This is a genomic window from Kocuria carniphila, from assembly GCF_004136555.1.
Classification (GTDB): Bacteria; Actinomycetota; Actinomycetes; order Actinomycetales; family Micrococcaceae; genus Kocuria; species Kocuria carniphila.
In genome coordinates, this window is sequence record NZ_NOIT01000016.1 from 1 (window position 1) to 57,671 (window position 57,671).

The 57,671-nt window shown below is 64.6% G+C and carries 52 protein-coding genes and 1 tRNA gene (1 of these 53 running past the window's edge); 38 read left to right on the plus strand and 15 right to left on the minus strand.

Annotation, left to right across the window (positions count from 1 at the left end; translation table 11 throughout):
- Positions 1-267: 267 nt before the first annotated feature.
- Entirely contained in the window at positions 268-1,062 is a 795-nt protein-coding gene (locus EWV37_RS12045; RefSeq protein ID WP_129701841.1) for a DUF4190 domain-containing protein, read from the plus strand.
- A 120-nt stretch (positions 1,063-1,182) separates the two neighbouring features.
- Here EWV37_RS12045 and hisN read toward each other — a convergent pair whose 3' ends face one another.
- Genes hisN through EWV37_RS12065 form a run of 4 tightly spaced genes read right to left on the minus strand, consistent with a single transcriptional unit; the run spans position 1,183 to position 5,016 of the window.
- Positions 1,183-1,986, minus strand: coding sequence for a histidinol-phosphatase (hisN, locus tag EWV37_RS12050; RefSeq protein WP_129701843.1), 804 nt, complete (start codon positions 1,984-1,986; stop codon positions 1,183-1,185).
- A gap of 5 nt (positions 1,987-1,991) precedes the next feature.
- Positions 1,992-3,122 (minus strand): ribosome small subunit-dependent GTPase A, encoded by a 1,131-nt coding sequence (rsgA, locus tag EWV37_RS12055; RefSeq protein WP_129701845.1) that lies wholly within the window; start codon positions 3,120-3,122, stop codon positions 1,992-1,994.
- Positions 3,112-4,464: a 3-phosphoshikimate 1-carboxyvinyltransferase gene (aroA, locus tag EWV37_RS12060; protein WP_129701847.1), complete on the minus strand. Its 1,353-nt coding sequence runs from the start codon at positions 4,462-4,464 to the stop codon at positions 3,112-3,114. The genes rsgA and aroA overlap by 11 nt, the downstream gene beginning before the upstream one ends.
- A 15-nt stretch (positions 4,465-4,479) precedes the next feature.
- Positions 4,480-5,016, minus strand: a complete 537-nt coding sequence (locus tag EWV37_RS12065) for a DoxX family membrane protein (RefSeq protein ID WP_095797378.1) — start codon at positions 5,014-5,016, stop codon at positions 4,480-4,482.
- Between the two features lie 218 nt (positions 5,017-5,234).
- On the opposite strand from EWV37_RS12065, the gene EWV37_RS12070 reads away from it, so the two are divergent.
- On the plus strand, positions 5,235-5,909 hold the full coding sequence (locus EWV37_RS12070; protein ID WP_173674292.1) for a sigma-70 family RNA polymerase sigma factor: 675 nt from the start codon (positions 5,235-5,237) through the stop codon (positions 5,907-5,909).
- Between the two features lie 4 nt (positions 5,910-5,913).
- Entirely contained in the window at positions 5,914-6,180 is a 267-nt protein-coding gene (rsrA, locus tag EWV37_RS12075; protein WP_129701849.1) for a mycothiol system anti-sigma-R factor, read from the plus strand.
- Between the two features lie 79 nt (positions 6,181-6,259).
- On the opposite strand, the gene EWV37_RS15880 is transcribed toward rsrA, so the two are convergent.
- The 3 genes from EWV37_RS15880 to EWV37_RS12085 all read right to left on the minus strand — a co-directional run bounded on the left by EWV37_RS15880 (position 6,260) and on the right by EWV37_RS12085 (position 11,030).
- Entirely contained in the window at positions 6,260-6,334 is a 75-nt protein-coding gene (locus tag EWV37_RS15880) for a 50S ribosomal protein bL37 (RefSeq protein WP_371514661.1), read from the minus strand.
- Between the two features lie 106 nt (positions 6,335-6,440).
- Entirely contained in the window at positions 6,441-7,040 is a 600-nt protein-coding gene (locus tag EWV37_RS12080; protein ID WP_129701851.1) for a GDSL-type esterase/lipase family protein, read from the minus strand.
- 117 nt (positions 7,041-7,157) lie between these two features.
- Positions 7,158-11,030 (minus strand): multifunctional oxoglutarate decarboxylase/oxoglutarate dehydrogenase thiamine pyrophosphate-binding subunit/dihydrolipoyllysine-residue succinyltransferase subunit, encoded by a 3,873-nt coding sequence (locus tag EWV37_RS12085; RefSeq protein WP_129701853.1) that lies wholly within the window; start codon positions 11,028-11,030, stop codon positions 7,158-7,160.
- A 266-nt stretch (positions 11,031-11,296) separates the two neighbouring features.
- On the opposite strand from EWV37_RS12085, the gene EWV37_RS12090 reads away from it, so the two are divergent.
- The 4 genes from EWV37_RS12090 (at position 11,297) to EWV37_RS12105 (ending at position 15,768) form a co-directional block, all read left to right on the plus strand.
- Complete coding sequence (locus EWV37_RS12090) at positions 11,297-12,754, plus strand: GuaB1 family IMP dehydrogenase-related protein (protein WP_129701855.1); 1,458 nt, start codon at positions 11,297-11,299, stop codon at positions 12,752-12,754.
- A 131-nt stretch (positions 12,755-12,885) separates the two neighbouring features.
- The gene (locus EWV37_RS12095) at positions 12,886-13,881 is read left to right on the plus strand and encodes a metal ABC transporter solute-binding protein, Zn/Mn family (RefSeq protein WP_129701857.1); all 996 of its coding nucleotides are present in this window, start codon (positions 12,886-12,888) and stop codon (positions 13,879-13,881) included.
- A 7-nt stretch (positions 13,882-13,888) separates the two neighbouring features.
- Positions 13,889-14,797 carry a metal ABC transporter ATP-binding protein gene (locus EWV37_RS12100; RefSeq protein WP_129701859.1) on the plus strand — a complete coding sequence of 303 codons (909 nt, stop codon included), beginning with the start codon at positions 13,889-13,891 and terminating at the stop codon, positions 14,795-14,797.
- Positions 14,794-15,768: a metal ABC transporter permease gene (locus EWV37_RS12105; protein WP_129701861.1), complete on the plus strand. Its 975-nt coding sequence runs from the start codon at positions 14,794-14,796 to the stop codon at positions 15,766-15,768. The genes EWV37_RS12100 and EWV37_RS12105 overlap by 4 nt, the downstream gene beginning before the upstream one ends.
- Here the strand turns inward: EWV37_RS12105 and EWV37_RS12110 are convergent.
- Both EWV37_RS12110 and EWV37_RS12115 read right to left on the minus strand, forming a co-directional pair.
- A complete protein-coding gene (locus EWV37_RS12110; RefSeq protein WP_129701863.1) occupies positions 15,673-16,638 on the minus strand; it encodes a diacylglycerol/lipid kinase family protein in 966 nt (321 codons plus the stop codon). The two genes, EWV37_RS12105 and EWV37_RS12110, sit on opposite strands and share 96 nt — an antisense overlap.
- Positions 16,639-16,640: 2 nt before the next feature.
- Positions 16,641-17,060, minus strand: a complete 420-nt coding sequence (locus EWV37_RS12115) for a Fur family transcriptional regulator (protein ID WP_095797561.1) — start codon at positions 17,058-17,060, stop codon at positions 16,641-16,643.
- An 81-nt stretch (positions 17,061-17,141) separates the two neighbouring features.
- Here EWV37_RS12115 and EWV37_RS12120 point away from each other — a divergent pair, with 81 nt between their 5' ends.
- Positions 17,142-17,798, plus strand: a complete 657-nt coding sequence (locus EWV37_RS12120) for an MBL fold metallo-hydrolase (protein ID WP_129701865.1) — start codon at positions 17,142-17,144, stop codon at positions 17,796-17,798.
- 99 nt (positions 17,799-17,897) lie between these two features.
- Positions 17,898-18,326 carry an HIT family protein gene (locus EWV37_RS12125; protein ID WP_095797368.1) on the plus strand — a complete coding sequence of 143 codons (429 nt, stop codon included), beginning with the start codon at positions 17,898-17,900 and terminating at the stop codon, positions 18,324-18,326.
- Positions 18,327-18,399: 73 nt separating this feature from the next.
- On the opposite strand, the gene hrpA is transcribed toward EWV37_RS12125, so the two are convergent.
- Positions 18,400-22,530, minus strand: coding sequence for an ATP-dependent RNA helicase HrpA (hrpA, locus tag EWV37_RS12130; protein ID WP_129701868.1), 4,131 nt, complete (start codon positions 22,528-22,530; stop codon positions 18,400-18,402).
- Between the two features lie 161 nt (positions 22,531-22,691).
- Between hrpA and EWV37_RS12135 the strand changes: the two genes are divergently transcribed.
- From EWV37_RS12135 to EWV37_RS12150, 4 genes are read left to right on the plus strand one after another with little or no spacing between them, the layout of a single operon-like run.
- Positions 22,692-23,681 carry an ABC transporter substrate-binding protein gene (locus EWV37_RS12135; protein ID WP_095797366.1) on the plus strand — a complete coding sequence of 330 codons (990 nt, stop codon included), beginning with the start codon at positions 22,692-22,694 and terminating at the stop codon, positions 23,679-23,681.
- A gap of 6 nt (positions 23,682-23,687) precedes the next feature.
- On the plus strand, positions 23,688-24,647 hold the full coding sequence (locus tag EWV37_RS12140; RefSeq protein WP_129701870.1) for an ABC transporter permease: 960 nt from the start codon (positions 23,688-23,690) through the stop codon (positions 24,645-24,647).
- A 3-nt stretch (positions 24,648-24,650) separates the two neighbouring features.
- Complete coding sequence (locus EWV37_RS12145; protein WP_095797364.1) at positions 24,651-25,484, plus strand: ABC transporter ATP-binding protein; 834 nt, start codon at positions 24,651-24,653, stop codon at positions 25,482-25,484.
- A 5-nt stretch (positions 25,485-25,489) separates the two neighbouring features.
- Complete coding sequence (locus tag EWV37_RS12150; RefSeq protein WP_238663250.1) at positions 25,490-25,861, plus strand: hypothetical protein; 372 nt, start codon at positions 25,490-25,492, stop codon at positions 25,859-25,861.
- Positions 25,862-26,065: 204 nt separating this feature from the next.
- Here the strand turns inward: EWV37_RS12150 and EWV37_RS12155 are convergent.
- Positions 26,066-26,138 (minus strand) — tRNA-Arg (locus tag EWV37_RS12155).
- A 122-nt stretch (positions 26,139-26,260) separates the two neighbouring features.
- Between EWV37_RS12155 and argS the strand changes: the two genes are divergently transcribed.
- The 9 genes from argS (at position 26,261) to EWV37_RS12200 (ending at position 38,539) form a co-directional block, all read left to right on the plus strand.
- A complete protein-coding gene (gene argS, locus EWV37_RS12160; protein ID WP_129701872.1) occupies positions 26,261-27,931 on the plus strand; it encodes an arginine--tRNA ligase in 1,671 nt (556 codons plus the stop codon).
- 4 nt (positions 27,932-27,935) lie between these two features.
- Positions 27,936-29,375 (plus strand): diaminopimelate decarboxylase, encoded by a 1,440-nt coding sequence (gene lysA / locus EWV37_RS12165; RefSeq protein ID WP_129701874.1) that lies wholly within the window; start codon positions 27,936-27,938, stop codon positions 29,373-29,375.
- Positions 29,376-29,398: 23 nt separating this feature from the next.
- On the plus strand, positions 29,399-30,715 hold the full coding sequence (locus EWV37_RS12170) for a homoserine dehydrogenase (RefSeq protein WP_129701876.1): 1,317 nt from the start codon (positions 29,399-29,401) through the stop codon (positions 30,713-30,715).
- A gap of 83 nt (positions 30,716-30,798) precedes the next feature.
- On the plus strand, positions 30,799-31,908 hold the full coding sequence (thrC, locus tag EWV37_RS12175) for a threonine synthase (protein ID WP_129701878.1): 1,110 nt from the start codon (positions 30,799-30,801) through the stop codon (positions 31,906-31,908).
- Positions 31,909-31,916: 8 nt separating this feature from the next.
- Positions 31,917-32,894: a homoserine kinase gene (gene thrB / locus EWV37_RS12180; protein ID WP_129701880.1), complete on the plus strand. Its 978-nt coding sequence runs from the start codon at positions 31,917-31,919 to the stop codon at positions 32,892-32,894.
- Positions 32,895-33,192: 298 nt separating this feature from the next.
- Positions 33,193-35,376, plus strand: coding sequence for a transcription termination factor Rho (gene rho / locus EWV37_RS12185; RefSeq protein ID WP_129701881.1), 2,184 nt, complete (start codon positions 33,193-33,195; stop codon positions 35,374-35,376).
- A gap of 48 nt (positions 35,377-35,424) precedes the next feature.
- The gene (gene prfA / locus EWV37_RS12190) at positions 35,425-36,519 is read left to right on the plus strand and encodes a peptide chain release factor 1 (RefSeq protein WP_016997419.1); all 1,095 of its coding nucleotides are present in this window, start codon (positions 35,425-35,427) and stop codon (positions 36,517-36,519) included.
- A 6-nt stretch (positions 36,520-36,525) separates the two neighbouring features.
- The gene (prmC, locus tag EWV37_RS12195) at positions 36,526-37,425 is read left to right on the plus strand and encodes a peptide chain release factor N(5)-glutamine methyltransferase (protein WP_129701882.1); all 900 of its coding nucleotides are present in this window, start codon (positions 36,526-36,528) and stop codon (positions 37,423-37,425) included.
- Between the two features lie 10 nt (positions 37,426-37,435).
- Positions 37,436-38,539, plus strand: a complete 1,104-nt coding sequence (locus EWV37_RS12200; RefSeq protein WP_238663251.1) for an L-threonylcarbamoyladenylate synthase — start codon at positions 37,436-37,438, stop codon at positions 38,537-38,539.
- A gap of 80 nt (positions 38,540-38,619) precedes the next feature.
- Here EWV37_RS12200 and EWV37_RS12205 read toward each other — a convergent pair whose 3' ends face one another.
- Positions 38,620-39,588 (minus strand): NAD-dependent epimerase/dehydratase family protein, encoded by a 969-nt coding sequence (locus tag EWV37_RS12205; protein WP_129701884.1) that lies wholly within the window; start codon positions 39,586-39,588, stop codon positions 38,620-38,622.
- A gap of 155 nt (positions 39,589-39,743) precedes the next feature.
- Between EWV37_RS12205 and EWV37_RS12210 the strand changes: the two genes are divergently transcribed.
- The 15 genes from EWV37_RS12210 (at position 39,744) to murA (ending at position 54,045) form a co-directional block, all read left to right on the plus strand.
- Positions 39,744-40,670, plus strand: a complete 927-nt coding sequence (locus tag EWV37_RS12210) for a glycosyltransferase (RefSeq protein ID WP_129701886.1) — start codon at positions 39,744-39,746, stop codon at positions 40,668-40,670.
- A complete protein-coding gene (locus EWV37_RS12215) occupies positions 40,648-41,517 on the plus strand; it encodes a glycosyltransferase (protein ID WP_129701887.1) in 870 nt (289 codons plus the stop codon). Before EWV37_RS12210 ends, EWV37_RS12215 begins: the two co-directional genes overlap by 23 nt.
- Positions 41,518-41,546: 29 nt before the next feature.
- Entirely contained in the window at positions 41,547-43,457 is a 1,911-nt protein-coding gene (locus EWV37_RS12220; protein ID WP_129701889.1) for a polysaccharide biosynthesis protein, read from the plus strand.
- The gene (locus EWV37_RS12225; protein WP_129701891.1) at positions 43,454-44,563 is read left to right on the plus strand and encodes an MraY family glycosyltransferase; all 1,110 of its coding nucleotides are present in this window, start codon (positions 43,454-43,456) and stop codon (positions 44,561-44,563) included. Before EWV37_RS12220 ends, EWV37_RS12225 begins: the two co-directional genes overlap by 4 nt.
- A 113-nt stretch (positions 44,564-44,676) precedes the next feature.
- A complete protein-coding gene (locus EWV37_RS12230; protein WP_129701893.1) occupies positions 44,677-45,129 on the plus strand; it encodes a hypothetical protein in 453 nt (150 codons plus the stop codon).
- Positions 45,116-45,493: an AtpZ/AtpI family protein gene (locus EWV37_RS12235; protein ID WP_129701894.1), complete on the plus strand. Its 378-nt coding sequence runs from the start codon at positions 45,116-45,118 to the stop codon at positions 45,491-45,493. Before EWV37_RS12230 ends, EWV37_RS12235 begins: the two co-directional genes overlap by 14 nt.
- A gap of 30 nt (positions 45,494-45,523) precedes the next feature.
- Positions 45,524-46,315 (plus strand): F0F1 ATP synthase subunit A, encoded by a 792-nt coding sequence (atpB, locus tag EWV37_RS12240; protein WP_129701895.1) that lies wholly within the window; start codon positions 45,524-45,526, stop codon positions 46,313-46,315.
- 109 nt (positions 46,316-46,424) lie between these two features.
- A complete protein-coding gene (locus EWV37_RS12245; RefSeq protein WP_016996283.1) occupies positions 46,425-46,625 on the plus strand; it encodes an ATP synthase F0 subunit C in 201 nt (66 codons plus the stop codon).
- 50 nt (positions 46,626-46,675) lie between these two features.
- Positions 46,676-47,227: a F0F1 ATP synthase subunit B gene (locus EWV37_RS12250; protein ID WP_016996282.1), complete on the plus strand. Its 552-nt coding sequence runs from the start codon at positions 46,676-46,678 to the stop codon at positions 47,225-47,227.
- Positions 47,227-48,102 (plus strand): ATP synthase F1 subunit delta, encoded by an 876-nt coding sequence (atpH, locus tag EWV37_RS12255; RefSeq protein WP_129701896.1) that lies wholly within the window; start codon positions 47,227-47,229, stop codon positions 48,100-48,102. The genes EWV37_RS12250 and atpH overlap by 1 nt, the downstream gene beginning before the upstream one ends.
- Positions 48,103-48,273: 171 nt before the next feature.
- Entirely contained in the window at positions 48,274-49,899 is a 1,626-nt protein-coding gene (gene atpA, locus EWV37_RS12260) for a F0F1 ATP synthase subunit alpha (protein WP_129701897.1), read from the plus strand.
- A gap of 56 nt (positions 49,900-49,955) precedes the next feature.
- A complete protein-coding gene (locus EWV37_RS12265) occupies positions 49,956-50,867 on the plus strand; it encodes a F0F1 ATP synthase subunit gamma (RefSeq protein ID WP_095797347.1) in 912 nt (303 codons plus the stop codon).
- A gap of 43 nt (positions 50,868-50,910) precedes the next feature.
- Positions 50,911-52,377 carry a F0F1 ATP synthase subunit beta gene (gene atpD, locus EWV37_RS12270; protein ID WP_095797346.1) on the plus strand — a complete coding sequence of 489 codons (1,467 nt, stop codon included), beginning with the start codon at positions 50,911-50,913 and terminating at the stop codon, positions 52,375-52,377.
- A 2-nt stretch (positions 52,378-52,379) separates the two neighbouring features.
- On the plus strand, positions 52,380-52,658 hold the full coding sequence (locus EWV37_RS12275; RefSeq protein WP_095797345.1) for a F0F1 ATP synthase subunit epsilon: 279 nt from the start codon (positions 52,380-52,382) through the stop codon (positions 52,656-52,658).
- 103 nt (positions 52,659-52,761) lie between these two features.
- Positions 52,762-54,045, plus strand: a complete 1,284-nt coding sequence (gene murA, locus EWV37_RS12280; protein WP_095797344.1) for a UDP-N-acetylglucosamine 1-carboxyvinyltransferase — start codon at positions 52,762-52,764, stop codon at positions 54,043-54,045.
- A 186-nt stretch (positions 54,046-54,231) separates the two neighbouring features.
- Here murA and EWV37_RS12285 read toward each other — a convergent pair whose 3' ends face one another.
- The 3 genes from EWV37_RS12285 to EWV37_RS12295 form a co-directional block, all read right to left on the minus strand.
- Positions 54,232-54,435: a cold-shock protein gene (locus EWV37_RS12285; protein WP_095797343.1), complete on the minus strand. Its 204-nt coding sequence runs from the start codon at positions 54,433-54,435 to the stop codon at positions 54,232-54,234.
- 282 nt (positions 54,436-54,717) lie between these two features.
- Positions 54,718-55,413 (minus strand): endonuclease NucS, encoded by a 696-nt coding sequence (gene nucS, locus EWV37_RS12290; RefSeq protein ID WP_095797342.1) that lies wholly within the window; start codon positions 55,411-55,413, stop codon positions 54,718-54,720.
- A gap of 195 nt (positions 55,414-55,608) precedes the next feature.
- On the minus strand, positions 55,609-56,799 hold the full coding sequence (locus tag EWV37_RS12295; RefSeq protein ID WP_238663252.1) for an AI-2E family transporter: 1,191 nt from the start codon (positions 56,797-56,799) through the stop codon (positions 55,609-55,611).
- 150 nt (positions 56,800-56,949) lie between these two features.
- Here EWV37_RS12295 and EWV37_RS12300 point away from each other — a divergent pair, with 150 nt between their 5' ends.
- Positions 56,950-57,671 carry the 5' portion of a co-chaperone YbbN gene (locus EWV37_RS12300; RefSeq protein WP_129701899.1) on the plus strand. The gene runs 241 nt beyond the window's last position, so 722 of the gene's 963 nt are visible here — the first part of the coding sequence; its start codon is at positions 56,950-56,952; its stop codon lies off the right edge, out of view.

Genomic DNA, 57,671 nt, shown 5'->3' on the forward strand with positions numbered 1-57,671 from the left:
CGCCGCGTGAGCTACGCGGACATTTCACCTGAGGCAAGCACGAACACCATCCGGACATCTTGACATGAGGCAAGACGCGAACATGAACACGTCCGTTTCTTATCCCTCGGATACTTATCGGTATTCGCCAATCGTGCGGATCGCTTCTCCGAATTCCACAATGACCGCGGCTGTTCGCGTAAATCACCGCGAGGGTAGGGCACCCTGTGGAAGACTTGGCCACAGATCCCACGAACAGCCAGCACGACAGACAGGTAGGTGCATCCCATGAGCGATCGTCCCAACGAGCCGCAGTCCGGTTCTTCCTCCGCTTCCGGACACACCTCGGGCAATAATCAGCCCGAGTACGGTCAGCGCGTGGAGGGCAACGACCAGGCCTTCGGTCAGAACGCCTACGACCGGTCGCAGCAGAACTACGGTTCGCAGCAGCCCGGGTACGGCCAGTACGGCGACTCCCAGGCCAACGGTCAGCAGTTCGGTAACGACCAGTACGGCAACCAGGGCTACGGCAACCAGTCCCAGTACGGTGACCAGCAGTACGGCAATGACCAGTACGGCAATCAGGGCCAGCAGGGTTACGGCAACCAGGGCTACGGTAACGATCAGTACGGCAACCAGGCGTACGGCCCGGGCGGGGGGAACAACCCCACGTACTACCAGAACGACTACCACCAGCAGGGCTACGGCAACCAGGACTACTACGGCAACGGCAAGCCCGCCGGTAACGGCCTGGGCATCGCGTCGCTCGTGCTGGGCATTATCGGCATCCTGACCTTCTGGTTCTTCGGTGTGGGTGGCCTCATCGGCCTGGTGGGTCTGATCCTCGGCATCGTGGGCTTGTCCAAGCTGCGCAAGACCCCGGGAGCCTCCAAGGCGCTGCCGATCGTGGGCATCGTGCTCTCGATCCTGGCGATCATCGGTGGCATTCTTATGGCGGCCCTGTTCTTCTGGGCCTTCGACATGATCAGCGAGTGCATGCCGTTGATCGAGTCCGGTTCCCAGACCGCTTACGAGCAGTGCGTGAACGACGCAGTCAACCAGAACATGGGTATCGACAGCTAACGCACCTTCCACAGCATCGTGCCCCGGCACGGTCGACGACGCCGCTCCACGCGGCGGTCTCGGCCGTCCGGGGCACGAGCTGGTTAAGACGAGCGCACCAGGCCCAGCTGAGGCTTGGCCCTAGGAAGTCTCGCGCGTACCCAGGATGTCCAGAGCGGCGTCGTGAAGTGCGCCGTTGCTCGCGATCGCGTTGGCCCCGAACGGGCCGTCCTGGCCCTTGAGCGAGGTGAAGCGACCGCCGGCCTCGGTCACGATGGGCACCAGCGCGGCCATGTCGTAGAGGTTGAGCTCGGGTTCGCACGCGATGTCCACCGCGCCCTCGGCCACCAGGCAGTAGGACCAGAAGTCACCGTAGGCGCGCGTGCGCCACACGGAATCGGTCAGCTCGATGAACTGATCGCGCACGCCCAGATCACGCCACCCGGTCAGGGACGAGTAGGAGAGCGACGCATCCGAGAGTTGGTTCACGGACGACACGGAAAGCCGGGTGGCCTGCGACAACGATCGTCCCGTGAACGCACCCGAACCCAGGGCGGCCCACCAGCGGCGGTTGAGCGCGGGAGCAGACACCACACCGGCTACGACCCGGTCGTCCTCGACCAGGCCGATGAGCGTGGCCCACACGGGTACACCGCGGACAAAGTTCTTGGTGCCGTCAATCGGGTCGATCACCCATTTGCGGGAGCCGGAACCGGTGGTGCCGAACTCCTCGCCGATCACGGCATCGCGATTGCGCACCCGGCCCAGCTGCGAACGGATCACGGATTCGGCCTCGCGATCCGCGTCCGTGACGGGGGTGAGATCCGGTTTGGTCTCCACGTGGAGGTCCTGAGCCTTGAACCGACGCAGGGTCAGCCCGTCCACAGAATCGGCCAGAATGTGCGCGAGACGGAGATCCTCCGTGTAACTGCTGGGTGGTCGCATGTGCTCTACGTTATCGCCTGTCCTAGGTGCTTTTCCTCGGCGCCCGCCTGTGTTTCCCCGCGCGATGCCGCCAGCAGCCTGCGCAGCGACTCGAGCCTGAGCGGGGCTGCCGGGGAAGCTTCGGGCCGGTGCACCCACTCGTCCAGCGCGCAGCCGGGGGAGTCCTGGGTGTGCAGGCAGCCGCGCGGACAGTCCGCGGTCGCCGGCACGAGGTCGGTGAACGAGTTGAGGAGTTCTTCCTCGCTCACGTGGGCCAGGCCCAGCGAACGGATCCCGGGGGTGTCGATGACCCACGTGCCGGGGGAGGTGTCCGGCATGCGGAGGGCCCGGGCGGAGGATGACGTGTGGCGGCCACGACCCGTGACGTCGTTGACGCCACCGGTGGCCCTTTCCGAGCCCGTGAGCGCGTTGACCAGTGTGGATTTTCCCACACCGGACGGCCCCAGGAACACGCTGATGTGCCCGTCCAAGATGGTGCGGAGTCGCTCGATGGAGGCCTCGGAAATCGCCAGGGATGCCTCGTGTACGCCCGCGGCGGGTCGGCCGCCCAAGGCGTCCGTCGGTTCGGTCGAGGCGGTTTGGACGTCCAGCGCCTCCACGTAGGTGAGGAACTCGGCCGGGTCCTTCAAATCGGTCTTGGTCATGCAGATGACGGGGGTGATGCCCGCGTCCGACGCCGCCGCGAGACCACGATCCACAAAGCCCGTGCGCGGGGTGGGGGACTCGGTGGCCAGGACCAGCACGAGCCGGTCCGCGTTGGCCACGATCACCCGCTCGACCGGATCCGTGTCGTCCGCGCTGCGCCGCAGGATGGTGGCCCGAGGTTCGATGCGCACAATGCGCGCGAGGGTATCCGGGTCGCCGCTGACATCGCCGACGACACCCACTTGGTCACCGGGGACGATCGGCTTGCGGCGCAGCTCTTTGGCGCGGATGCACACCACGGTGCGCTGATCATGGCTCTGCTCGTTGACCACGCACGTGTACCGGCCACGGTCCACGGCGATCACGCGAGCGATCACGGCGTCCTCGTGGGTGGGGCGTTGCTTGGTGCGTGGACGGGAGCCCTTCTTATTGGCTCGCACCCGGACGTCGGACTCGTCCCACTGCCGCTGTGCGCTGGAATTACGCGCCATGGCTGACCAGAGTGGTCCACATCTGGGGGAAATCGGGCAGCGTCTTGGACGTGGTCCCGATGTTCTCCACGCTCACGTCAGGTATCCGCAGACCGATGATGGCGCCCGCGGTGGCCATGCGGTGATCCTCGTAGCTGTGGAACACCCCGCCATGCAGAGGAGCGGGAGTGATGATCAGGCCGTCCTCGGTCTCTTCCGCGTTGCCACCCAACCGGTTGATCTCGGTGGTCAGAGCGGCGAGGCGATCGGTTTCGTGTCCGCGCAGGTGCGCAATCCCGCGCAATCGTGACGGGTCGGCGGCCAGGGCACACATGGCCGCCACGGTGGGAGCGAGCTCACCGGCCTCGGACAGATCCAGGTCAACACCGTTGAGCTGCGCCGGACCGGTTGCGGTCAGCACACCGTCCGTCAGGTCAACGCTGCCGCCGAACTGCGGCAGGATGCTCCGCCAGTGATCGCCACCCTGGGTGGTGTGGGACGGCCAATCCGGGATGCTCACGGTGCCGCCGGTGACCATGGCAGCGGCCAGGAACGGTCCGGCATTGGAGAGGTCAGGCTCCACGGTGACGTCCAGACCGGGCACGGCGGTGGGTTCCACCCGCCACTCGGTATCGCTGACGCGTGTGGCGTTGACACCGGCCTCGCGGAGCACCTCGACGGTCATGGCCACGTGGGGCAGGGACGGTACGCCGGCGGCGTCGGACTCGTGTTTGAGCACGAGAGGGGCGTCGAAACGCACGGCGGACAGCAAGAGCGCGGAGACGAACTGGGATGAACCGCTCGCGTCGATGGTCACGGTGCCGCCGGCCACGCGGCCGGTTCCGGAGACGGTGAGCGGCAGGGTGCCGCGGCTGTCGTCCTCGACCGTGACGCCCAGGTCTCGCAAGCCTTGGATCACGGGACCCATGGGGCGGACGCGAGCGTGCGGATCGCCGTCGAACTGGGTGTCCGCATTGAGGAGCGCGGCCACGGGCGGGACGAACCGCATGACCGTGCCGGCCAAACCGCAATCGATCTGACGGGGTTCGGGACGGTGAACGTCAGCGGCGGGACCCGAAGGAATGGGGGTAATGGCGAGATCTGAACCGAAGGGGCCAGCTACGCCGGTTGGCTCGATCACCGCACCCAATTGCTGGAGCGCGGCGATCATGAGCTCGCTGTCACGTGAATACAACGGCTTGTGCACCACCGAAGGTTCGGAAGCCAAGGCCGCCAGGACCAGATATCGATTGGTCAGAGATTTGGAACCGGGAATGGCCACGGTTCCGCTCACCGGGCGATCACCCGTGAAGGGCGCGGCCCACTGGGACTCGGGATGCGACAAGCCGTTGTCTGTATTCACAGTGTGGTTGACCCCTTAGTGGCTGACGGCGTCCTGGACGGCCTTCTCGGCCTGGGCGAACTTCTTCTTGGTGTCCTTGGAGACCTTGGCGGCGTTCTTACGAACATCGTCCGCGAGGTGGCTGGCGCGCCACGCGAGGGAGGGGTTGCCCGAGGTGTCCACGGACGCGATCATCACGGCACCGACCAACGAGAGGTTCTTGAACACGTTGTTGCGGCGGTTGGACTTGGCCTCCTTGGTGGAGGTATCCGCGGACTGGTACTGCACGTAGGTGTTGATGGCGGTGGTGCCCAACAGCACGGACGCGGAAAGACGGGGGAGCTTGCTCAGCGCGAGAGCGGAAGCGGCCAACACCTGTGCGGCGGCAATGCCCTGGGCCACCTGGGCGCGGTTGGCGGTCACGGGACGGACCTGTGGCAACACCTGCTCCACCTGCTTCAGGACCGGGTCCAGCTTCTCGGCTGCGGCCGAGGAATTACGGAATGCTTCGACACCGCCGGCAACGTAACCGGTGGCGAGCAGGGGACGGGCGAGACGACGAACGATGCTCATGGTTCCTCCTTTTGGTCCCGGCATTTCCGGGAGGGCACGTCTTTCATCCTAACGGGGTGCCACTGAGCCGCGCACGGGAATAGGGCGGTGGGTCCACCGTGTTATTCACCAATAGACAGCAAGCGCCACACGCGTGGCTCATCATCGGCCCGACAACGCGACCCACGGAAGGCAGGCAGCGCATGATCATGACCGCCCCGACCGTAGACTGGGCCGTGATGAACGATCATGATGAGCTCGAGCAGCAGGCCACTACCGACACGGTGGACGTCAGCGAGGAAACCACACAGCAGCGCCGCGAACGATTCGAACGCGACGCCATGCAGTACGTGGATCAGCTGTACGCCGCCGCGCTGCGGATGGCCCGCAATCCCGCCGATGCCGAGGACCTGGTCCAGGAGGCCTACACCAAGGCCTTCTCCGCGTTCCACCAGTACAAGCCGGGGACCAACCTCAAGGCATGGCTGTACCGGATCCTGACCAATACCTACATCAACCTGTACCGCAAACGGCAGCGCGAACCGCGCCAGGCCAACACGGACACGGTGGAGGATTGGCAGTTGCACCGGGCAGAATCCCACACGTCCAAGGGGCTGCGATCGGCCGAGGCCGAGGCCCTGGACCACCTGCCGGATTCGGACGTGAAGCGAGCGCTGCAAGAACTTCCCGAAGAGTTCCGACTCGCCGTGTACTTCTCCGATGTAGAGGGCTTCGCCTACAAGGAGATCTCCGAGATCATGGACACGCCCATCGGCACCGTGATGTCGCGACTGCACCGAGGCCGCAAGCTGCTCCGGGAAAAACTGGCCGACTACGCCACCGAGCGGGGTTTCGACACCTCCAAGGGGACCAAGAAGTCCAAGGGCGAGACAACATCGAAGGACCGAGGCTGAACCAATGGCTGACAACGACTGCCAGAACGGCTGCACCGACGAACGCATCCGTCGCATTTACGAATACCTTGACGGTGCGCTGACCAAGGAGGATCTCGAGGAGATCCACGCGCACCTCACGGACTGCTCCGAGTGCGAGCGCGAATACAACCTGGAGTGCGTGATCCGCACCGTGATCAAGCGATCCTGCACCGAGACTGCCCCCGCGCAGCTCAAGCAGTCGATCCTCACGCGCATCGAAGCGCAGTGCAGTGATCACCCGGCGGCCTGACCCTCACCGGCTTTTCTCGGCTTAAACAACAACGCCCGCAACCGTAATGGTTGCGGGCGTTGTTCGCACTTCACAGAACTCAGGCGTTGGGCCGCTTTCCGCGGTTCGCAGAGTTCTTGCGGCGGTCCTTGCGCTTACGTCCACGCTTGCTCATGGTGTACCTCCTGCGTTGATTCGACTGGGCACCGTCCGCCAGTATCTCACAACCTGGCGTTTACTCCGAGTTGGCCGGATTTCAACCGCCGACGGCGCTCGCGGGCTTATCGGGGTTCGGGCAGGTTCAGCCAGTTGTACCAGCCGCGGTGCAGCACCAGCCACGCCATCAGCCCGTAGCCGGCCTGTCCGGGGTGGCCGTGGTTGGCGGCCAGGTCCTTGCGCCACTGCTCGTGGTGCTGCAGCGGGTTGAAGGTGTCCACGTAGACGTGCTGGCGCCGGGTGGTTACGTCACCGAAAGCCGCCGAGAGATCGGCGATCTTTCGGTTGCGTTCCGGGTCCAACGTGGGCGGGGGACCGACCACCAGAACCTTGATGTTGTTCTGGGTCGCCTGATCCACGATGTTCGCCATGTTCAACCGGGAACGGGCCGAGGTGATGTCCAGGTCCACGTCCATGGCCGAGGGCGCGATCACCAAGCGGTTGTCGCACATGGAATCGAAACGGCGGGAGGCCTCGTCGAACCAGCGTTCGTTGAGGGACTCGCTGCCCTCACCGGGCGCCGCCAGGTTGTAGACGTCCACGGGCACGATGTCCCGCGGGGTGCGGGCCAGCACTCGACCGAACCAGCCCAGGGCACGGGGGTCTTCCACACCGGCTAGCAGTTCGTCACCGACGGCCACAATGCGGATCCTGCGTTGGTCCACTATTCCTCTTCCTTTGCTCATAACGTGTCTCGGTGGCCACCGTAAACCACGATGGCCACCGAGGGGAAAACGTGTCCGCTGCGGCCCCGATCTCACGGGGCCGCAGCGCAGTGATGATTACTCGCCGCGGTCGAAGGCCTGCTGCACCAAGGTTTCGAGTTCCTTCGCGTGGCGCTTGGCCGAACCGTTCGCCGGGGAAGCCGAGGCCGGGCGCGAAGCCAGCTTGACCGGGCGGTCCAGCTGCGGCACCAGGTTCACGGCCATGAACGGCCAGGCACCCTGGTTGGCGGGCTCGTCCTGTGCCCACATGATGCGGGCCTCCGGGTAGCGGGCCAGTTCCTTCTTGATCTCGTTCTCGGGCAGCGGGTAGAGCTGCTCGACACGAATGATCGCGGTCGAGTGGTCGTCGGACTTCTCACGCTGCGCGGCGAGATCGTAGTACAGACGACCGGACACCAGGATCACGTCAGTGACCTTGGAGTCGTCCAGGTTGGCGACTTCCGGGATGACCTGCTGGAACGTACCCTGCGTGAAGTCCTCGATGGGGGAGGCCGCTGCCTTCAGGCGCAACAATTGCTTGGGCGTGGCCACGATCAACGGGCGACGCGGGCGCGAGTAGGCCTGACGGCGCAACAGATGGAAGTGGTTGGCCGGGGTGGACGGATTCACCACGGTCATGTTCCGCTCGGCGCACAGGGTGAGGAACCGCTCGATACGTGCCGAGGAGTGGTCCGGGCCCTGTCCCTCGAAGCCGTGGGGCAGGAGCAGGACCAGCGAGGAACGCTGACCCCATTTCTGTTCGGCCGAGGAGATGAACTCGTCCACGATGGTCTGGGCACCGTTGGTGAAGTCACCGAACTGCGCCTCCCACACGGTCAGGGCCTCGGGGCGTTCCACGGAGTAGCCGTATTCGAAACCCAGCACACCGTACTCGGAGAGAGGCGAGTTGTAGATGGACAGCTTGGCCTGATCCCCGGAGAGGTTGTTCAACGGTTCCCACTCGGAGCCGTTCTCGGCATCGAAGAACACCGCGTGACGCTGTGTGAAGGTACCGCGGCGCACGTCCTGACCGGAGAACCGGATTGGCACACCCTCCATGAGCAGTGAACCGAAGGCCATGAGCTCGCCCATGCCCCAGTCCACGCCGCCCTTCTGGGTCATTTCGTGGCGGCGCTCCAACAGCTTCTGTAGCTTGCGGTGGGTGGTGAAACCCTCCGGGGTGTCCACGTGAGCCTCACCGATGCGGCGGGCAACCTCTTCGGTGATGGCCGTGGACTTGGGGATCGAGACTCCCGAGTCCGCCTGCTGGGCGGAGGGGCGCTCGATGTTGGCGATCGCGGCGGCGTCGCCGGTGACCAGCGGAACCGTGGAGGTCTGAGCCTCGTGGGATTCCGCGAAGACCCGTTCCAGACGCTCCTGGTAGTCCTTGAGCGCGCGGTCGGCTTCTTCCTGGGTGATGTCACCGCGGCCCACGAGGTTCTCGGTGTAGACCTTGCGGGTGGAGCGCTTACCGTCGATCAGGGAGTACATCAGCGGCTGGGTCATCGAGGGATCATCGCCCTCGTTGTGGCCGCGGCGGCGGTAGCAGACCAGGTCGATCACGACATCCTTGTGGAAGCGCTGGCGGTACTCGAAGGCCAACTGACCCACGCGGGTCACGGCCTCGGGGTCGTCCGCGTTCACGTGGAAGATCGGGGCCTGAATGGTACGGGCCACGTCCGTGCAGTACGTGGAGGTGCGCGCACCGGACGGCGAGGTGGTGAAGCCGATCTGGTTGTTGACGACCACGTGGATGGTGCCACCCACGTGGTAGCCCTCCAGACCGGACATCTGCATGACCTCGTACACGATGCCCTGCCCGGCCATGGCGGCGTCGCCGTGGACCTGGACGGCCAGCACGGGGAACGTGCCGTCCCCCTCGGGCCCGGCGCCCAGAACGTCCGTCTTGGCGCGGGCGATGCCCTCGATCACGGGATTCGCGGCTTCCAGGTGGGACGGGTTGGCTGCCAGGTAGACCTGGGTCTCGTTGCCGTTGTCCGAGGTGAAGACACCCTCCGTGCCCAGGTGGTACTTCACGTCGCCGGAGCCCTCGATGGAGCGGGGATCCTGGCTGCCCTCGAACTCGCGGAAGACCTGTGCGTAGGACTTACCGGCAATGTTCGTGAGCACGTTCAGGCGGCCGCGGTGGGCCATGGCGATACCCACGCCGGCCAGGGACTCGTCAGCGGCGTCGGAAATGATCGCGTCGAGCAGGGGGATCAGGGACTCGCCGCCCTCCAACGAGAAGCGCTTCTGACCCACGTACTTGGTCTGCAGGAAGGTCTCGAAGGCCTCGGCCGCGTTGAGGCGACCCAGGATGCGGAACTGTTCCTCGCGGGCGGGCTTCTGGTAATCGTGCTCCAGTTTGTCCTGGAACCACTCCCGTTCTTCCGGGTTCTGCAGGTGCATGTATTCGATGCCCACGGTGCGGCAGTACGCGTCACGCAGCCGCCCGAGGATCACGCGCAGGGTCAGCAGGTCCTGGCCACCGAAACCGCCGGTGGGCCACTCACGCTCCAGGTCCCACAGGGTCAGTCCGTAGCTGCGGATGTCCAGGTCCGGGTGCTTGCGCATCACGTACTCGAGCGGGTTGGTGTCGGCCATCAGATGACCCCGTACGCGGTACGCGTGGATCAGCTGCTGGATGCGAGCGACCTTGTTGATCTGGGTCTCGGGGTTGACCTGGTTGTCCACGGCCCAGCGAACGGGCTCGTAGGGGATGCGCAGGGCCTCGAAAATGGTGTCGTAGAAGTCGTCCCCGCCCAGCAGGTAGTGCTCCACGAGCTTCAGGAATTCGCCGGAACCCGCGCCCTGGATCACACGGTGATCGTAGGTGGAGGTCAGGGTGATGATCTTGGAAACGCCCATGCGCGCGGTGGTGCGCGGGGAGGCGCCCTTGTACTCGGCGGGGTAGTCCAGGGCGCCCACGCCCACGATGCAGGCCTGGCCCTTGGACAACCGCGGCACGGAGTGCACGGTGCCGATACCACCCGGGTTGGTCAGGGACACCGTGGTGCCCTGGTAGTCGTCCATGGTCAGTTCGCCGGACCGGCCACGCTTGACCACGTCTTCGTACGCGGTCCAGAACTGCATGAAGGTCATGTCCTCGGCGCCCTTGATGTTGGGCACCACCAGGTTGCGCGAACCGTCCTTGTTGGGGATGTCGATCGCGATGCCGAAGTTCACGTGGGCCGGCTGGATCGCGGCGGGCTTGCCGTCCACTTCTGCGTACACAACGTTCTGCGACGGGTAGTTGGCCAGCGCGCGGATCACGGCGTAGCCGATCAGGTGGGTGAAGGACACCTTGCCACCGCGGTTGCGCGACAAGTGGCTGTTGATCACCAGGCGGTTGTCGATCAGAAGCTTTGCGGGCACGGCGCGCACGGTCGTGGCGGTCGGAACCGTGAGGGAGGCGTCCATGTTCGCCGCAACGGCCTTGGCCGGGCCGCGCAGCTTGGTGACCTTGTCCTCAGCCTCGGTCTTGGGTTCCTGCTCCTTGGCCTTCGCTTTGGCGTTGACCTCGGGCTGGGCGCGAATGGGGAGCTTGGTGGCCGAGCCCTCGCCGCCGTTGGATTCCTGGTCCACGCCCTCGGGTCGGCCCTTGGCCTTGGAGCCTCCGGTGGTCGATGACGGCGCCGCGGCGCGCTTGGGTGCGCCGGCGGTGGACTTGGCCGCCGGGGCGGGCTTTTCCTGGGTCACCTTGGGCTTGTTCTCCTGGGTGGAAGCAGAGGCGGGCGCCTTGGACGGGGCGGCTGGCTTTGTGGCAGCGTTGTTGGATGTCGAGGGAGATGCGGTGTCGGAGTCAGAGCCCTTGCTCATTTCCTCGAAAATGGGCCACCACTTCTTGTCTACGGAGTTCTTGTCGTCCTGGTATTTCTCGAACAGCTCGTCGACGAGCCATTCGTTACCGGCGAATTCTTCGGGGATCAGGTGGTGCGGCTGCTCTGGCACGGGAGATACGCCTCTTCCATATGACGGTGTGCTCCGGTGGTTGCTCGGTAGACCACCACCGGTCGGTGGTGCCAGCGGTATGTGTCTCCGCGGGCGGACGTGGTGGCCTTAATTCTCATAAGGCCGTACTAAGCCAACAGTCTAATGAGGCGAACACCGCCTGGCCAGTTCATCCTGACCGTTCGGTAAGTCTCGCCGTTCGTCCGTGAGGGACCCCTGATGAGCTGCCTGACGGGGCACCTGAGAGGCCCGTAGTATGGGGTCTCGTGCGATTCCTCACCACTCCCAGTACCGACCTCACCTACAACGACGTTTTCCTGGTGCCCTCCAGCTCCCGGGTGACGTCCCGCTTTGACGTGGATCTGTCCCCGGGCGACGGCACCGGCTCCACCATTCCGTTGGTGGCGGCCAATATGACGGCGGTGACTGGCCGGCGCATGGTCGAAACCATGGCGCGCCGCGGCGGCCTGGGCATCCTGCCGCAGGACATCCCGCTGGACGTCATCGCCCAGGTGACCGACTGGGTCAAGAGCCGCTCACCCCAGTACGAGACCCCGGTGACGCTGCACGAGACGGACACGGTCCATGACGCGCTCGGGGTCATGCACAAACGCCCTCACGGGGCCGTGCTCGTCACGGATGCGAAGGGTAACTACCGCGGCCTAGTGCTCGCCGCCGATTGCCAGGACGTGGACCGCTTCACCCGGTTGACGGACGTCATGCGTACGGACGGCCCGGTGTTCCAGGCCGAGGACTTCGCCGGCCAGGATCACGATGCCGCGATGCGCTCCGCCTATGACAAGCTGGCGGCCTCGCGGCTCAGTGTCGCCCCCGTTCTGCGGGAGCGCGCGATCGAGGGAGTCCTCACCCAGAAGGGCGCGGTGCGCTCCACCATCTACCAACCCGCCCTCGGCACACAGGGCCGGTTACAGGTGGGCGCAGCCGTGGGAATCAACGGTGACGTGGCCGCGAAGGCCGCAGCGCTGCTCGACACCGGCATCGACGTGCTCGTGGTCGACACCGCCCACGGCCACCAGATCAAGGCCATGCAGGCAGTGGAGGCCGTGCGCGCCCTGGACCCGCGGGCCCCCGTCGTCGCCGGGAACGTGGTCTCCGCCGACGGCGTGCGCGACCTCATCGGCGCCGGCGCGGATATCGTGAAGGTCGGTGTGGGCCCCGGGGCCATGTGCACCACCCGCATGATGACCGCCGTGGGCCGACCCCAGTTCTCCGCCGTGGTCGAATGCGCGGATGCCGCGGCCGACCTCGGGAAACACGTCTGGGCCGACGGCGGCGTGAAGCACCCGCGTGACGTGGCCCTCGCGCTTGCCGCCGGAGCGCGTCAGGTCATGGTCGGGTCCTGGTTCGCCGGCACCCACGAGGGCCCCGGCGATCTCAACACCGATGCGAACGGTCGCGCTTACAAAGAAAGCTTCGGAATGGCTTCCGCACGGGCCGTGCGTCACCGCACCCGCGGGGAGGACGAGTTCGCTCGCGCCCGCAAGGCATTGTTCGAAGAAGGTATCTCCAACTCCAAGATGTACCTGGATCCGCAGCGTCCGGGGGTTGAGGACCTGATTGATCACATCACCTCCGGTGTGCGCAGCTCCATGACGTACGCGGGGGCCACCTCGCTCGCGCAGTTCAGCAACCGCGCAGTGGTGGGAATCCAGTCGCAGTCCGGTTACGACGAGGGTCTCCCGCGCTCGGAATCCTGGAGCTGACGGCCCCTTGCGGCGGCGGTTTTCGCTCCTGGGCTTATTGAGAATGGTTAGTGGTATATTCTCCGCAGACCACATGCAATTCATTCTCAATAACCGCGAACTGTTGAGAATGGCCCCGAGGAGATGATTCCGTGTCCGCACACGTTCCCGCCCGCACCAGCCGCACCGTCGTGCGTTCCGTCGTTGCCGTATCCGCCTTGAGTGCCCTGGTGCTCACCGGCTGTTCGGCCAACTCGGGGGATGCCCAGCGAGGCGACGCGGCGGCGTCGGACGGGGACACGATCACGGTGGTGACCTCGACCAACGTGTACTCGGACCTGGTGGAACAGGTCGCCGGCGACCACGTGGACGTCACGCCCGTCATTGACTCCGCCGCCCAGGATCCCCACTCCTACGAGGCGTCCCCGCAGGATCGACTGACCATTGAGAAGGCGGACGTGGTCATCCTCAACGGCGGTGGCTACGACGCGTTCATGGAGGACATGACCACGGATTCGCAAACGGTCGTCAATGCGGTGGACGTGTCCGATCTGGAGGGCAAGGAGCAGGTGGCCGAGGAGCACGATCACGCGCATGATGAAGAGGGCCAGGAAGGCCACAGTCACGCTCCCGGCGGATTCAATGAGCACGTCTGGTACGACCTGGACACCATGCAGACGTTGACCGAACGCATTGCCGAACAACTGGGGGAGATCAACACGAACGATTCCCAGGAGTTCACGGACAACGCGGCATCGCTCAACGACCAGCTGTCCGGAATGAAGAGCGAACTCGAATCGTTGAACGCTTCGGGTGGCTACGTGGCCACCGAGCCGATGCCCGGATATCTCTTGCAGGACGCGGGACTGCATGATGACACTCCCGCGGAATTCACGACCGCCATCGACTCGGAATCGGACGTGGCGCCCGCCGTCATGAAGGAAACCACGGACCTGGTCACGAGCGGTCACATCGACCTGTTGGCGTTCAACCAGCAGACCTCGACCGGTCAGACCGAGAAGCTGCGCGAGGACGCGGAAAAATCCGGTGTGAGTGTGGTGGAATTCTCCGAGACCCTGCCTGACGGTAAGAACTACCAGGAATGGATGCAGGACAATATCGACCGCGTCTCCCAAGCAGTGAAGTAATAGCCGTATGACCCTCCCCACCAAGGTGGCACCTACCATTCACACTTCAGCGGCCCAGCCCGCCACTCCCAGCACCACGCCGTGGTCCGCTCCAGACAACCAGCGGGATTCGGGCCAGGCAGTGGTCGAACTCAAGAACGCGGAACTGGCTTTCGGTGACCGCGTGCTGTGGCGCGACCTCAACCTCACCATTCGTGAAGGCGAGTACTTCGCCGTGCTCGGTTCCAACGGAACGGGTAAGACCAGTTTCCTCAAGGTGCTGCTCGGGTTGCTCCCGCTGACCCGGGGAACAGTCTCGGTCACGGGGGAGCGCCCCGGAGCGGCCTCGCGACACGTGGGGTACGTTCCCCAGCAGCGCGGCTTCTCGCCACGGACACCGCTGCGTGCCCGGGACCTGGTGGCCCAGGGCATCGACGGGCACAAGTGGGGGATCAGGCTCCGCCGCCGCGCGGTCAACGAACGGGTGGACGAGCTGCTCGACAAGGTCGGCGCGGGCGATTATGCCAACGCCCCGGTGGGGCTGCTCTCGGGCGGCGAGCAGCAGCGGCTGCGCATTGCCCAGGCCCTGGCCACCGACCCGGAATTGTTGCTGTGCGACGAGGCGCTACTGTCATTGGATCTGAATCATCAGTACATCGTCAGTGAGCTGGTCAACCAGCAACGCGTGGACTCGGGCAGCGCCGTGGTGTTCGTGACGCACGACATCAACCCGATCATCGATCACGTGGACCGCATCCTGTACCTGGCCGGCGGCTCCTTCAAGATCGGCACGCCCGATGAGGTCATGCGCTCCGAGGTGCTGTCGGAGCTGTACGGCGCCGACATCGAGGTGCTGCGCAGCAACGGCCGCATCATCGTGACCGGTCGCCCCGACAACACCCACCACATCTCGTCCCAGGAAGGTCTCATTCCGTGATCCCAACCCAAGTCGATTGGGACTCGATCGTCGATTCCGTGTTCGTCTTCGACAACTACGGTGAATTGCTGGTGCTGCTGAGCAACTCGCTGTGGGCCGGTGCCCTCCTGGGGCTGGTCGGAGGGTTGGTGGGCACGTTCGTGATGATGCGCGACCTGGCCTTTTCGGTGCACGGCATTGCGGAACTGTCCTTCGCTGGCGCGGCCGCGGCCCTGTTGATCGGTTCGGACATCGTGACCGGTTCACTGCTGGGCTCGGTGCTTGCCGCGCTGATCATCGGTTTCATGGGGCTGCGCGCCCGGGACAGTAATTCCTTCGTGGGTGTGCTCATGCCGTTCGGGCTGGGCCTGGGGATCCTGTTCCTGTCGCTCTACGAAGGTCGATCGTCCAATAAGTTCTCGTTGTTGACCGGTCAGATCGTGTCCGTGTCCCCGGTGCAGCTGACATCCATGATCGTGTTGTCCATTGTGGTGGTGGCCGGGTTGCTGATCGCGTGGCGTCCGCTCACGTTTGCCAGTACGGATCCCGTGGTGGCCGAGGCCCGGGGCCTGCCCGTGCGCACCCTGTCCATCGTGTTCATGGTGCTGCTGGGTATTTCCGTGGCCATGTCGGTCCAGATCGTGGGCGCGCTGCTCGTGCTCGCCCTCTTGATTACCCCGGCCGCCGCGGCCATGAATCTCACGGTGGCACCGGCGCGGATCGTTGTGCTGTCGGTGGTCTTCGCGGAGCTGTCCATGGTCGGTGGCATCCTGCTGGCGCTGGGCGGATCCATTCCGATCAGCCCCTACGTGACCTCTATTTCCTTTGCGATCTGGCTCGTCACCCGCGTGATCCGTGGATTCCGCGAGCGCGGTTCCTCGTATCGTCGAGGCGGCTCAGAAAAGGACCCGCATGGCCGCGGGCAGGATGCGCACCTGCACGGGCAGGGGCCCCAGGGGCTCCCCGTCCCCGTGAGCAACGTGCGCGGGTAGTTCACCCGACGGCGCATCGTGCGGCGTCACGGTCACCGCGGTGACCGGTTCCAGTGCGATCTCCGCCAGGTTTTCGTGGGTTTTCAGTAGCAACCGCGGCAACAGGAACAAGATCCGCAGGGGCCGGGCGTCGGACACGGCAAAGAGTTCCGCCTGGCCGTCCCGATGATCGGCGTGCGGCACGATGGTCAGGCCACCCCCGTAGGACGACGTATTGGCCACCGACAAGAACGTGGCCCGGCGATCGACCACGCGCCGAGCGCCGTCGGGCCGGGTGTAGTCGATCGTGTAGTCACGCGAGGTGAGTCGCAGGATTTCCCAGACCAGGGCCACCGCGTACTTGGCGGAGACGCGGATTCTGCTCCAACGGTTGGCGCGCGCGTTGACGCGGGCGTCCAGGCCCAGGCACACGGTGGTCGCGCACACGTGTGAGGTGCCGTCGGCACAGTCCACGGCCAGGAGATCCATGTGCTCAGGCGTGGTTTCCAGACCGCGCAGCACACGGCCCGCGGCGCGTTCGGTGTCGCGCGTGGGGATCCCGCAGAACCTGGCCAGGTCGTTACCTGAGCCCGCCGGGATCAGACCGAACGCCACATTCACGCCCTGTTGCCCCACCTCGTGCAGAACCTGGAGGACCAGATGGGCCATGCCGTCCCCACCGACGGCAACCACGGCCGCGACGTGGAGAGCGCGGGATCGCAGGGTGTCGGTTAGCGTGGCGGAAAGCTCATGCGCGGACGGTGCGTCGATTAAAACCGAGGTGTACCCGCCCGCGGAAAAGATGCCGCGCGCACGGTCGCACGCAACGCGTGCTTGGGGGGAGGCCCCGTTGCGCACCAGGAGGATGTCGCGGGTACGGTCAGCTGCCACCGTCAGCGTGACTCGCGCGCGCAGTTACCGCAGATGCCGGTGATTTCCACGGTGTGGTCCACGTCCGTGAACCCGTGCTCGTTGGCGGTGTCATCCGCCCAGTCCTCGATCGCGGGTGCCTCGAGCTCAACCGCGGCACCGCACGAACGGCACACCAGGTGATGGTGGTGGTGCTCGGCCTCGCAGCGGCGGTAAATGGCCTCACCTTCCGCGTTACGCAGGACGTCCACCTCGCCGGTGTCCGCCATGGACTGCAGGATCCGGTAGGTCGTGGCCAGGGACACGGACTGCCCCTCGTCCTGAAGGCGGCGGTGTAATTCCTGGGTGGAAATGAAATCTTCGAGGCTCCGCAGTGCCCCGGCAACGGCCCGGCGCTGCTTGGTGTTACGCACCTCGGGTTGCCCGGTGGTTTTTGTGCTCACGCCCGTCCCTTCCATGTGCTTGCTTCGTCAACCATGCTAACGGTTCGCATCTACGGGGTGTTCCCGGGCTAGGCTGAAGTCATGTTGCTGACCAAGTTCACACACTCGTGCGTCCGGCTGGAGAAGAACGGCACATCCCTGGTGATCGACCCCGGTTCCTTCTCCGAGGTCGAGGAAGCCCTGGAGGGCGTCAACCTGGTGCTCATCACCCACGTCCACCCGGACCACTACGACGCCAAGCGGCTGACCGCGGCGCTCGCAGAGAATCCCGAGCTGAACATCTACGCACCGCAGTCGGTCATCGACGAACTCGCGGATGCTTTGGGGGAGGCCACGGACCGGTTGCACGCGGTCACTGCGGATTCCACGTTGTCGCTGGGCCCGTTCGAGGTCAAGACCTTCGGCGGCCAGCACGCACTGATCCACCCGCTGATTCCCACGGTGGACAACGTGGGCTTCGTGATCGACGACGCCGTGTTCCACCCCGGCGATTCCTTCGCCGTTCCGCACGGGCTGACCGTGCCCACCGTGCTGGTCCCGTTGCACGCCCCGTGGTCCAAGATGTCCGAGGTCATCGACTTCATCATCGCAACCCGCGCCACCAACGTGTACCAGATCCACGATGCGCTGCTCTCCGATATCGGTTTCGGGGTCGTCGAGAAGCAGGTCGCCAAATTCTCCGAGATGTACGGCACCGAGTACCGCCACCTGGAAACCCGCGAGTCCGTGGAGGTCTGATCCGCACCGTCCCGTAACCCGGCTGCGGTCCATGGCGGGTGGGATTCGCGGATCGAGACCACCGTAGAGACCCAGAAGTTCGATCGAAAGGAAGTCACCGTGAGCTCCGTTTTCACCAAGATCATCGAGGGCGAACTGCCCGGCCGGTTCGTGTGGTCGGACGAGCAGTGCGCCGGATTCCTGTCCATCGCACCGCTCTCGCAGGGACACGTCCTGGTGGTGCCCCGCGAGGAGATCGACTCCTGGCTGGATCTGCCCGACGAATTGGCGGAGCACCTGATGACCGTGTGCAAGACCGTGGGCCAGGCCATCGATGAGGTCTTCTCACCCAAGCGCGTGGGACTGATGATTCAGGGCTTCGAGGTGCCCCATGCCCACCTGCACGTGTGGCCCACCAACACGATCGAAGAGTTCGATTTCGACCAGGTGGACAAGGACCCGGACCCCGAGGTCATGGACGAGACGGCCCGCAAGATCCGTGGCGCACTGGTCGCCGCCGGTCACGAGGCCCACGTTCCTCAGGACTAGGGGTAGCAGATGGCGCCGGGCACCACTGGTGCGCGGTGCCTCGGCTCATGGACATCCGCCGGAGCGGGTTCGCTCAGCGTTGCGTCACGTCGCGCAGTGCTTTGCGGACCCGCTTTTCCGATACCGTGCGTGCGGTGCCCAGCTCCTGTGCGAACAGCGATACGCGCAGCTCTTCCAGATCCCATCGGACACGGGTGAGCGCCTCGGGCACGGGAGCGGTCGGGGGAACGGCCGCCCGTGCACCGCGGTAATCCTGTTCGATGTCCTGAACCAGCACCATGTTCACGCTGTCGCGCTGGATATGGCCCGAGAGCTTGTCCAGGCGCGCATTGATGGCTTTCACGTAGCGGGGTAGGTGCTGCAGCGCGTGCCATCCGGTGTCCGCCACGAATCCGGGGTAGATCAGGCGATCGATCTGCTCGGACATGTCCTTGAACGCGGGCACCGCAGCCAACGAGCCCGGCTTTCTGAGTCGCTTGCGTAGCGTGGTGGCTTCCGCGAGCGTCTCGGTGACCAGGGCGGTCACCGCGAATACCGTATCGATCAATTCGGCGCGCACGTGCACGGCCAACTCGTCGAATTCGGCCTTGGTGAACGGCGGTTCCTCGGGTACCAGCCGGTCGATCGCGGCCACGGTGCAATCGCGAATCAGCGCGTCCACGGAACCGTGCGGATTCTGCGTGAAGATCAGCCGTTCCCGTTGGCTCAGGTGGTCCACCACGTAGCGGTGCACCGACGGCAGCGTGCGTTCCAGTAGCGCAATCACGCCGTGGCGCTGTGCCGAACGTTGTTCGTCCTGCTGGGTCAGGATCCGCAGGTCCACGGTGGGCTCCTGCGTCGCGCCCTTGCCGGTCTTTGCGGCATTGGGATTGTCCCGGCGGACCATGAGCGTGGGGTAGCCGGTGATGGTCTGCCCCGCTACCTGGGTCTGCACCGAGCGCGGCGGGTCTTTCTCCGGCCAGGTCGTCAGTCCCGTGCGTTCCAGGCTTTCCGCCGACGACGCCGCTCCGCCACCCTTGGCACCTCGCCCGCCTCGGCCCTGTGCGCCAGGACGCGGTGTATCGGGCTTGCCGGACTGCGGGGCGCCGGAGGTGCCCCCGGCGGCGTCGGCGGCGTTGGCGAAGTCCGCGAGTTGGGAGGCCGCGCTGCCCAGCGAGTCGGCCAGGGCGCGGCGGATCTGCGGCCGGAGCCGATCCTTGAGTTCGGCGAGGTTCCCGCCGGTTCCGAGCACCTTGTTGCGGGCGTCGCGCACCTCGAAGTTCATGCGCAGGTGAGCCGGAAGCACGCTGGGCTGGAAGTCCGTGGCCTGCACCTGATGTCCGCGCAGCCGGCGCAGCACGGTGGCCAGGGATTCCAGTAGCGAATCCGTTTCCGGGGAGAACTCCGCCGACAGCACGTCCACCGCGGTGGCGGCCATGTCCGGGGCGGGTACGAAGTTGCGCCGCACCGCCTTGGGCAGGGACTTGATGAGGGCGGTGACCAACTCGGTGCGCAGACCGGGGATGTGCCATTCGAACTGCTCCGGGGCCAGACGATCCAGGAACAGCACGGGCACGCGTACGGTCACACCGTCAGCGGTCTCCGAACCGGGGGAGAACTCGTAGTCGAGGTCCAGCGACAGGATGCCGTCCGGAGACGCCACGTTCCAGGTGCGCGGGAAGGACTGCGTGTCGAGCTCGGCGACCTCCGGGGCGATCAGTGCGTCCGGATCCAGGTCCAGCAGGTGCTCGTTGCTGCCGCGGGCCTTCTTCCACCACGCGTCGAAGTGCCGCTGGGACACCACGTCCGCGGGGATGCGCGCATCGTAGAAGTCGAAGAGCACCTGGTCATCCACGCGCAGGTCCTTGCGGCGCATGCGGTTCTCGAGTTCCTCCACACGCTCCAGGCGCTGCTGATTGCGCTGGTAGAACCGGTGCCGGGTTTGCCAGTCACCTTCGACCAGGGCGTGGCGGATGAACAGTTCGCGAGAGAGCTGCGGGTCCACCCTGGAGAACTGCACGGGTCGCTCGGTCACGAGTGGCAAGCCGTACAGCGTGACCTTCTCGTACGCCATCACGGCACCGCGGGAGCGGGACCAGTGTGGCTCTGAGTAGTTGCGCTTGATCAGATCCGGGGCCAGGTCCTCGACCCATTCCGGGTTGATGCTCGCGTTGGTGCGCGCCCACAGCCGTGACGTCTCCACGAGTTCTGCCGAGACGACCCAGTCCGGAGACGTCTTGAACAGGGCAGAACCGGGGAAGATCGCGAACTTGGTGCCGCGCGCACCGCGGTAGTCGCGGGTGCGTTCATCGCGCACGCCAATGTGGCTCAGCAGCCCGGACAGCAGGCTCTGATGAATGGCGTCCTGATTGCCGGCGACGTCCAGCTCACGGGACCTCCCCGGATCGATCCCCACTTCGCGGGCGATCTGACGCAATTGGGCGAAGAGGTCCTGCCACTCTCGGATCCGCAGGAAATTGAGGTACTCGCGCTTGCACAGTTTGCGGAACTGAGAGGATGACAGCTCGTGTTGCTGTTCCTGGATGTATTGCCACAGCAGGCCGTAAGACATGAAGTCGGACGTCTTGTCCTTGAACCGCTTGTGGAACTCGTCCGCGGCCTGCCGATGCTCCAGCGGCCGTTCGCGTGGATCCTGAACCGTGAGCGCTGCGGCAAGCACCATGACCTCGCGGACGCAATTGCGCCGCTTGGCCTCCACGATCATGCGCCCCAGCCTCGGGTCCACGGGCAGGGCCGCCAGGACGTGGCCGGTCTGGGTGAGCGGCGAATTCTGCTGGCCGCGGCGGCGTCGTCCCCGGGAACGACCGCGACCACCCGACGACGCCGCCTGGTCGGGTTGTTCACTCTGGCCACCCGAGCGCAGCGCGCCGAGTTCGCGCAACAGCACCACGCCGTCCTTGACGGCGCGGGAATCCGGCTTCTGTACGAACGGGAATTCGGAGATGTCCGTGGGCTCGCGGACCACGCCCACCGAAATCATTTGCAGGATGACCGCGGCCAGATTGGTGCGCAGGATTTCGGGGTCGGTGAATTCGGGGCGGGACTCGAAGTCCTCCTTGGAATACAGGCGAATGCACACGCCGTCCGACACACGGCCGCAACGGCCGGCGCGCTGCCGCGCGGACGCTTGGGAAATCCGCTCGATGGGCAGGCGCTGAACCTTGGTGCGCGCCGAATAGCGCGAGATTCTGGCGGTGCCCGGGTCGATCACGTACTTGATGCCGGGGACCGTCAGCGAGGTTTCCGCCACGTTGGTTGCGAGCACGATCCGGCGCTTGGAAGACGGCGCGAACACCCTGTTCTGCTCCGCCATGGACAATCGGCCGAACAGGGGTAGCAGCTCGGTGCCGACCAGTGAGCGATTGCGGTCGATGACCTTGGCCAGCGCGTCCTGGGCGTCCCGGATCTCGCGTTCACCAGCGAAGAAGATCAGGATGTCTCCGGGCGGCTCGGAAGCGAGTTCCACCACGGCGTCGCACACGGCGTCGATGGGATCGCGGTCCTCGTCCTCGAGGCCGTCGCCCGTGTCCGCCTCGTCATCGCCGCCGTCGCCGGTGCGGGGCTGAACGAGCGGACGGTAGCGGACCTCCACCGGGTAGGTGCGGCCCGAGACTTCGATGATGGGCGCGGGCTTCGCATGGTCGCCGTCCTCGGCGGGTTCAGCGAAGTGCTCGGCGAACCGCTCGGGATCAATGGTCGCCGAGGTGATGATCAATTTGAGATCCGGGCGGCGGGGGAGCAGGCGCTTGAGATACCCCAGCAGGAAATCGATGTTGAGGGAGCGCTCGTGGGCCTCGTCGATGATGATCGCGTTGTAGCGGCGCAGCATCGGATCGTGGCTGATTTCGGCGAGCATGATGCCGTCGGTCATCAGCTTGACCTTGGAGTCCTTGCCGACCTCGGACGTGAAGCGCACCTGGTAGCCGACCGTCTGCCCGACCTGCTCGCCCATCTCGTAGGCAATGCGTTCAGCCACGGAGCGTGCGGCGATGCGGCGCGGCTGGGTGTGGCCGATCAACCCGTTCTCACCCAGACCCAGCTCCAGGCACATCTTGGGTAGCTGTGTGGTCTTGCCGGAGCCTGTCTCACCGGCGACCACCACCACCTGGTGATCACGAATGGCAGCGCTGATGTCGTCACGGCGCGCGCTGACCGGAAGGTTCTGGGGGTACACGATGCGGGGCGTGGTGCTGGACTCAGTCATGTCAACGCCCCAGTCTACGGGTCCGGGGCGGTACGCCACTCACGGCGTGCGGGCCCGTCAGAACACGATCCCATACCGAATGTGTGCCACGTCTCATTTTTTGACCGAACGGCAGGTAATATCCAGGCACCACTATTTGTCTTGAAAGGACGCCCACCATCATGAAGCGCACTCTTTCGCTAACCGCAGCGGTCGCCGCTTCCGCCCTGGTCCTGACCGCTTGCGGTTCGGGCGGCGGTGCCAGCCAGTCCGAGGAACCCCAGGAAGTCTCCGTGGGGATCGCTCAATTCGTGGAACACCCCTCGCTCGATGCCGCGCGAGAAGGTTTCGTAGCCGCCTTGGAAGAAGGCGGCTACAAGGAAGGCGACAACCTGAAGTTGGACGTGCAGAACGCCTCCGGTGACCAAGCCACCGCGACCAACATCGCCTCCAACTTCGCGTCGTCCGATAACGACTTGATCCTCGGTATCGCGACACCCACCGCTCAGTCCCTGGCACAAGCCGTGACCGACAAGCCCGTCCTGTTCACCGCCGTCACCGATCCCGTGGACGCCGGACTCGTGGACTCCATGGACGCGCCCGGAGCCAATATCACCGGTACGACCGACATGAACCCGGTCGAGGACCAGATCAAACTCATCAAGCAGTTCAAACCGGACGCCAAGTCCGTGGGCATCATCTACAGCTCCGGCGAGACCAACTCGCAGATCCAGGTGGAAGAGGCCAAGAAGGCCGCCGAAGCGGAGGGTCTGACCGTGGAGGAGAAGACCGTGACCACCACCGCGGAGGTCGCCCAGGCCGCGGAGTCCTTCAACACCGATTCCATTTACGTCCCCACCGACAACAAGGTGGTGGCCGGCCTCGAAGCAGTGGTCGGCGCCGCCGAGTCCAAGAAGATCCCGTTGATCGTGGGTGAAGGTGACTCGGTGGAACGCGGTGGTCTGGCAACCGAGGGCATCAGCTATGAACAGCTCGGCAAGCAGACCGGGGAAATGGCCCTTCGCATCATCGAGGAGGACGGCGACCCCGCCGAGATGGCCGTGGAATCCCAGAAGGAGACCCACTTGATCATCAATGCCGAGGCCGCCAAGGCCATGGGCATCGAGGTCCCCAAGGCACTGCTTGATTCCGCCGATGCAGTGATCCGGTAACCATTCATGATCGCCGGAATCGAACTCGGCCTGATCTACGCCGTGATGGCCCTGGGCGTCTATCTCACGTTTCGTGTGCTGGACTTCCCGGACCTCACGGTGGATCAGTCCTTCACCACTGGGGCCGCCACCGCGGCCATGATTATCCTGGGTGGTGGCAGCCCCTGGCTGGGCACCATCGCGGGATTCTTCGCCGGTGCGCTCGCGGGTCTCATCACGGGTCTGCTGCACACCAAAGCCCACATCAACGGCTTGCTGGCGGGTATTTTGACCATGACCGCCTTGTACTCCATCAACCTCAGAGTCATGGACAGCAAGGCCAACCTGGCACTGCTGCGCGAGGACACCGTATTCACCCCGCTGCGCGAAGCCGGGTTGCAGGGATCCGTGGTGGGAGTGCTCCTACTGCTCGCCGGGGTGCTGCTGGTCAAGGTCCTGCTTGACTGGTTCCTCTACACGGACGCCGGCTTGGCCATGCAGGCCACCGGTGACAACCCGGACATGATCCGTTCCTTTGGCGTGAACACGGATAACCAGAAAATTCTCGGTCTGTGCCTGTCCAACGGCATGGTCGGCTTGTCCGGTGCGCTCGTGGCTCAGTACCAGGGTTTTGCGGACATCGGCATGGGTATCGGCCTGATCGTCGTGGGCCTGGCTTCCGTGATCCTGGGTCAGGGCATCTTCGGAACGCGCACGGTCATCATTGCCACCGCGGCCGTGATCTTCGGGTCCGTGCTGTACCGACTGGTGATCACCGCGGCCCTGCAGCTGGGTCTGAACCCGTCCGACATGAAGCTGATCTCCGCCGTACTGGTGGTCATCGCGTTGGTGCTTCCGCAAATGACGTTCTTCAAGCGGTGGAATGCGCGCCGCAAGGACCGCGAGGCACGCAAGGTCCAGGCCGGCGTCGAACCCGGCGTGGGGACACCCGCTACCGTGGGCGGTCGCACAGGAGAGGGGCAATAAACCATGTTGACCATCACCGACGTGCGGAAAACGTTCTTCGCCGGAACCGTCAATGAACGCGTGGCTCTGGACGGCGTGAGCCTGACCGTGGAACCGGGAGATTTCGTGACCGTGATCGGCTCCAACGGCGCCGGTAAATCCACGATGTTGAATACGGTCTCCGGGTCGATCATCCCGGACTCCGGCAGCATCCAGGTCTCCGGCGAACCGGTCACCAAGCTCGGGGAACACAAGAAGGCCCACTGGATCTCTCGCGTGTTCCAGGACCCCATGAAGGGTTCCTCGCCCAATCTGACCATCGAGCAGAACATGGCCATTGCGTCCCGCCGCGGCAAGTCTCGCCGACTGTCCATGGGCGTGACGCGCTCGCGGAAACAACAGTTCCGGGACGAGCTGGCCAAGTTGGAACTCGGGTTGGAGAACCGGCTGGGTGCCAAGGTGGGGTTGCTGTCCGGCGGCCAACGCCAGGCACTGTCCCTGCTCATGGCAACGTTCTCATCACCGGAGATCCTGCTCCTGGACGAGCACACCGCGGCCCTGGATCCCCAGCGCGCCAAGCACGTGACGGAACTGACCGAGCGCATGGTGTCCGAACAGAACCTCACCACCATCATGGTCACCCACAACATGGAACAGGCCCTGCGCCTGGGTAACCGGTTGATCATGATGCACGAGGGCAAGATCCTGTTCGAGCTGAACGAGGAGCAGAAGGCCAGATCGACCGTGTCCGATCTGCTGTCGGAGTTCCAGAAACTGCAAACGGTCAGCGGGGAACCCACACTTGATGACGCTACGCTGCTAGAAACAGTCCGCGTCACCAAAGAAGGAAAACCGTAGTCATCGTGAACACGAACAGGCGCCAGCGCACCACATCAGTCATCTCTTTGGCGGGTCTGCTGGCCCTGTTCGTGTGCATCTTCACTCTTCCTCCGGCCCTGGTACACCTCGGGCGGGCGGCGTCAGAAAGTGCATCGGTGCCCCTGACCGGCACCGCACTGGCCACGATCATCGTGGGCTTCGGCACGCTTCTGATCGGTGGGGTGCTGAGCATCATCGGCATGGCGCGGAGGCGTACCACGGCCCCGGTGCACAACCCGGAGGATGACTACGTGGCCGAGCAGTTCGGCGAGGGGGAGATGCTCCACGACTACGACCCCATGGAGCTGAATCCGCACCTTCGGGCGCGGCAACGACACGGCGATAACGAGCGCTGACGAACGAAACCCCCGGGCTGTTGCTCCGGGGGTTTCTTCGTGGTGCAGCGTGCATAACCGGTTGCATCGACCGCGCTGAGGCGAGGGGCGGGGCCCGACCGCCGAGTGGGCGTTGTTGGGTACGAGGCCGAACCGCGACGGAAGAGGACCGCGCGGGGCGGGGGAGCGGCGTCGTCGACGGAAAAGGCGCGTTAAACGAAAAAGTGCCCGCGATAGGAATCGAACCTACGACCTTCTGCTCCGGAGGCAGACGCTCTATCCCCTGAGCTACGCGGGCGGGGGCTGTCCTGCGGGTCCGTGAACCGGGCCGTGAACAACTCGATCGATATTAGCAGGTTCGTCACGGCAGGCGAATTGACTCGAATCGGTGGGTGCCGTTCGTCCCGTTACACTGGTGCGGTGACTCCTGAAGAACTTTCCGCTGCCGTATCCGCATGCCTGCACGACGCCCTGGCCGCCGGTGATTTGACCCTGATGGACGGTGCAGAGCTTCCCGAAGCGAAGATCGAGCGTCCCAAGAATCGTGAGCACGGGGATTGGGCCACCACCGTGGCCATGCAGGCGTCCAAGAAATTCGGTCGTAAGCCGCGCGAGATCGCCGAGATCCTGGTCGAGCGCCTGAGCGCAGTTCCCGGCGTGGCCGCCGTGGACATCGCCGGTCCCGGATTCCTGAATATCAAGCTCGACGCCGCCGCGGCCGGTGAGCTCGCGCAGTCGATCGTCGAGCAGGGCGCCTCGTTCGGCACCTCCGAGGTATTGAGCGGCACCGCCATCAACCTGGAATTCGTCTCCGCAAACCCCACCGGCCCCATTCACCTGGGTGGCACCCGCTGGGCCGCAGTGGGTGACTCGCTGGCCCGCATCCTGCAATCGCAGGGCGCCCAGGTCACCCGCGAGTACTACTTCAACGACCACGGTGCGCAGATCGACCGCTTCGCCCGGTCCCTGCTGGCCCGCGCCCGCGACGAGGACGCACCCGAGGACGGCTACGGCGGACAGTACATCTCGGACATCGCGCAGCGCGTGCTGGAACAGCACCCGGACGCCTTGGAATCCGAGGATCCGCAGGAAGTCTTCCGCGCCAACGGCGTGGAGCTGATGTTCCAGGAGATCAAGTCTTCGCTGCACGAGTTCGGCGTGGACTTCGACGTGTTCTTCCACGAGAACTCCCTGTTCGAAGGCGGACAGGTCGAGCAGCTGGTCGAGCAGCTCAAGGACTCGGACGCCATGTACTTCAAGGACGGCGCCTGGTGGCTGCGGTCCACGGACTACGGCGACGACAAGGACCGCGTGGTCATCAAGTCGGACGGCAATGCCGCCTACATCGCCGGTGACATCGCCTACTTCAAGGACAAGCGCGGCCGCGGAGCAGACCTGTGCATCTACATGCTGGGCGCGGATCACCACGGTTATGTGGCCCGCCTGAAGGCCGTGGCCGCAGCCCTAGGGGATTCCCCGGAGCGCGTTGAGGTGCTGATCGGTCAGATGGTCAATCTGGTCCGCGAGGGCGTGGCCGTGCGCATGTCCAAGCGCGCCGGCACCGTGGTGACCATGGAGGACCTCGTGGAGGTCGTGGGCGTTGACGCCGCACGCTACTCCCTGACCCGCTACTCGGTGGACTCCAACATCGACATCGACCTGGATGTGCTGACCAAACGCTCCAATGAGAACCCGGTCTTCTACGTGCAGTACGCCCACGCCCGCACGTGCGCCGTGCAGCGCAACGCAGAGGCCGCCGGTGTCCGTCGCTTCACCGAAGAGGGCGCCAGCACGTTCGACGCCGCTCTGCTGGATCACGCCCGCGAGGCAGACCTGCTCGCCGCGCTGGGACAGTACCCCTCCGTGGTCGCCCAGGCCGCCGAACTGCGTGAACCGCACCGAGTGGCCCGCCACCTGGAACTGCTGGCCGGCACATACCACCGCTGGTACGACGTGTGCCGCGTGGCACCGCAGGGCGACGGCCCGGTCGAACCCGTACACAACTCTCGCTTGTGGCTCAATGACGCCGTGCAACAGGTCCTGGCCAACGGCCTGGCCCTGTTGGGTGTCGGCGCGCCGGAACGGATGTGATCTCGTGAGCTCAGTAGACAACGCCCACCAACTCGCTCCTGGATGGCTGACCGTCCCCGAGGGCAACGCCACGCTGGACCCCAAGGTCTTCACCGAGCAGTACGCCCGGGATGATCGCGGGTGCGTCACCGTGGACGGTGTGTCCGTGGCCGAGTTGGCCGAACGTTACGGGTCACCGAGCTACGTGATCTCCGAGGACACCTTCCGCTCTCGCGCCCGGGGTTTCCGCGAGGCCTTCGAGGCCGCGTTCACACCCATGGGCATTGACGTGGAGGTCTACTACGCGTCCAAGGCGCTGCTGAACACCCACGTGGCACGGTGGGCCCAGGACGAGGGGCTCAACGTGGACACCGCGTCCGGCGGGGAACTCGAGGTCGCTCTGCGCGCCGGAGTGGACCCTTCCAAGATCGCGTTGCACGGCAACAACAAATCTGCCGCGGAAATCACCCGAGCGCTGGATACCGGCGTGGGGCGCATCGTGGTGGACTCCCTTCCGGAGATCCAGCTGGTCGCGGACCTCGCCCAGAAGCTTGCTGTGCGCGCTCCCATCATGTTGCGTGTGACCCCGGGTGTGCACGCCTCGACCCATGAGTTCATCGCCACGGCCCACGAGGACCAGAAGTTCGGACTGTCGCTCAACCCCTCCGTTGAGGGGGAGGACTCGCCCGCTCTGCAGGCCCTCGCCCAGTGCGTGGCGTTGCGCGAGCACCTGGACCTGCGCGGACTGCACTGCCACATCGGATCCCAGATCTTCGCCGCGGAAGGCTTCGGCCAGGCCGCCGAGCGCGTGCTGGCCCTGCGCGAGACTGTTGCCGAACGCTGGTCCACGGTACTGCCCGAGCTGGATCTGGGTGGCGGTCACGGCGTGGCCTACACGAGTGCGGACGAACCCCGCACGGCCGAGTCCATTGCCACAGACCTCGCCGAACACCTCGCCGGACTGCTCGAGAACTCTGAGCTCCCGCTACCGCACCTCTCCTTCGAGCCCGGCCGGTTCATCGCGGGTCCGTCCGGGGCCACGGTGTACACCGTGGGCACCGTGAAGACCGTGACGGTCAGCCCCGGCGTGGAACGTCGCTACGTGTCCGTGGACGGCGGCATGAGTGACAACGCCCGCCCGGTGCTCTACGACGCCGATTACACGGCGGTACTCGCCAGCCGCGTGTCGGACGCCGAACCGGTGCTCACTCGCGTGGTCGGGAAGCACTGCGAATCCGGTGACATCGTGGTGCGGGACGTCTACTTGCCGGAAGACGTCACGGCCGGTGACCTGCTGGTCGTACCCGTGACCGGTGCGTACTGCTGGGCGCTGTCCAGCAACTACAACTGGCTCACCCGACCTGGAATGATCAGCGTGGATGCCCAAGGACAGGTCCAGGTTCTGATCCGAGCCGAAACCGTCGACGATCTGCTGGCCCGGGACACCGGCGCGAGCGCCGAATAAGCCCCCAAGGAATATCAGGAGCAATGACTACTTCAGCGACTTCGCCCCAAGAGACTCCCCACTTGAAGGTCGCCCTGCTGGGCGCCGGCACCGTGGGTTCCCAGGTAGCCCGCGTGCTGCTCGACGCCAAGGACGAACTGGCCATGCGCTCGGGCGTCACGCTCGATCTCGTGGGCGTGGCCGTGCGCGACATGGACGCCAAGCGTGACTACGACATTCCGCGCGAGCTGCTGACCACGGACGCGGATTCCGTGATCGACGCCGCGGACATCGTGGTGGAGTTGACCGGCGGCATCGAGCCCGCCCGCACCCGCATCCTGCGCGCCCTCAACGCTGGCACCACCGTGGTGACCGGTAACAAGGCGCTGCTCGCGGCTCACGGCCGTGAGCTCCAGGACGCCGCCGCGGCGTCGGGCTCGCAGCTCTCCTACGAGGCCGCCGTTGCGGGTGCCATCCCGATCGTGCGTCCCATGCGTGATTCGCTGGCCGGTGACAAGGTCACCCGCTTCCTGGGCATCATGAACGGCACCACCAACTTCATCCTGGACCAGATGGACACCACGGGCGCCGCCTTCGACGACGCTCTGGCCGAGGCCCAGGAGTTGGGTTACGCCGAGGCAGACCCCACCGCCGATGTCGAGGGTCACGACGCCGCCGCCAAGGCCGCCGTGCTCGCCTCGCTCGCCTTCCACTCGACCTTCACCCTGGACGACGTCCACTGTGAGGGCATCACCGCGGTCACCGCGGAGGACGTCGCGACCGCGGCCGAGGCGGGTTACGTGATCAAGTTGCTGTCCGTGGGGGAGCGCACCGATGAGGGCGTGAACCTGCGCGTCAACCCCGTGATGATCCCTCGCAATCACGTGCTCGGTGGAGTGCACGGCGCGTACAACGCCGTATTTGTGGAGGCCGAGAACGCCGGCTCGCTCATGTTCTACGGCCAGGGCGCCGGAGGTGAGCCCACGGCGTCGGCCGTTCTGGGTGACCTGGTGTCCGCCGCTCGCGCGATTGCGCGCGGTGCCGAGGGCATCCCGCTGAGCGATCACGCCAAGCTGCCCGCCGTGTCCATGGACAACGTGACCACGCGCATGGCCATCACCGTGACCGTGAAGGACCGCTTGGGTGTGCTCGCTCAAATCGCCCAGGTCTTCGCGGACCATGGCGTGTCCATCTCCACCATGCATCAGACCGAGGATCCCAAGGATCAGGCCATCTCCGTGCTGCGCCTGGTGACCCACACGGGTCGTCACCGTGATCTCATGGACACCGTGGGCGCACTGCGTGAGTTGCCCGTGGTGGCCGAGGTGCTCTCGGTGATCCCCGTGGAGACCGGCGACTAAGTCCACCGCCCCGCGGGGCCGTTCATAAACTTCAATGGGTGGTGAACGCCGCCCACCGTCACACAGCGTCGAGGAGAACCGGCATGGCACACGTCTGGCAGGGCGTCATCAACGAGTACAAGGACCGCTTGCCGGTCACCGAGGCCACCGAGGTCATCACCATGGGTGAGGGTGGCACGCCGCTGATCCAGGCTCGTGCCCTGTCCGAACTGACCGGCAGCTCCGTGTGGCTCAAGTTCGAGGGCATGAACCCCACCGGTTCCTTCAAGGACCGCGGCATGACCATGGCCATCACCAAGGCCAAGGAGGAGGGTGCGGAGGCCGTGGTGTGTGCCTCGACGGGCAACACCTCCGCCGCCGCTGCGGCCTATGCCAAGCAGGCGGGGATGCGCTGTGCCGTGCTCGTGCCCGAGGGCAAGATCTCGATGAGCAAGATGTCCCAGGCCGTGGCCCACGGCGCGGACATCATCCAGATCGAAGGCAACTTCGACAACTGCCTGGAAGTCGCGCGCAAACTTTCCGAGTCCTATCCCGTGTTCCTGGTGAATTCGGTCAACCCGTACCGCATCGAGGGCCAGAAGACCGCGGCCTTCGAGGTCGTGGACACCCTGGGCGACGCCCCGGACATCCACGTGCTCCCGGTCGGTAACGCCGGCAACATCACCGCGTACTGGAAGGGTTACAAGGAGTACGCCTCCGAGATCCCGGCGACCTCCGGTGAAATTCTGGATGCCGTGTCCACTCACACGCCCACCATGTGGGGCTTCCAGGCTGCTGGCGCGGCACCGCTCGTGCTGGGTCACCCCGTCACCGAACCGGAGACGATCGCCACCGCCATCCGAATCGGCAACCCCGCTTCGTGGGACACCGCCATTGCGGCCCGTGACGAGTCCGGCGGTCTGATCGATTCCGTGACGGACGAGCAGATCATCGAGGCCCACCGCTGGCTGTCTTCGCGCGAGGGCGTGTTCGTGGAGCCCGGTTCGGCCTCCGGTGTGGCCGGCCTGCTCAAGAAGCAGCGCGCGGGCGAGGTGCCCAGCGGCAAGACCATCGTGATCACCGTGACCGGTCACGGCCTCAAGGACCCGCAATGGGCCATCAAGGGTGCCGAGGCCGAGGACGCCAGCGCGGTGGAGCCCAAGCGCGTTCCCTTCGACGTGGTCCCCGTGGCCGCAGCCTTGGGGTTGGAGTGACCGAGGTCGTGAACGAGCAGGTAGTCGCCGCACCGGGCACGAGCGTGTCGGTGCGGGTCCCCGGATCCACCGGAAACGTGGGTCCCGGTTTCGACACCCTGGGACTGGCCCTGGGTTATTACGACGAGCTCACGGTCACCCGCATCGAATCCGGTCTCGAATTCGAGCTCACGGGTGAAGGGTCGGAGAACGTGCCCCACACCGCGGATCACCTGGTGGTCCGTTCGATGCAGGCAGTGTTCGACGCCGCCGGGGCCGGTTCCCTGCCCGGGTTGCGGTTAAAGGCGCACAACCAGATCCCGCACGGTCGTGGCATGGGATCCTCGGCCTCGGCCGTGGTCGCCGGGGTGCTGGCCGCCAACGCATTGCTCTCTGACACCGCACGGCTGGATGATCGCACCATCCTGCAGGTGTGCTCCCAGCTCGAGGGGCATCCGGATAACGTGGCCCCCACCCTGTACGGGGGACTCACCGTGTCCTTCGAACAAAACGGCGAATTCGTCAGCGTGCCCGTGCATGTGCACGAGAACGTGATTCCGATCGTGGCCATCCCGGACTTCGAGGTGGCGACCTCAGTGGCCCGCGGCCTGCTGCCCGATACCGTTTCGCATCGCACCGCTGCGGTCACTGCCGGTCGTGCTGCACTGTTGGTCGAGGCGCTGAGCAACCGTCCCGAGTACCTGCTTCCGGCCACGTTCGACCTGCTGCACCAGCCCTACCGTGCCCAGGCCATGGGCCCGAGCTTCGAGCTCATGACCCAGTTGCGCGAGCGCGGATTCGCGGCGCTGATCTCCGGTGCCGGACCCACCGTTCTCACTCTGGCCAACGGCCCCGAAGCGGCGGAACAGGTGGTTGCGGCTATCGATGAGATTACCGCGGATGCGGATTCCGCGGCCCATACCCACAACAGTGAGGACGTGTCGTGGCGTGTTATGGCGCTACGCGTACCGGCCGAGGGTGCTAAAGTGGGCGTATCCACGCAATAGGCCCTGGGTTCGCCCACGCGGTTCAAGCGGAGTCCCGCATTCGAGTCAGCAATCGTGACCGGGCGTCACTTTTGTTTGAATGCGTCGCCTCAATGCGATTCCTTTTCTTGCTGACCAGGTCACTTCTCTCATGTGACCGGCACTGGTGCATCAAGGGGATCAGAGGACCTCATTGCTGATTTCTCGCGTGCACTCTGCACGCAATCAACGTGGCCCGCAGTTGGCGGCCCACAACAATATCGTCGGGTCAGTGTGCGATGTCATCGCCACGGCCCCCATCGAGTCAGAAGGAACCTTCGTGACAGAAACCACCGCCCCCGAACAGGGAACGGAAAACTCTAAGCCCCAGAACACTGGTTTGTCCGGGCTGAAACTTGCACAGTTGCAGGCTCTCGCCTCCCAGCTGGGCATCACCGGCGCTCGTCGCATGCGCAAGTCTCTGCTCGTGGAGGCCATCGAGGCCCACCAGCGCGGCGGCGCCGTAGCCGAACGCGACAAGGCCGTGGAGGAAAAGATCTCGGAAACCGCGCGCAAGGCATCGACCCGCCGTGCGTCGTCGTCGGATTCCGCGCCTTCCCAGGACGCACCCCAGGAAGGCAACGCGTCGGAGCAGGACGAGAAGTCCGCTGACTCCGCCAAGGACTCCGCGAACCAGGCCGAGGACCAGAAGAACGAGTCCCAGGGCGACAACCGCTCGGGACAGAACGAACGTCAGTCCGGCTCGCGCCGCTCCCGCCGCGCTTCCGCCTCCGGCCGCGGGGATCGTTCCCGTAACCAGAAGGCTTCGGACCAGCAGGACAACCAGGACCAGCAGTCCAAGGACTCCGGCCAGGAGAACCAGGGCGAGCAGTCCGAGAACTCCCAGAACGAGCAGAACGAGGACTCCAAGGATTCCTCGAACCGCGGTAACCGCAATCAGCGCTCCCGCGGTAACCGCAACGATCGTAACGACCGCAACGACCGCAACGATCGTGGCGATCGCAAGGACGGCAACAACTCGCGCGACGAGAAGTCCGGGTCCAACGACCAGGACAACGCCTCCCGTGACGACAAGGGTTCACGCGACGACAAGCAGGACTCCAACCGCAAGGACTCCTCGCAGGACGGCCAGAACCGCAAGGACGGTAACGAGCGCAACGACCGCGGTAACCGCAGCCGGAACGATCGCAATGACCGGAACAACGACGGCAACGACCGTGACGGCAATTCGCGTCGTAACCGCCGCAACCGCAATCGAAACGATCGCAATGACCGCAATGATCGCAACGAGCGTCGCAATCGCCGCAGCCGCAACAACGGTCCGGACGTCGACGACATCGAGATCACCGAGGACGACGTCCTGTTGCCCGTGGCGGGCATCCTGGACGTGCTCGACAACTACGCGTTCGTGCGCACCTCGGGTTACCTCCCGGGTCCGTCGGACGTGTACGTGAGCCTGTCCCAGGTCAAGAAGAACAACCTGCGCAAGGGCGATGCGATTGTGGGTGCCATTCGCGCACCTCGCGAGGGCGAACAGAACAACAGCTCCCGTCAGAAGTTCTCCGCGCTCGTGCAGTTGACCTCCGTCAACGGTCGCAAACCGGAGGAGAACAAGGACCGCACCGAGTTCTCCAAGCTGGTTCCGCTGTACCCGCAGGAGCGCTTGCGCCTGGAGACCGAGCCCAAGAAGATCGGTCCCCGCGTGGTCGATCTGGTGGCTCCGATCGGTAAGGGCCAGCGCGGCCTGATCGTGTCCCCGCCCAAGGCCGGTAAGACCCTCATGTTGCAGGCGATCGCCAACGCGATCACCACCAACAACCCCGAGGTGCACCTCATGATGGTGCTCGTGGACGAGCGTCCCGAGGAAGTCACCGACATGCAGCGCACGGTCAAGGGTGAGGTCATCGCCTCGACCTTCGATCGTCCCGCGGACGATCACACCACGGTGGCCGAGCTGGCCATCGAGCGCGCCAAGCGCCTGGTGGAGATGGGTATGGACGTGGTGGTCCTGCTGGACTCCATGACCCGCCTGGGCCGCGCGTACAACCTGTCCGCTCCCGCGTCCGGACGCATCCTGTCCGGTGGTGTGGATTCGGCAGCGCTGTACCCGCCCAAGAAGTTCTTCGGCGCCGCTCGTAACATCGAGAACGGTGGCTCGCTGACCATCCTGGCCACGGCGCTCGTGGAGACCGGTTCCAAGATGGACGAGGTCATCTTCGAAGAGTTCAAGGGCACCGGCAACATGGAACTGCGCCTGTCCCGCCAGCTCGCGGACCGTCGTATCTTCCCCGCCGTGGACGTCAACTCTTCCGGCACCCGCCGCGAAGAGAACCTGCTCTCCGCGGACGAGATCAAGATCATGTGGAAGCTGCGTCGCGTGCTGTCCGGTCTGGAACAGCAGCAGGCCCTGGAACTGCTCACCAACAAGTTGCGTGACACGCAGTCCAACACGGAGTTCCTGCTGCAGGTCCAGAAGACCACGCTGGCCAACGGCAAGGACTAGCGAGAACTTCTCGCTGTCCCGTTCCACCCGTCGATAGGAGACCCTTCAATGTCCGATCCCGTTCAGCCGCTGCTGGATGAGCACGCTCAGCTGCAGCGCGAACTGGCGGATCCCGCCGTGCACGCAGATGCGGGCAAGGCCCGCAAACTGGGCCGGCGGTACTCCGAACTCAACGGCATTGTCGAAGCCCATCGACGGGTGGAACAGCTTTCCGAGGACCTCGAAGCCACGCGCGAGCTCGGCAGCGAGGACCCGGAGCTGGCTTCAGAGATCGCCCCGCTCGAGGCCGAACTGGAAGCCGCCCAGGAAGTGCTGCGCCGCAAACTGATCCCCAGGGATCCGGATGACGGTCGCAACGTGATTCTGGAGATCAAGGCCGGTGAAGGCGGGGACGAGTCCGCCCTGTTCGCCGGTGACCTGCTGCGCATGTACATGCGTTACGCGGAGTCGCTCAAGTTCAAGACCGAGGTGCTCTCGTCCACCCCCACCGAGTTGGGCGGTTACAAGGACGTGCAGCTCGCGGTGAAGTCCAGCTCCAACGACCCCGAACACGGCGCCTGGGCCCGCTTGAAGTACGAGGGCGGCGTGCACCGCGTGCAGCGTGTGCCGGCCACGGAATCCCAGGGGCGCGTCCACACCTCGGCCGCCGGCGTCCTGGTGTTCCCGGAGGTCGACGAGCCCGACGAGATCGACATCAGCCAGAACGACCTGAAGATTGACGTCTACCGATCCTCCGGCCCCGGTGGTCAGTCCGTGAACACCACGGACTCCGCCGTGCGCATCACCCACTTGCCCACGGGCATCGTGGTGGCCATGCAGAACGAGAAGTCCCAGCTGCAGAACCGTGAGGCCGCCATGCGCGTGCTGCGGGCGCGCATCCTGGCGCACCAGCAGGAGCAGATCGACGCGGAGAACGCCGCCGTGCGCAAGTCGCAGGTGCGCACCGTGGACCGTTCCGAGCGTATCCGCACCTACAACTACCCCGAGAACCGCATTGCGGATCACCGCACGGGGTACAAGTCCTACAACCTGGATCAGGTGCTGGACGGCGCGCTGGAACCCGTGGTGAACTCCGCCATCGAGCTGGACGAGAAGACCCGTTTGGAACACCTAGGCCAAGACCAGGCTGGACAGCAGGACTGACCGGCGGTGGAAGCTACCCTTGCCCAGGCTCTGCGATGGGCGCACGGTGAGCTTGCGGGTGCGGGAGTTCCGTCACCTGACACGGACGCCGTGCTTCTCGCGGCGCACCTCATGGGGCTGAGCAGGGGAGAGGTCGAGGCCAAGGCCATCCTGGGCGCTCCCGAACCCGCGGGTTACCGCGAGCTGGTGGCCCGCCGCGCGCAGCGCATCCCCCTGCAGCACCTGACCGGCAAGGCCCCGTTCCGCCAGCTCGAACTGTCGGTAGGCCCCGGGGTGTTCGTGCCCCGCCCGGAGACCGAACTCCTGGTCCAGCTGAGTCTCGATGAAGCTCGGCTGTGGCGAGAGGCCGGTGTTCCGCATCCCCGCGTGGTGGATCTGGGAACCGGTTCCGGCGCGATTGCCCTGGCCATCGCCACGGAAGATCCCACCACCCGCGTGTTCGCGGTGGAAAAAGAGGATGCGGCCGTCGAATGGGCGCAACAGAATCTGCGAGGCTCCAAGGTCACGCTCACGCAGGCCGACTACCGGGAGTACGACCCCGAAAACGCCGGGACTTTCTGTGTCGTGGTGAGCAATCCGCCCTACGTTCCCCCCGAGGACATTCCCGCGGATCCCGAGGTCAGGGACTACGATCCGCCCGCGGCCCTGTACGGGGGAGATGACCACGGCATGGCCCTGCCATGCGCTGCCATGGACACCGCCGTACGGTTATTGCGTCCCGGTGGAGCATTATTCATGGAACACGCCGAGTCCCAGGTGGATGCCATGGAGCGTGAACTGTCCGCTCGTGGTTTCGTGGAGATCCAACTACATTGCGACCTCGCGGGGAAACCGCGTGCCACGGGCGCGCGCCGGCCCGGCGTAGAGTCCGATTCCACCTCCGACCAGCACCAGACGTTGAGCTAAGGAGACGCTCGTGAGTGCCACGTACAAGTGCGCAGACCAGGAATCCATGGTCGCCGCGATTGATCACGCAGCCCGTGTGGTCGCGGACGGTGAGTGCATCGTCATGCCCACGGACACCGTGTACGGCATCGGTTGCGATGCGTTTTCCCCCATGGGCGTCCAGACGCTGCTCGGCGCCAAGGGCCGTACCCGTCAGATGCCGCCGCCCGTGCTGATCGCCGACCCCGGCGTTCTGGCCGGACTGGCGGATCAGGTTTCGGACGACGCCCGCGCGCTGGCCGATGCGTTCTGGCCCGGTGCCCTCACGCTCGTGTGCTGGGCTCAACCCACGCTGGGCTGGGATCTCGGCGAAACACACGGCACCGTGGCCCTGCGGGTCCCGGACGACGGCGTGGCCCGGCAAGTTCTCGAGCGCATCGGCCCCATGGCGGTCTCCTCCGCCAACCTCACGGGCATGCCCGCCGCGCTCACCGCCGATGACGCCCAGGAGATGCTCCAGGATCGGGTGGCGCTCTACCTCGACGACGGCGCTCGGCCCACCGCCGAGCACCAGGCGGAGAATCCCAGCGGACTTCCGTCCACGATCGTCGACTGCACCGGTGACGTGCCCGTGGTACTGCGCCTGGGTGCCATCGGGCTCGACGAACTTCGCTCCGTGGTGCCCACCGTGGACGGCGGTGACGTTGCGGCGGACCACTCGACCGAGGCGCCGACCGAGCGTTCGGAACACGGTGAGAGCGCCGAACAGCACGGAACAGAGGCGCCAAGTCACGCTGCAGTCGAGGAGACGGAGAGCGCAGCGGGGGAGGCCGAGACCACCGAGACCGGAGCGGCGTCGTCGCCGTCGCACGCGGAGGCGGAACGCACGATCGACCGCTGGCGGCAGCAGAATGACCTCGGCGAAGGACGGGTGCGTGGCACCACGGCCGAACCGCTGGTCGAACCGGGTGCTCCCGAGGCGGAAGTTGCCAGGGCGCTCGTACAGAATTCGGCGGCAAAACCCGGCGCCCGCGTGGATCAGAACCGCAACCGCGCGGACGCATCCCAGCCGAAATGGGGAGGCACCGCGGCGTTGAGCGTGGACGAGGCCAGCCAACTGGTCAACGGATCCTGACGTATTCCGCGCAACACGCCGTGCAACGGCAAAGGCCGCAACCGTATCGGTTGCGGCCTTTGCCGTTGCCGGCCCGGATCTTACTTGCCGAGTGACAAGTGCGCCTGGCGCAGTACCTCTTGCACGTTGGGCTCGGGGATCACGCCATTCTCGTGTGCCCAGCCGGGTACCTGACGCTGGCCGAACCACGTGACTTCGAGTCGTCGGATGGCTCCGTTGAACCGATTGTTGGCCAGCCGGGACACCCAGTAGCCGGCGTCGATCACGGCGCGAGCCAGGAACGGCGGCAGCTGCAGGGGATTTCGGCGGCCGGCGTCGCGGAGCACGGAACCGGTGGTGGCGCCCTCCCACGGTTGCAGGATCACCGCTGGCAGGGGCTCTGGGAACTGGCCCACGGCCACAGCGAACTGAGCCAGCGCCTTGACCGAAGTGACCGGGGTGGGGGCGGTGCCGTCACCGGCAACCGATGAGAACACCGAAGATGCGAACTTGGCGAGCAAACGCGTGGTGCGTCGCCCGCTACCCATGACCGAGGTGGCTCGCAAGACCGTGAGCTGCGGTGCGTGGGCCTCGTTCTCCCACTCGGCGCGCAACCGGTAGAGCGCGGACTCACCGAGGGCCTTGGACAGTGAATAGGCGGAGAACGGCGCCGTGCGAATGGATTCGTCCAACACGGGGGCGTCTCCCTGGACGGACGCCGAGCTGATATGAATCACGCGCCGCACGCCCGTGCGATGTGCCGCCAACGCGACCAGGACCGGCAGTAGCGCGTTGGCGCCGGTCAGCGACTGCTGGTGGGTCTGATCGGGCGCGGCCAGTCCAGCGGCGTTGACCACGATGTCAGCACCGGCGAAGGAATCGGCCAGGTAGTCGATGACCGACTCCAGCCGATGGGCGTGCTCGATCAGGTGATGCACGGTGGTGGCCGGAGAGGCCAACCGGGGCGTGGACACCGGGGTCACAGGAATGTTCTTGGTCTGCAGGGCAGTGGTGATGGCCGACCCCACAAAGCCCGTGGCTCCGAGTACTCGCCAGCTACTAGCTGTCACGGTGAATCTCCTCCCGACATTGGTTTCTTCATCGTACGGCAGCAATCCCGCGCTGACCGTGTCCGGGAGATTGTCAGCCGCGCGTTGATAGAATCCGTGAGTCCAACGGGGCCCGAGTTTGTAGGTCCCTCACAGTACTTTCCGCGGGAGCAACCATGACTCGAGCCAGTTCACATCCGGCGCAGAGCCAGCGCGTCAGCGTCGCGTGCGTGACGCAGGACCGTCCCCGCGACGTCGATCAGTTGATCACGGGCCTGCGGGCCCAGACGGATCCGATCGACAGCCTGTGTCTGGTCGATGCGGGTCGGACGGCCCTGGACGAGGCTCATCTTCGCGAGCTGATCGACGGCGCCTTCGAGCTGCGGTACCTGCGTACGGTGGCCAACCTGGGCGGAGCGGGCGGTTTCTCGCTCGCGATCCTCACCGCACTGTCCACCGGTGCGGACCAAGTGTGGCTCATGGATGACGACGCGCATCCGGAGGACGAGAACTGCCTGCGAACCTTGCGTCAAGCCGCCGCCGAACGGAATCTGGCCGTGGCGTCCCCGCTGATCGTGGCACCGCAGGATCACGGGACGCTGTCCTTCCCGTTCCGCCTCGAGGGAACCATCACGCACTCTCGAGCTGACATTGAATCTTTAGGGTTTATTCCGTCGTATGCCGCCTTCTTCAACGGCGCGCTCATGGATGAATCCGTGTTCTTCACCGTGGGGCTCCCAGACCTCAAGTTGTTCTTGCGCGGGGACGAAGTGGACTTCCTGGTGCGGCTGCGGAAATCGGGTCTGCCTTTCGGAACCGTGACCACCACGGCCGTGGCCCACCCGCCGGGTTGGGAAGAAGAGCAAGTGGTGATCCCCGGAAAGCTTCAGGTGCTCATCCCTCCGGGGCAGTTCAAGCAGCAGCATTTCTTCCGCAATCGCGGCTACGTGTCGTGGCGGTACAAACGCGTGGTCCAACTGACCGCGGACGCGATCGGCTACCCGGCGTACTACCTGCAGCGTAGAGATCTCAAGGGTCTGCGCACGTGGGCCGGTCGGTACGTGAACGGAATGCGGGGACGTGGTTTCGGTGGCCCTCGCTGAGCCCCTGAACCCCGCAGATTCTCCCGCGCCCTTCTCGCTGTTGGTACCCGTCTACCGGGGGGATTCCGCCCACCGGGTACGGCGAGCCATTGACTCCAACACTCATGAACAGACCCGCCCGCCTGCGCAGGTCGTCATCGTGCGCGATGGCCCCGTGCCGCAAGAGATCACGGACGAGCTGGACCGGATCAGCGCGGCGTCGGCGGTGCCTGTGGTGCGTGTGGAACTGGAACACAACGCGGGCCTGACCAACGCGCTGAACACGGGCCTGTTGTGGTGCTCCCACGACGTGGTGGCCCGCGCGGACGCTGACGATATTTCCTACCCCGATCGATTCGCCCGGCAACTTCCGCTCATCGAGGACGGCGCGGACCTGATCGGCGCCTCGATGCACGAGATCGGCGATGACGAGACCACCCCCTTGGCCCTGCGCCAGGCACCGGTGGGACACGAGGAAATCGCCGGTGTCGCGAAACGGCGCAATCCGATTTCTCATCCGTCCGTGGTGTTCCGTCGCAGTGCCGTGGAAGCGGTGGGCGGCTATGAACACGTGCCCATGGCCGAGGACTACTGGCTGTGGGCGCGAATGCTCCACGCGGGTGCCGATGTCCGCAACGTGTCGGAGCCGCTGGTCGGTTATCGGGTCTCGGCTGGCTCCTACGAACGGCGCGGGGGACCGCGCGTGTTTCTGGCCGAAATGGCGTTGCAATGGAAATTGCGCCGTTTGGGGTACGTGGGCTTCATACAATGGGCGACAAACGTGATCGTGCGGGGCGGGTACAGATTTGTACCGCTCAAGGTGCGGGAAACGGCCTACCGGTTCATGGTGGGCCACCGCAACAGCTAGTTCGCGTGCACGAAAGGACGTCAACGCGCATGGGGAACCCCCAATCCAATACCCCCTCGGCGGAGAAGCCGGTCGCGTGGCTGTGGATCCAGATGATTCTGGATTCCGCCGCGTGGATCGTTGCCATGTGTGTGGCGGTGCTTCTGCGCTACGAGATGAACGTCCAGTTCGTCTCCGTGGGCGGCCTGGTGATCACGTGCGCCGTGGCCGTTGCGTGCCAAATGGTGGTGGGTTTCTCCTTCGCGCTGTACAAGGGGCGCTATTCCTTCGGCAGTTTTGAGGAAGCCAAACTGCTGGTCGTGGTGACCGTGATCGTCACCGCCATCCTGGAGGTCGTCCTCCTGGTCTTCGGCGTGGCCATGGGAATCCCGCGCTCCATCGGCTTCATTGCGTTCCCGTTCGCGTGTTTGTTCATGGCGGCCTTCCGCTATCTCAAGCGCATGTACCAGGAATCCACGGCCAAGCCCGGAGCCGAGGCCCAACACGTGGTGGTCTTCGGCGCCGGTTACCTGGGCACGTTCCTGGTCCACCGCATGATGCAGGACCCCTCGTCGGAGTTCCTGCCGGTCGCGCTTATCGATGACGATCCCGCCAAGAAGCACCTGCGCATTTCGTCCGTTCCCGTGATGGGCACCCTGCACGACGTCGCTCACGTCCTGGAAGCCACGCGATCGGCCGTTCTGATCGTGGCCATTTCCGACGTCGAGCCGCGTCTGATGCGCCGCGTGTCCGACGCCGTGGCCGGCACCAACACGCGCGTGATGACCGTGCCGCCCATCACCGACATGTTGACCGCGAACAAGCAGAGCGTGGACCTTCGCGATATCGCCATGGAGGATCTGATCGGGCGGCGCCCGGTGGACATTCACGTGGATGCGATCGCCGGTTACGTCACGGGTAAACGAGTCCTGGTCACGGGTGCGGGCGGGTCCATCGGCTCCGAGCTGTGCCGACAGCTCGTGGGCTTCGAACCCGCGGAACTGATCATGCTGGACCGCGACGAAACCGGTCTGCAGTCCACCCAGATCTCGATCACCGGGCGCGGCCTGCTGGACGGTAACGACACCGTTCTCGCGGACATCCGGGACACGGAGTCGCTCGAGCACATTTTCGAAAAACGGCAACCGGAAGTCGTGTTCCACGCAGCCGCGCTCAAACACGTTTCGCTGTTGGAGCAGTTCCCGGACGAGGCGTGGAAGACCAATGTGATGGGCACCCTCAACGTGCTCAGTGCGTCGGCCAATGTGGGCGTGGACGTGTTCGTGAACGTCTCCACGGACAAGGCCGCCAATCCCACCACTGCGCTGGGACACTCCAAGCGCGTGGCCGAGAAACTCACCGCGTGGATGGCGGGCCAGACCGGCAAACGCTATGCCTCCGTGCGGTTCGGCAACGTGTTCGGCTCGCGCGGTTCCATGCTCCCGTTGTTTGCGGAGCAGATCCGCCAGGGCGGGCCCATCACGGTGACCCACGCGGATGCCACCCGCTACTTCATGACCATCCCGGAGGCCTGCCAGCTGGTGATCCAGGCCGGTGCCATCGCCAGCGGGGGAGAGGTCCTCATCCTGGACATGGGCGAACCCGTCAGGATCCTGGATATCGCCGAACGGTTGCGGGCCATGTCCGGCCGTGAGGACGTGGAAATCGTGATCACCGGTCTGCGCCACGGAGAGAAGCTCCACGAAGACCTGATTGGTGCGGGCGAGAGCGACGAACGTCCGCTGCACCCCAAGATCTCCCACGCGAGGGCCGAACGTCTGGATCCGGCGCACCTGGACCGGCACGTCTGGAAGGTGCGCGGCGGCATGCTGTTCACCGGTTCCATCCCCGTCATCACGGACAGCACCCAGCCCCGTATCACCGATTTTTCCGTCCCCCGAGCCAGAGAACATCAGAAGCCATCCCCCCACGCAGAACGTCACGGGGGAGACCGCTCATGACAGCACCCATCATCACCACCGCACCGTCCGTGTTGTCCCGCGTGGAAGGCCCGGGTGCCATTCCGCAGGCCGACACGCTGGAACACCTGTTCACTCTCGCGCTCTGGCTCGGCGGTGGGGCGTTCCTCATCTCCGTGTTGCTGCCGTTCGTGATCAAGCCCCTGCTGGCTCGGTGGGGAGTCATCGACATCCCCTCGGACAGGTCTTCACACGACCGTCCGGTCATTCGTGGCATGGGACTGGCCGTCGCTGTGGCCATCGTGGTCATGTATGCGCTGGCCCTCGCACTGGGCGTGGTCGAAGTGGACCGCTCGGTCTCCTTGATCGTGCTGGCCATGATCGTGGCCAGTGCAGCCCTCGGTTGGCTCGAGGATTACCGCGGGGTTTCCGTGGGAACGCGACTCGGGGTGCAGCTGTTGATCGGTGCGCTGGGTACGGGCGCCCTGATCGTGTCTCTGGGGATCGCCGTGTGGTGGTGGCCGGTGGGCGTGATCGCCACGGTCGCCTACATCAACATTGCCAACTTCATGGACGGCATCAACGGCATCTCCGGTATGCACGGCACCGCCGTGGGACTGTTCTACGCCTGGGCCGGTGCCGCGAACGACATGACCTGGATGATGTGCGCCGGCCTGATCGTTGCCGGCGCCTTCGCAGGCTTCTTGCCGTGGAACCTGAGTCGAGGCACCGTCTTCCTGGGCGACGTCGGCTCCTATGTCCTCGGCGGCAGCCTGGTCGCGATCGCGATCGGCGCTTTCCTGTCCGGCGTGTATGTGGAGTACTTGCTGCCCCCGCTCGTGATCTACCTGGCGGACACCACGGTGACCCTCATCAAGCGCGTCCAACGTGGTGAGATTTGGTACAAACCGCACCGCGAGCACGTGTATCAGCGCCTCACGGACGTGGGGCTGTCCCACGTCCAGTCCTCGTTGGTCGTGACGGTGGCCACGATCCTGGTCAGCTTGATTGCCTTGTGGGGTGTGCGCGCCGACGGCGCCGGGTCGGTTCTCGCGGGCCTGGCCACCGCCGCTGTGGTCGTGTTGTACCTGTGCCTGCCGCGCGTGTTGCGACCGCTGGCTCGGCGACGTCGGGCCGTGGATTCATGAGCGCGGCGGACCCCGTGTCGGATTCTGCAGTGAATCCGGCGCCAGCGGTGGCCCCATTGGAGGCCTACGGGCGACCGGTTCTGATTCTGAGCGTCACATCCATACTTCTTGCTGTGATTCTCATCACCTGTGCAGCGATGATCGGGTTCGATTCGCTGTGGCGTTCCATTGCTGTGGGAGTTGGACTGGTGACGTTGAGTACCGGTCTCACCGTGTTCGTGTCCGCATTTATGTACCGGGTAGCTCCGGCAGCAACCGCTCCTGCACTGGCCATGTTGTACCTCCTGAAGGTCGTGGTCATGGGTTGGTATTTGTTGTCGGTGGGAGCCCCCGAGTGGTTGCACTCCTTGGGCTTCGCCATCACGGTGGCCGCGGGCCTGGTCCTGTCCTGGTTGGTGTTGGCACCCGTGGCCATGCGTGCAAGCAACGTCTTGGCCAGTGATTACGCGGCCGTGGTGCGCGCCAAGGAAGCCCGGGAAGCCGCTGAGGCTGAGGACGAGGCGGCCACTATCCTTGAAGAAAACCCATCAGAACCGACCGAAGGGGGAGGCGATGACCGAGCGTGAGCGCGATTTCTCCAACTCGCCAGAACATGACGGGCGGCGTGTCGGACCAGCGACAACGGGTTCAAAATCCGAAGACACGCTCAGCACCGCGGGAGAGCTCGTCCAGCGGGGTGGGCTGGCCGGTGGGCTGACCATGTTGCTGTACTTAGTGGTCGGTGGAGCCTTCTGGAGTTTGGTAGGCTGGGGCGCGGATCACCTGCTGGGAACAGGGTGGTTGGTGATCGTGGGAGCCGTCATTGGTGCGGCTGCCGGGATCTATCTTGGTTACCTCCACATGCGGGAGGGCCTGAACTCCAGTTCGACCCCGATGGAGAACCCGACAAAGACATCGTCGTCTGATCAGGGCCCCACGCCCCGAGTGTGACCGGTCTGGATACCGCAGAAAGGACCCGTATTGAACCCCGCCTTGAGGATTCCGGCCGAATTTGTGGCCCCGTCAGTTGAGGACGCGCACCTGCCTCCCTTCTTCACCGTGGGCACACTTGAAGTCGGCAAGCATTCTTTGTTGATCCTGTTGTCGGTGGTTCTCATCGCAGGGTTCTTCATGTACGTGGTCCGCCGCCGCGCCCTGGTCCCCTCCAAGGGTCAGTACCTGGGCGAAATGGGATACGGCTTCGTCCGTAATCACCTGGGCCGCGACATCATCGGCGAGAAGGAATTCCGCCCGTACGTCCCGCTGCTCTTCACCTTCTTCTTCTTCATTCTGGTCAACAACCTGTTCGGCTCCATTCCGGTGCTGCAGCTTCCGACCTTCTCCCACCCGGGCACCGCCTATGTCTTCGCGGCCGTCGCCTACGTCGTGTGGGTCTTCGTGGGCATCAAGCGCCACGGTTTCGGTGGGTTCTTCGTCAAGATGACCATGCCGCCGGATGTTCCCAAGGTCCTCTACATCGTTCTGATCCCGCTCGAGTTCCTTTCGAACATGATCATCCGCCCCGTCACGCACGCACTTCGTGTGTTCGCCACGATGTTCGCCGGCCACATGGCCATCATGGTTGCCGCCGGCTTCACCGCGTACCTCGCCACCGGCGTGGGTGGCGCACTCGGTATCGGCGGATCCGTCTTCGGCGTGATCCTGGGCCTCTTCATTTACTTCCTGGAGGTTCTGATTCAGATCCTGCAGGCCTACATCTTCACCCTGCTGTTTGCCGTGTATGTACAGGGCTCACTGCAGGAGGGGCACTGACCCCACGAAGCAGCGGTCCACTCGGACTGCTGATGTGACCATCGTCCATTTACGATTCCAGTAATGGCATCACTGCCCGACACGGGCACCCAGAAAGGAAATATCCATAATGGAAGGTTCGCTTAGCGTCATTGGCTACGGTCTCGCTGCCATCGGTGGTGGCATCGGTGTGGGTTTGATCTTCGCTGCTTACATGCAGGCAGTTGCTCGCCAGCCCGAGTCCCAGCGCGTGATTCAGCCGATGCTGTTCATGGGCTTCGCCGTGGTCGAGGCACTGGCCATCCTGGGCTTCGTGCTCGCACTCCTCTAAGAGCGGTACGTCCGCACTTAGCCCTTAACTAGAGAACAGGAATCGCGCACATGACCGCAATGTTGTTGGCAGCAGAAGAAGGGGCCAGCCCCCTTCTCCCCAACGTCTGGGAAATGCTGATCACTTTCATTGGGTTCCTGATTCTGCTTTTCATCGCGATCAAGTTCATCGCTCCGGCATTCGAGAAGGTCTACCGTGACCGCACCGAAGCCATCGAAGGTGGACTTGCCAAGGCCAAGGCCGCTCAGGCAGAGGCCAAGGCCGCTCGCGACGAGTACAACCAGCAGCTTGAGAGCGCCCGCCTCGAAGCCCAGAAGATTCGTGAGGAAGCCCGCACCGAGGGCGAGAAGATCCTCGCGGACTTCAAGGATCGCGCCAACGTCGAATCCGCTCGGATCACGGAGAACGCACACAAGGCCATTGAGGCCGAGCGTGCCGCCGCAGTGGTTTCCTTGCGCGACGAGGTCGGTACCTTGGCAACACAGCTCGCTTCCAAGATCGTCGGGGAATCCCTGAACGACGACGCTCGTGCAAACCGCGTGGTCGATCGCTTCCTGGCCGATCTTGAGACCGAGCAGGGTCGCACAGGAGCTGCACGGTAATGGCAGAAGCATCGAACGAACCATATCGTCCCCTCACAGTGGACATTGATCGCTGGGCTTCGGAAGCAAACGTCGAAACGGCTAAGCAGCTGTTCGGCATGCTCGACGTCATCGACGGCAACGGCGCTCTGCGCCGGGCGCTGACGGATCCGTCACGCGCTGCCGACGATCGTGTCAAGCTCGTACACAAGCTCTTCGGGGAGCGGACCCACAAGTCCGACACCGTGGAGGCTGTGTCCGGGTTTGTGCACCGACTGATGGGCAACGAGGAACACGATCCCGCTATCGAGATCGTGTCCGAGCTTGTGAAGCAGCGCTCCGCCAACGAGCGACAGCTCGGTGATGGCATTGAACGAACCGCAGTGATGATGGCAGCAGCGTCTGCCGAGAACCGCGGTGGGCTCAATGCCATGGAATCCCTGGTGGATGAACTGATTCAGTTCAAGAACACCGTGGATCACTCCGAGGAGATCCAGGGTGCCTTCGCCGATTCGCGCGCCAGCCCGGAAGCCAAGGCACAGCTCGCATCCCGACTGATGCCCAATGCATCTGAAGAGGGCAAGCTGTTGACTCAGCGTGCCGTCAGCGAGCCCCGTGGAGCTCTGCCCGGTCGTTTGATCGAGCGCTTCGCAGAGATCGTGGCCGATCGTCAGCAACGCTGGATCGCCCGAATCGTGACGTCTCGTCCACTGAGCCACGAACAGCTGGAGAAGCTGCGTCAGAGCCTCAACGCTCTGTACAAGCGCGATCTCAAGCTGGCCGTGGAGGTGGACCGTTCACTGATCGGCGGCTTGCGAGTCCAGGTCGGTGAAGAAGTCATCGACGGGTCTGTGACCCATCGTCTGGATCAGTTGCAGCAGCGAATCGGAGCCTGATCCCCTGGTGGAGCGGGGATCGCGGGGAGTCGGTCGATGCCGGCATCTCGTCGCGTTGCCTCCACCGGCCGTTGACACGGTCAGCAGGCGATGGGGCAACGCATCGCGACAAAAAGAAGTTAGGTCATTGCGCGGGCGATGATCACGAAACGTAGAGAGCAGGGACAGCAGATGGCCGATGTGACCATCAATGCCGACGAAGTCCGTAGTGCGCTGAACGAGTTCGCGGCGTCCTACGAACCCGGCAATGCAGAACGAGTAGAAGTCGGACGTGTCGCCAGCGCCGCTGACGGTATCGCCCGTGTCGAGGGTCTTCCCTCGGTCATGGCCAACGAGCTTCTGAAGTTCGAGAACGGGGTTCTGGGCTTGGCCTTGAACCTTGACACTCGCGACATCGGTGTCGTGGTGTTGGGCGACTTCCAGGGCATCGAAGAGGGCCAGGAAGTTCACCGTACCGGTGAGGTTCTGTCCGTACCGGTGGGCGAGGGTTACCTCGGCCGCGTGGTGGACCCCCTGGGCGAGCCGCTGGACGATCTGGGACCGGTGGCAACCGACGGTCGTCGCGAGCTGGAGCTGCAGGCTCCGGGCGTGACCATGCGTAAGTCGGTTCACGAACCGCTGCAGACCGGTATCAAGGCCATCGACGCCATGATTCCGATCGGCCGTGGCCAGCGTCAGCTGATCATTGGTGACCGCCAGACCGGTAAGACCGCCATCGCCGTGGACGCAATCCTGAACCAGCGTTCCAACTGGGAGTCCGGTGACGTCGACAAGCAGGTGCGTTGCATTTACGTGGCCATCGGCCAGAAGGCATCCACCATTGCTTCCGTGCGCCAGACCCTCGAGGACAACGGCGCTCTGGAGTACACCACCATTGTGGCTGCTCCGGCTTCCGAGTCCGCCGGTCTGAAGTACCTGGCCCCGTACGCGGGTTCCGCTATTGGTCAGCACTGGATGTACAACGGCAAGCACGTTCTGATCGTTTTTGACGATCTCTCCAAGCAGGCTGAGGCCTACCGTGCCGTGTCACTGTTGCTGCGTCGCCCGCCGGGACGTGAAGCGTACCCGGGTGACGTCTTCTACCTGCACTCCCGTTTGCTGGAGCGTTGTGCCAAGCTCTCCGACGAGCTCGGTGCCGGTTCGATGACCGGTCTGCCGATCATCGAGACCAAGGCGAACGACGTCTCCGCGTTCATTCCGACCAACGTGATTTCGATTACCGACGGTCAGATCTTCCTGCAGTCGGACCTGTTCAACGCGAACCAGCGCCCCGCAGTGGACGTGGGTATTTCCGTGTCCCGCGTGGGTGGTGCCGCACAGGTCAAGGCCATGAAGAAGGTTTCCGGTACGTTGAAGCTGGATCTGGCGTCCTACCGCTCCATGCAGGCGTTCGCGATGTTTGCGTCCGACTTGGACGCGGCATCCCGCCAGCAGCTGACCCGCGGTGAGCGTCTGATGGAACTGCTCAAGCAGCCCCAGTACACGCCGTACCCCGTGGCGGACCAGGTCGTCTCCATCTGGGCCGGTACTACCGGTCAGCTGGACGACGTCGATGTCGCCAACGTGAACGACTTCGAGAAGGCCCTGATCGAACAGGTCCGTCGAACCACCAACGTGATGGACTCCATCGAATCCACGGGCAAGCTCGAGGACGACGCGATCGAGGCGCTGAAGACGGCTGTTGCCGAGGTCAAGCGCGACTTCCGCGGTTCGAAGCACGGTATTGAACCCGGTCACGAGGAGCATGACTCCCTCGAGACCGAGGATGTCAACCAGGAAAAGATCGTCAGGAAGTAACCGAGTCAGCGGTGTGCCGTTACCGGCACACCGCTACGGTGCCGAAAGGAAGTTTCATGGGAGCGCAGATTCGGGTCTACCGACAGAAGATCACGTCTACCTCGTCAATGAAGAAGATCTTCAAGGCGATGGAGATGATCGCGACTTCGCGCATCAACAAATCCCGTCAGAGCCTCGAAGCGGCGTACCCGTACGCCAATGCGCTGACCCGTGCGGTCTCCCAGATCGCGTCTCAGCACAACATTTCCCACCCGTTGACCTCGACCGTGGACGACGTTCGTCGTTCTGCGGTGGTGATCTTCACGTCCGACCGCGGTTTGGCCGGCTCCTACTCCTCCAACGTGCTCAAGCGCGCGGAGGGTTTGCTGGAGATGCTGAACTCGGAGGGCCGCGAGGTTCGGGTCTATCTGGTGGGTCGTAAAGCCAAGGCGTACTTCGATTTTCGTCGCCGCGATTACGACGAGTTCTGGACGGGCGACACCGACAACGCCAACCCCGAGCGTGCTGAGGAACTGACCGAGCGTCTGCTCGGCGACATCAGCGCAAGCTACGACGACGGTGGCGTGGACGAGATCCACCTGGTGTACACGGCGTTCAAGTCCATGGTGACTCAGGAGCCGCGCGTGCTCCGCCTGCTTCCTCTCGAGGTCGTTGACGCCAATGACCTCGGGGACGAAGTGTCCGAGGATTACCAGGATCTCGAGGAGACGAACAACAACTTCGAGTTCGAACCGAACCCGGAGGAGTTCCTCAACGAGATCCTGCCGCGCTACATCAAGTCTCGTATCTACTCGACCCTGTGCCACGCGGCCTCCAGCGAGCTGGCTTCCCGCCAGCGCGCCATGAAGGCCGCCGGCGACAACGCGGATGAGCTCATCAAGAAGTACACCCGTTTGATGAACAACGCCCGCCAGGCCGAGATCACCACCGAGCTGACCGAAATCGTCAGTGGCGCCGAAGCCCTCTGATCAGGGCTCAGCCACTACCCACCGCCGAAATGAAGTGAGAGAAATGACTGCCACTATCAATGAACAGGCCGCTCAGCCGGTCTCGGGCGGCGCGACCGGCCGAGTCGCCCGAGTGATCGGCCCTGTGGTCGACGTCGAGTTCCCTGAGAACCAGGTTCCCGGTGTCTACAACGCGTTGACCGCCGACTACGAGTTCAACGGTGAACCTCGCAAGATCACTTTCGAGGTCGCACAGCACCTGGGCGACAACATGGTTCGCGCCATCTCCCTGCAGCAGACCGACGGTCTGGTGCGCGGTACCCAGGTCAAGGACTCCGGCGCACCGATCTCCGTGCCCGTTGGCGACGTGGTCAAGGGCCACATCTTCAACGTGCTGGGTGACTCACTGGATCTGCCCATCGAAGAGCTGGATGTCCAGGACCGCTGGCCCATTCACCGCAAGGCGCCGTCCTTCGCGGAGCTCGAGGGCTCCACGGAAATGATGGAAACCGGCATCAAGTCCATCGACCTTCTGACCCCCTACATCAAGGGCGGTAAGATCGGTCTGTTCGGTGGCGCGGGTGTGGGCAAGACCGTGCTGATCCAGGAAATGATCACCCGTGTGGCCCGTAACTTCGGCGGTACGTCCGTGTTCGCCGGTGTGGGCGAGCGTACCCGTGAGGGTAACGACCTGTGGGTCGAGATGGAAGAAGCCGGCGTGCTCAAGGACACCGCCTTGGTGTTCGGCCAGATGGACGAGCCGCCTGGAACTCGTTTGCGCGTGGCCCTGTCCGGCCTGACCATGGCGGAGTACTTCCGCGATGTTCAGAACCAGGACGTGCTGCTGTTCATCGACAACATCTTCCGCTTCACGCAGGCCGGCTCCGAGGTCTCGACCCTGTTGGGTCGAATCCCCTCTGCCGTGGGCTACCAGCCCACCCTGTCGGACGAGATGGGTGTGCTCCAGGAGCGCATTACCTCGACCCGCGGTCACTCGATTACGTCGATGCAGGCTATTTACGTGCCCGCGGATGACTACACCGACCCGGCTCCGGCCACCACCTTCGCTCACTTGGACGCCACCACCGAGCTGTCCCGTGAAATCGCGTCGCGTGGTCTGTACCCGGCTATCGACCCGCTGTCCTCGACCTCCCGCATCCTGGACCCGCAGTACGTGGGTCAGGCCCACTACGACGTCGCAACGCGCGTCAAGGGCATCCTGCAGGAGAACAAGGAACTCCAGGACATCATTGCCATCCTGGGTGTCGAAGAACTCTCCGAAGAGCAGAAGGTCGTGGTGTCCCGCGCCCGTCGCATCGAGCAGTTCCTGTCCCAGAACACCTACACCGCTAAGCAGTTCACCGGTGTGGAAGGCTCCACGGTTCCCCTCGAGGAGACCATCGAAGCCTTCGGCAAGATCTGTGACGGCGAGCTGGACCACGTTCCGGAACAGGCGTTCTACAACGTGGGTGGCCTCGATGACGTCATGCAGCGCTGGGACGAGATCAAGTCCCAGACCGGCGAGAAGTAATCATGGCTGAGCTCATCGTTGAGGTCGTTGCCCTGGACCGCAAGATCTGGGCAGGTACCGCGAAGATGGTTCGTGTTCGCACCACGGAGGGTGACATTGGCATCCTCCCCGGGCACGAGTCCGTTGCGGGACTGCTCAAGCCGGGCGAGTTCGCTGTCGAGCGCGTGGACGGCGGCCGTCTGAGCGGTCACATTGATTCGGGATTCATCTCGGTCGACAGCAATCGCGTGACGGTTGTCGCGGACGAGGTCAATTTCGACGGACAGTCCGAGTCCGAGTAGTTAGTTCGTAGCTAGAACCGTGCATCGTGGCCCCCGTACCTTTTGGGTACGGGGGCTCGTGCAGTCTTTGAGCGTGGTCTCGACCGCGTGATCTGGAGGACCCATGGAAGAGAAGATCGAGGTTCACGGACCCACCAAGGTGTCCGGTGTGCTCCCGGTATCGGGGGCCAAGAACAGTGTGCTCAAGTTGATGGCTGCTACCTTGCTGGCATCGGGGGAGTCGACCATCACGAACGTCCCTGAAATCCAGGACGTCACCATCATGGCGGAGCTGTTGCGTCGGTTGGGGTGCACGGTTCGTTATGACCCGGCACAGCAGACCGTGGATATCGATGTTCCCGAGGTCCTAGGACACCAGGCTGATTACGATCTGGTTCGTGCGATGCGCGCCTCCATCTCCGTCTTGGGTCCCCTGGTTGCTCGCTGTCATCGCGCGGAAGTCGCTCTTCCGGGCGGTGACGCCATTGGCTCACGCGGGCTTGACATGCACCGCGCCGGGCTCGAGGCCATGGGCGCGAAACTGAGCATCGAGAAGGGCTTCCTGCGAGCCTCCGTAGCGGACAACCTGCACGGCACCACCTATCACCTGGACTACCCGTCGGTGGGTGCCACGGAGAACCTGATGATGGCCGCCGCACTGGCGGACGGTGTCACCGTGCTGGAGAACGCAGCACGGGAACCGGAGATCGTGGACATCGGTCGCATGATGCAGGCCATGGGTGCCCACATCGACGGACTGGGTACCAGCACCATCACGATCGAGGGCGCCCACAAGTTGCATCCGGTGACCCACCGCACCGTTCCGGACCGCATCGTGGCCGGCACGTGGGCCTTCGCCGCTGCCGTTACGGGTGGCCGGGTCGAGATCGTAGGTGCCGAGCCGGCGCACCTGACGATGGTTTTGGAAAAGCTGCGCGGTGCTGGCTGCACCATCGACACGTCGCAGGGACGTTTCATCGTTCAGGGCCCCGAACGTCCCACGGCGATCAACGTGTCCACACTGCCTTATCCCGGGTTCCCCACGGATCTGCAGCCCTTCGTCGTTGCCCTGAACGCCGTGGCGGAGGGCTCGGGTATGGTCACGGAAAACGTCTTCGAGGCCCGCTGGGGCTTCACCGCAGAGTTGGAGCGGCTGGGTGCCCGGGTCCGATTGGACGGCCACCACGCCCGCGTGGACGGGCTTCCGGCGGAACAGTTGTCCGGCGCTCCGGTCGAGGCCAAGGACATTCGCGCGGGCGCCGCCCTGGCGATCGTCGGGATGGCCGCCACTGGTGTCACGGAAGTCTCCGGCGTGGAACACATCGATCGTGGCTACGAGCACTTCGTGGACCGACTCTCCAACGCTGGAGCCAAGGTTCAGCGGCGCATTGTGGGCGGTCTGTTCTAAATAACCCGCTGGAGTCTCAGTAGTGCTCGATCGGGGACCTGAGCTACACGCGCCCCGGCCCCGTGAGCCCGAGAGCGAGAGCCTGCGTTCTCCGCTTCTAACCCGGCCTTGCGCCCGGTGGTCGAAGCCGACAAACACAAAACCCCGCATCCACCTGGATGCGGGGTTTTGTTCGGGGTGAAACTATCAGATGACAGTCACGCCGGTAGCCTGGGGGCCCTTCTGGCCCTGACCGATTTCGAACTCGACGCGCTGGTTCTCTTCGAGAGTGCGGAATCCACCGGTCTGGATTTCGCTGTAGTGAACGAAAACGTCACCCTCAGCGTCGTCCGGGGTAATGAAGCCGAAGCCTTTTTCTGCGTTGAACCACTTAACGGTGCCCTGAGCCATAATGGGGCGCTCCTTCTGGAGTAAATAAATTCGTGTACTTGTTGTTGTACACCTGAACAGGTACCGCGAGAAGGCTGTGGATGCGGCTCACTAGATGTTGCGCCACAGCGCCAGTCAGAACTTCACGCTCGCTACCATTCCTGCGAGCATGTAAAACATGAAGCGAAGAACGGTACTAGCTTCACACACCCGGCGAGCAAGGTCAACAGCAGTCAGTCTGCTGATCACAAAAGTCGCTGGCCATTCACAGGTTGTTTACCTACCCACCGGTAACCATCGTGCCTAGAAGAGCCGCGATTGGGTGTCCACGTTGCCGCGCATTTCCTCGTAGTCCAAGGTCACACATTCAATGCCCCGGTCGTGAGCCAGGGTGCGGGCCTGCGGTTTGATCTGTTGGGCAGCGAAGACACCGCGCACCGGACGCAGCAGGGGATCGCGGTTGAGCAGTTCGAGATAGCGGGTGAGTTGCTCCACGCCGTCGATGTCGCCGCGGCGTTTGAGCTCCACCGCCACGCTGGCGCCGGAACCGTCGCGGGCGAGGATGTCCACCGGCCCGATGGCCGTGGGATACTCCCGGCGCACCAGGGAGAAATCGTCGCCGAGCAGTGTGATTTGTTCGGCCAGCAATCGCTGCAGATCGGCCTCCACGCCGTCCTTGATGAGACCGGGATCAACCCCCAGGTCGTGGCCGATGTCATCGTGGATCTCGTAGATGTCGATCAGCAGGCGGTCGTCGGACTTGGCCGCCTGCACGATCCAGGATTCGCGCACACCCTCCTCGATCTGCTCGGGCGTCGGCTCGCCCACGTGCAGTTTGGCGGGCGGGCTCATCCAGTTCAACGGCTTGTAGGAACCGCCGTCGGAATGCACCAGCACGGACCCGTCCGCCTTGAGCATGAGCAGGCGTCGGGCCAGGGGTAGGAGGGCGTTGAGGCGGCCTTCGTACCGCACAGAACAGTCAGCTATTACCAATCGCACCGGGCAAGCCTATCGCCCCGGGGACCGCGGCGCGCACCCGGGTGCGTACGACGTCGCTCGGCCGCTGTCATGGGGTTTCGCGCCGCACATGCCAAGCCGGTGCACTGGAGGCACTGAGGCTGTGGTGTGGGTGATCGGCGCATGAGGTGGGGCTACCCCGGGACCGGGCCGAGCGGCGTCGTCGGCGTGGGGTCGCTAGCGCGCGTCCTGGCGCGGGACGAAGACTTCCCGAACCAGGAGGAGGCCGGCGGCGGCCGTGGGGATGGCGATGACCGCGCCCAGGATTCCCCACAGGGCACCGCCTGCGGCCACGGCGATCACGGCCACTGCACCCGGGACCGCCACGGCGCGTTTCATGATGCGGGGCGAGACGAAGTACGCCTCGATCTGAAGGTAGGCGAAATAGCACAGGGCGAACGGAAGCACCGTGTCCCAGCCGCCCAGGATGGCGAAGAGAGTGACCAGGATGCCCGCGAGCACCCCGCCCACCAGGGGGATGAACGCGAGCACCGCAACGAACAGCACGAGCAGCGTGGCGTAGGGGACACCCGTGACCGTCATCAGGATGAAGGCCACGGAGGCGTTGATGACGGCAACGCACGCCTGGCCGACCACGTAGTTGCCCACGCCATTGATCATTTGGTCACCGAGCCGCTGGACCCGCGCGCGGCGGCTGGCCGGCGCCAACCGGTAGCCCCAGGCCTTGGCCATGGGAAGGGAGAAGAGGAAGTACAAGGACAGGGCCATCACGATGATCGTCCCCGTGACCGCGTTGATCACCACACCACCCACGCTCACGACCGAGCCGAACATACCGCCCAGCAGATCTTGGTTGGTGGAGAGCTGGGTCTGCCACGAGGCCACGGTCTGTTCGAAAGTGGCGGCAATGTTGAAGCGCTCGTCCAAAGCTTCGAAGAACGAGGACCCCATGAACTGGTTGACCAGCTGGGGAATGGTGCCCATGAACTGTTGGGCCTGATTCACCATGCGGGGCACGACCAACACGATGAATGCCGTCATGGCCAGGGCTAATGCGAGGATGACGGCGGAGACCGCCAAGGGTCGAGGTAGTCCGCGGGCTTCGAGCCAGCGCACAATGGGATCCAACCCCAGCGCAATGAAGGCCGCGGTGACCACCCAACCGGCCAGACTGCCCACGTTGGTCAGAACATAGAAACCGAGCAGGGCGATTCCGACGCCCAGGGTCAGGAAGAAACCGGTCTGAACCGGATGGCCTCCGGCGAACAGTCCTTTGTCCCACGGGGCGCGGCGAGGTGCCGGGGCGGCACCGGGAGTGATACCCGGTTCCGGGGGCACATCGAATCGATGGCGCGACGGACGGAATCTTTGGGAAGACTTCTCCGGCGGCAAAGGTGGTGTGGTCACGCCGGAAGCGTACAACGCACGCCTGTATTGGGGCAGTCGTGGCGCGCGTGGCGATAATGGCTGTAGTGAACGCAGAACGCGGTCCGACAACGACTCATTCGAGTCGATGGGCCCGGACACGCGAGGACGAGACTCCGAAGGAGATCGAGCATGAGTGAATTCCCGCAGCAATCAGGCCAGCAGCGCCAGCCCGAGGCGCAGGAGCAAGCCGTGCCGGCGTCCGTGCGCGGAGCCATGGATCTCGGCACCATGCAGACCGGGGGAGCGGCAGGCCCCGGGGCGGCGCCGTCGGCCGGTGGTGGCGAGGGTGCCAGCTACCGCGTGAGCATCACCGCGCAGGATTTTCAGAAGTACGCCGAGCAGTCGGCGACCGTGCCCGTGGTTGTGGCCCTGTACGCGCCGCAGAGCCCCGAATCCGAGACCTTCGTGGAAACCCTGGCGCAGCTGGTGGACAGCTACCAGGGCAAGTTGTTGCTGGGCACCGTGGACGCGTCCAAGGAACAACAGGTCGCGCAGGTGTTCCAGGCCCAGACCGTTCCCACGGTCGTGGCCATGCTGGGCGGTCAGGCCGTGCCCCTCGTGAATTCGACTGTTCCCGCGGAGCAGATGCGGCAGCTTTTCGACGAGTTGCTCACGTTGGCCGCGCAGAACGGGGTGACCGGAACCGCCGAACCTACCACTGCTGCGACACCCAAGCAGTTGCCTCCGCTGCACCAGGAAGCCCTCGACAAGCTCGAAGCCGGCGATCTGGACGGCGCGGAGGCAAGCTACAACCAGGCTCTGGCCGAGAACCCGGGCGACAAGGATGCCAAACTGGCCCTGGCCCAGGTGCACCTGCTCCAGCGCGTCAGCGCCATGGACGCCAACGCCGT

Coding starts and splice junctions, on each gene's coding strand:
- EWV37_RS12045 (WP_129701841.1), top strand. CDS start 268: ATGAGCGATCGTCCCAACGAGCCGCAGTCCGGTTCTTCCTCCGCTTCC.
- hisN (WP_129701843.1), bottom strand. CDS start 1,986: ATGCGACCACCCAGCAGTTACACGGAGGATCTCCGTCTCGCGCACATT.
- rsgA (WP_129701845.1), bottom strand. CDS start 3,122: ATGGCGCGTAATTCCAGCGCACAGCGGCAGTGGGACGAGTCCGACGTC.
- EWV37_RS12065 (WP_095797378.1), bottom strand. CDS start 5,016: ATGAGCATCGTTCGTCGTCTCGCCCGTCCCCTGCTCGCCACCGGTTAC.
- EWV37_RS12070 (WP_173674292.1), top strand. CDS start 5,235: ATGAACGATCATGATGAGCTCGAGCAGCAGGCCACTACCGACACGGTG.
- rsrA (WP_129701849.1), top strand. CDS start 5,914: ATGGCTGACAACGACTGCCAGAACGGCTGCACCGACGAACGCATCCGT.
- EWV37_RS12100 (WP_129701859.1), top strand. CDS start 13,889: ATGACCCTCCCCACCAAGGTGGCACCTACCATTCACACTTCAGCGGCC.
- EWV37_RS12120 (WP_129701865.1), top strand. CDS start 17,142: ATGTTGCTGACCAAGTTCACACACTCGTGCGTCCGGCTGGAGAAGAAC.
- hrpA (WP_129701868.1), bottom strand. CDS start 22,530: ATGACTGAGTCCAGCACCACGCCCCGCATCGTGTACCCCCAGAACCTT.
- EWV37_RS12135 (WP_095797366.1), top strand. CDS start 22,692: ATGAAGCGCACTCTTTCGCTAACCGCAGCGGTCGCCGCTTCCGCCCTG.
- EWV37_RS12140 (WP_129701870.1), top strand. CDS start 23,688: ATGATCGCCGGAATCGAACTCGGCCTGATCTACGCCGTGATGGCCCTG.
- EWV37_RS12145 (WP_095797364.1), top strand. CDS start 24,651: ATGTTGACCATCACCGACGTGCGGAAAACGTTCTTCGCCGGAACCGTC.
- EWV37_RS12170 (WP_129701876.1), top strand. CDS start 29,399: ATGACTACTTCAGCGACTTCGCCCCAAGAGACTCCCCACTTGAAGGTC.
- thrC (WP_129701878.1), top strand. CDS start 30,799: ATGGCACACGTCTGGCAGGGCGTCATCAACGAGTACAAGGACCGCTTG.
- prfA (WP_016997419.1), top strand. CDS start 35,425: ATGTCCGATCCCGTTCAGCCGCTGCTGGATGAGCACGCTCAGCTGCAG.
- EWV37_RS12210 (WP_129701886.1), top strand. CDS start 39,744: ATGACTCGAGCCAGTTCACATCCGGCGCAGAGCCAGCGCGTCAGCGTC.
- EWV37_RS12220 (WP_129701889.1), top strand. CDS start 41,547: ATGGGGAACCCCCAATCCAATACCCCCTCGGCGGAGAAGCCGGTCGCG.
- EWV37_RS12225 (WP_129701891.1), top strand. CDS start 43,454: ATGACAGCACCCATCATCACCACCGCACCGTCCGTGTTGTCCCGCGTG.
- EWV37_RS12235 (WP_129701894.1), top strand. CDS start 45,116: ATGACCGAGCGTGAGCGCGATTTCTCCAACTCGCCAGAACATGACGGG.
- EWV37_RS12245 (WP_016996283.1), top strand. CDS start 46,425: ATGGAAGGTTCGCTTAGCGTCATTGGCTACGGTCTCGCTGCCATCGGT.
- EWV37_RS12250 (WP_016996282.1), top strand. CDS start 46,676: ATGACCGCAATGTTGTTGGCAGCAGAAGAAGGGGCCAGCCCCCTTCTC.
- atpH (WP_129701896.1), top strand. CDS start 47,227: ATGGCAGAAGCATCGAACGAACCATATCGTCCCCTCACAGTGGACATT.
- atpA (WP_129701897.1), top strand. CDS start 48,274: ATGGCCGATGTGACCATCAATGCCGACGAAGTCCGTAGTGCGCTGAAC.
- EWV37_RS12265 (WP_095797347.1), top strand. CDS start 49,956: ATGGGAGCGCAGATTCGGGTCTACCGACAGAAGATCACGTCTACCTCG.
- atpD (WP_095797346.1), top strand. CDS start 50,911: ATGACTGCCACTATCAATGAACAGGCCGCTCAGCCGGTCTCGGGCGGC.
- EWV37_RS12275 (WP_095797345.1), top strand. CDS start 52,380: ATGGCTGAGCTCATCGTTGAGGTCGTTGCCCTGGACCGCAAGATCTGG.
- murA (WP_095797344.1), top strand. CDS start 52,762: ATGGAAGAGAAGATCGAGGTTCACGGACCCACCAAGGTGTCCGGTGTG.
- EWV37_RS12285 (WP_095797343.1), bottom strand. CDS start 54,435: ATGGCTCAGGGCACCGTTAAGTGGTTCAACGCAGAAAAAGGCTTCGGC.